The sequence below is a fragment of the Moraxella bovis genome (genome assembly GCF_002014975.1).
Classification (GTDB): domain Bacteria; phylum Pseudomonadota; class Gammaproteobacteria; order Pseudomonadales; family Moraxellaceae; genus Moraxella; species Moraxella bovis.
This window is the reverse complement of the sequence record NZ_MUXV01000007.1, coordinates 1-55,217: the sequence shown is the minus strand read 5'-3', so window position 1 is coordinate 55,217 and position 55,217 is coordinate 1. Positions and strand designations below refer to the sequence as shown.

General features: G+C 44.0%; 64 protein-coding genes and 2 pseudogenes. 36 read left to right on the top strand and 30 right to left on the bottom strand.

Annotated features, from left to right (window positions below; translation table 11 throughout):
- Positions 1-77: 77 nt before the first annotated feature.
- Positions 78-398: a hypothetical protein gene (locus B0182_RS02185; protein ID WP_078273377.1), complete on the bottom strand. Its 321-nt coding sequence runs from the start codon at positions 396-398 to the stop codon at positions 78-80.
- Positions 399-702: 304 nt separating this feature from the next.
- Here B0182_RS02185 and guaB point away from each other — a divergent pair, with 304 nt between their 5' ends.
- On the top strand, positions 703-2,172 hold the full coding sequence (guaB, locus tag B0182_RS02180; RefSeq protein ID WP_078273376.1) for an IMP dehydrogenase: 1,470 nt from the start codon (positions 703-705) through the stop codon (positions 2,170-2,172).
- 64 nt (positions 2,173-2,236) lie between these two features.
- On the opposite strand, the gene B0182_RS14165 is transcribed toward guaB, so the two are convergent.
- The 6 genes from B0182_RS14165 to metK form a co-directional block, all read right to left on the bottom strand.
- Positions 2,237-2,380: a hypothetical protein gene (locus B0182_RS14165; RefSeq protein ID WP_158079598.1), complete on the bottom strand. Its 144-nt coding sequence runs from the start codon at positions 2,378-2,380 to the stop codon at positions 2,237-2,239.
- On the bottom strand, positions 2,346-2,822 hold the full coding sequence (locus tag B0182_RS02175) for a hypothetical protein (RefSeq protein WP_078273375.1): 477 nt from the start codon (positions 2,820-2,822) through the stop codon (positions 2,346-2,348). The genes B0182_RS14165 and B0182_RS02175 overlap by 35 nt, the downstream gene beginning before the upstream one ends.
- A gap of 10 nt (positions 2,823-2,832) precedes the next feature.
- The gene (locus B0182_RS02170; protein WP_078273374.1) at positions 2,833-3,429 is read right to left on the bottom strand and encodes a hypothetical protein; all 597 of its coding nucleotides are present in this window, start codon (positions 3,427-3,429) and stop codon (positions 2,833-2,835) included.
- Complete coding sequence (locus B0182_RS02165; protein WP_078273373.1) at positions 3,426-3,974, bottom strand: hypothetical protein; 549 nt, start codon at positions 3,972-3,974, stop codon at positions 3,426-3,428. Before B0182_RS02165 ends, B0182_RS02170 begins: the two co-directional genes overlap by 4 nt.
- Before the next feature lie 156 nt (positions 3,975-4,130).
- The gene (locus tag B0182_RS02160) at positions 4,131-4,463 is read right to left on the bottom strand and encodes a DUF3144 domain-containing protein (protein WP_078273372.1); all 333 of its coding nucleotides are present in this window, start codon (positions 4,461-4,463) and stop codon (positions 4,131-4,133) included.
- 214 nt (positions 4,464-4,677) lie between these two features.
- On the bottom strand, positions 4,678-5,844 hold the full coding sequence (metK, locus tag B0182_RS02155; RefSeq protein ID WP_078273371.1) for a methionine adenosyltransferase: 1,167 nt from the start codon (positions 5,842-5,844) through the stop codon (positions 4,678-4,680).
- Positions 5,845-6,061: 217 nt separating this feature from the next.
- Here metK and B0182_RS02150 point away from each other — a divergent pair, with 217 nt between their 5' ends.
- Positions 6,062-6,424, top strand: a complete 363-nt coding sequence (locus tag B0182_RS02150; RefSeq protein WP_078273370.1) for a hypothetical protein — start codon at positions 6,062-6,064, stop codon at positions 6,422-6,424.
- Between the two features lie 398 nt (positions 6,425-6,822).
- Here the strand turns inward: B0182_RS02150 and B0182_RS02140 are convergent, their stop codons facing one another.
- The 6 genes from B0182_RS02140 to B0182_RS02115 all read right to left on the bottom strand — a co-directional run bounded on the left by B0182_RS02140 (position 6,823) and on the right by B0182_RS02115 (position 10,369).
- Positions 6,823-7,650 carry a Rossmann-fold NAD(P)-binding domain-containing protein gene (locus B0182_RS02140; RefSeq protein WP_078273368.1) on the bottom strand — a complete coding sequence of 276 codons (828 nt, stop codon included), beginning with the start codon at positions 7,648-7,650 and terminating at the stop codon, positions 6,823-6,825.
- Positions 7,647-8,075 (bottom strand): DCC1-like thiol-disulfide oxidoreductase family protein, encoded by a 429-nt coding sequence (locus B0182_RS02135; RefSeq protein ID WP_078273367.1) that lies wholly within the window; start codon positions 8,073-8,075, stop codon positions 7,647-7,649. Before B0182_RS02135 ends, B0182_RS02140 begins: the two co-directional genes overlap by 4 nt.
- Complete coding sequence (locus tag B0182_RS02130) at positions 8,072-8,971, bottom strand: TIGR01777 family oxidoreductase (RefSeq protein ID WP_078273366.1); 900 nt, start codon at positions 8,969-8,971, stop codon at positions 8,072-8,074. The genes B0182_RS02135 and B0182_RS02130 overlap by 4 nt, the downstream gene beginning before the upstream one ends.
- The gene (locus B0182_RS02125; RefSeq protein WP_078273365.1) at positions 8,968-9,420 is read right to left on the bottom strand and encodes a hypothetical protein; all 453 of its coding nucleotides are present in this window, start codon (positions 9,418-9,420) and stop codon (positions 8,968-8,970) included. The genes B0182_RS02130 and B0182_RS02125 overlap by 4 nt, the downstream gene beginning before the upstream one ends.
- Positions 9,421-9,428: 8 nt before the next feature.
- Complete coding sequence (locus B0182_RS02120) at positions 9,429-9,908, bottom strand: DUF2269 family protein (RefSeq protein ID WP_078273364.1); 480 nt, start codon at positions 9,906-9,908, stop codon at positions 9,429-9,431.
- A gap of 71 nt (positions 9,909-9,979) precedes the next feature.
- Positions 9,980-10,369 carry a DoxX-like family protein gene (locus tag B0182_RS02115; RefSeq protein WP_078273363.1) on the bottom strand — a complete coding sequence of 130 codons (390 nt, stop codon included), beginning with the start codon at positions 10,367-10,369 and terminating at the stop codon, positions 9,980-9,982.
- 255 nt (positions 10,370-10,624) lie between these two features.
- Between B0182_RS02115 and B0182_RS15075 the strand changes: the two genes are divergently transcribed.
- A complete protein-coding gene (locus B0182_RS15075) occupies positions 10,625-10,756 on the top strand; it encodes a hypothetical protein (protein ID WP_264676136.1) in 132 nt (43 codons plus the stop codon).
- Here the strand turns inward: B0182_RS15075 and B0182_RS02110 are convergent.
- From B0182_RS02110 to B0182_RS02100, 3 genes are read right to left on the bottom strand one after another with little or no spacing between them, the layout of a single operon-like run.
- Positions 10,753-11,202: a thiol-disulfide oxidoreductase DCC family protein gene (locus tag B0182_RS02110; protein WP_078273362.1), complete on the bottom strand. Its 450-nt coding sequence runs from the start codon at positions 11,200-11,202 to the stop codon at positions 10,753-10,755. The two genes, B0182_RS15075 and B0182_RS02110, sit on opposite strands and share 4 nt — an antisense overlap.
- A 52-nt stretch (positions 11,203-11,254) precedes the next feature.
- The gene (locus tag B0182_RS02105; protein WP_078273361.1) at positions 11,255-11,776 is read right to left on the bottom strand and encodes a hypothetical protein; all 522 of its coding nucleotides are present in this window, start codon (positions 11,774-11,776) and stop codon (positions 11,255-11,257) included.
- Between the two features lie 19 nt (positions 11,777-11,795).
- Entirely contained in the window at positions 11,796-12,314 is a 519-nt protein-coding gene (locus B0182_RS02100; protein ID WP_078273360.1) for a GbsR/MarR family transcriptional regulator, read from the bottom strand.
- 287 nt (positions 12,315-12,601) lie between these two features.
- Here B0182_RS02100 and exaC point away from each other — a divergent pair, with 287 nt between their 5' ends.
- Positions 12,602-14,116 (top strand): acetaldehyde dehydrogenase ExaC, encoded by a 1,515-nt coding sequence (gene exaC / locus B0182_RS02095; RefSeq protein ID WP_078273359.1) that lies wholly within the window; start codon positions 12,602-12,604, stop codon positions 14,114-14,116.
- 61 nt (positions 14,117-14,177) lie between these two features.
- Here the strand turns inward: exaC and B0182_RS02090 are convergent, their stop codons facing one another.
- The 6 genes from B0182_RS02090 to B0182_RS15300 form a co-directional block, all read right to left on the bottom strand.
- A complete protein-coding gene (locus B0182_RS02090) occupies positions 14,178-14,663 on the bottom strand; it encodes a PIN domain-containing protein (RefSeq protein WP_078273358.1) in 486 nt (161 codons plus the stop codon).
- A 7-nt stretch (positions 14,664-14,670) separates the two neighbouring features.
- On the bottom strand, positions 14,671-14,991 hold the full coding sequence (locus B0182_RS02085) for a hypothetical protein (RefSeq protein ID WP_078273357.1): 321 nt from the start codon (positions 14,989-14,991) through the stop codon (positions 14,671-14,673).
- Between the two features lie 83 nt (positions 14,992-15,074).
- A complete protein-coding gene (locus tag B0182_RS02080; RefSeq protein WP_078273356.1) occupies positions 15,075-15,686 on the bottom strand; it encodes a rhomboid family intramembrane serine protease in 612 nt (203 codons plus the stop codon).
- A gap of 161 nt (positions 15,687-15,847) precedes the next feature.
- Positions 15,848-18,073, bottom strand: a complete 2,226-nt coding sequence (locus B0182_RS02075) for an NADP-dependent isocitrate dehydrogenase (protein WP_078273355.1) — start codon at positions 18,071-18,073, stop codon at positions 15,848-15,850.
- Between the two features lie 186 nt (positions 18,074-18,259).
- Positions 18,260-18,385 carry a TfoX/Sxy family protein gene (locus tag B0182_RS14740; protein WP_162860357.1) on the bottom strand — a complete coding sequence of 42 codons (126 nt, stop codon included), beginning with the start codon at positions 18,383-18,385 and terminating at the stop codon, positions 18,260-18,262.
- A gap of 109 nt (positions 18,386-18,494) precedes the next feature.
- On the bottom strand, positions 18,495-18,779 hold the full coding sequence (locus B0182_RS15300) for a TfoX/Sxy family protein (protein ID WP_143821642.1): 285 nt from the start codon (positions 18,777-18,779) through the stop codon (positions 18,495-18,497).
- Positions 18,780-18,878: 99 nt separating this feature from the next.
- Between B0182_RS15300 and B0182_RS02060 the strand changes: the two genes are divergently transcribed.
- The 8 genes from B0182_RS02060 to lpxK all read left to right on the top strand — a co-directional run bounded on the left by B0182_RS02060 (position 18,879) and on the right by lpxK (position 27,426).
- The gene (locus B0182_RS02060) at positions 18,879-20,066 is read left to right on the top strand and encodes an acetate/propionate family kinase (protein WP_078273352.1); all 1,188 of its coding nucleotides are present in this window, start codon (positions 18,879-18,881) and stop codon (positions 20,064-20,066) included.
- A gap of 102 nt (positions 20,067-20,168) precedes the next feature.
- The gene (gene pta, locus B0182_RS02055; RefSeq protein ID WP_078273351.1) at positions 20,169-21,629 is read left to right on the top strand and encodes a phosphate acetyltransferase; all 1,461 of its coding nucleotides are present in this window, start codon (positions 20,169-20,171) and stop codon (positions 21,627-21,629) included.
- Positions 21,630-21,937: 308 nt separating this feature from the next.
- The gene (locus B0182_RS02050) at positions 21,938-22,216 is read left to right on the top strand and encodes a PspC domain-containing protein (RefSeq protein ID WP_078273350.1); all 279 of its coding nucleotides are present in this window, start codon (positions 21,938-21,940) and stop codon (positions 22,214-22,216) included.
- Positions 22,217-22,347: 131 nt separating this feature from the next.
- Complete coding sequence (locus tag B0182_RS02045; RefSeq protein ID WP_078273380.1) at positions 22,348-23,400, top strand: ParB/RepB/Spo0J family partition protein; 1,053 nt, start codon at positions 22,348-22,350, stop codon at positions 23,398-23,400.
- A gap of 22 nt (positions 23,401-23,422) precedes the next feature.
- Positions 23,423-24,085 (top strand): MotA/TolQ/ExbB proton channel family protein, encoded by a 663-nt coding sequence (locus B0182_RS02040; protein WP_078273349.1) that lies wholly within the window; start codon positions 23,423-23,425, stop codon positions 24,083-24,085.
- Positions 24,086-24,121: 36 nt separating this feature from the next.
- The gene (locus B0182_RS02035) at positions 24,122-24,553 is read left to right on the top strand and encodes an ExbD/TolR family protein (RefSeq protein WP_078273348.1); all 432 of its coding nucleotides are present in this window, start codon (positions 24,122-24,124) and stop codon (positions 24,551-24,553) included.
- Between the two features lie 69 nt (positions 24,554-24,622).
- Positions 24,623-26,401 carry a lipid A export permease/ATP-binding protein MsbA gene (msbA, locus tag B0182_RS02030; protein ID WP_211271623.1) on the top strand — a complete coding sequence of 593 codons (1,779 nt, stop codon included), beginning with the start codon at positions 24,623-24,625 and terminating at the stop codon, positions 26,399-26,401.
- A complete protein-coding gene (gene lpxK, locus B0182_RS02025; protein WP_078273346.1) occupies positions 26,398-27,426 on the top strand; it encodes a tetraacyldisaccharide 4'-kinase in 1,029 nt (342 codons plus the stop codon). Before msbA ends, lpxK begins: the two co-directional genes overlap by 4 nt.
- Positions 27,427-27,460: 34 nt before the next feature.
- On the opposite strand, the gene B0182_RS02020 is transcribed toward lpxK, so the two are convergent.
- Positions 27,461-27,973, bottom strand: coding sequence for a WG repeat-containing protein (locus B0182_RS02020; protein WP_158079597.1), 513 nt, complete (start codon positions 27,971-27,973; stop codon positions 27,461-27,463).
- Between the two features lie 253 nt (positions 27,974-28,226).
- On the opposite strand from B0182_RS02020, the gene kdsB reads away from it, so the two are divergent.
- From kdsB to B0182_RS02005, 3 genes are all read left to right on the top strand, one after another.
- Positions 28,227-28,994, top strand: coding sequence for a 3-deoxy-manno-octulosonate cytidylyltransferase (gene kdsB / locus B0182_RS02015; RefSeq protein WP_078273344.1), 768 nt, complete (start codon positions 28,227-28,229; stop codon positions 28,992-28,994).
- A 1-nt stretch (position 28,995) separates the two neighbouring features.
- Complete coding sequence (locus tag B0182_RS02010; RefSeq protein WP_078273343.1) at positions 28,996-30,006, top strand: DNA polymerase III subunit; 1,011 nt, start codon at positions 28,996-28,998, stop codon at positions 30,004-30,006.
- Positions 30,007-30,160: 154 nt separating this feature from the next.
- Positions 30,161-31,042 (top strand): DUF2272 domain-containing protein, encoded by an 882-nt coding sequence (locus B0182_RS02005; protein ID WP_158079596.1) that lies wholly within the window; start codon positions 30,161-30,163, stop codon positions 31,040-31,042.
- A 65-nt stretch (positions 31,043-31,107) separates the two neighbouring features.
- Here the strand turns inward: B0182_RS02005 and B0182_RS14160 are convergent, their stop codons facing one another.
- The 3 genes from B0182_RS14160 to B0182_RS01995 are packed head-to-tail and all read right to left on the bottom strand — an operon-like array spanning position 31,108 to position 31,867.
- Positions 31,108-31,284 carry a hypothetical protein gene (locus B0182_RS14160; RefSeq protein ID WP_158079595.1) on the bottom strand — a complete coding sequence of 59 codons (177 nt, stop codon included), beginning with the start codon at positions 31,282-31,284 and terminating at the stop codon, positions 31,108-31,110.
- Positions 31,285-31,292: 8 nt separating this feature from the next.
- Positions 31,293-31,571 carry an addiction module antidote protein gene (locus B0182_RS02000; RefSeq protein WP_065255417.1) on the bottom strand — a complete coding sequence of 93 codons (279 nt, stop codon included), beginning with the start codon at positions 31,569-31,571 and terminating at the stop codon, positions 31,293-31,295.
- Positions 31,572-31,573: 2 nt separating this feature from the next.
- Positions 31,574-31,867 carry a type II toxin-antitoxin system RelE/ParE family toxin gene (locus B0182_RS01995; protein ID WP_228157783.1) on the bottom strand — a complete coding sequence of 98 codons (294 nt, stop codon included), beginning with the start codon at positions 31,865-31,867 and terminating at the stop codon, positions 31,574-31,576.
- 149 nt (positions 31,868-32,016) lie between these two features.
- Between B0182_RS01995 and pheA the strand changes: the two genes are divergently transcribed.
- From pheA to B0182_RS01945, 10 genes and pseudogenes are all read left to right on the top strand, one after another.
- Positions 32,017-33,129: a prephenate dehydratase gene (gene pheA, locus B0182_RS01990; RefSeq protein WP_078273341.1), complete on the top strand. Its 1,113-nt coding sequence runs from the start codon at positions 32,017-32,019 to the stop codon at positions 33,127-33,129.
- Between the two features lie 108 nt (positions 33,130-33,237).
- Positions 33,238-33,543 carry a hypothetical protein gene (locus tag B0182_RS01985; RefSeq protein ID WP_078273340.1) on the top strand — a complete coding sequence of 102 codons (306 nt, stop codon included), beginning with the start codon at positions 33,238-33,240 and terminating at the stop codon, positions 33,541-33,543.
- 6 nt (positions 33,544-33,549) lie between these two features.
- Positions 33,550-34,467, top strand: coding sequence for a prephenate dehydrogenase/arogenate dehydrogenase family protein (locus B0182_RS01980; protein WP_078273339.1), 918 nt, complete (start codon positions 33,550-33,552; stop codon positions 34,465-34,467).
- Between the two features lie 32 nt (positions 34,468-34,499).
- Entirely contained in the window at positions 34,500-35,162 is a 663-nt protein-coding gene (locus B0182_RS01975) for a LysE family translocator (RefSeq protein WP_078273338.1), read from the top strand.
- Positions 35,163-35,313: 151 nt separating this feature from the next.
- A complete protein-coding gene (locus B0182_RS01970; protein ID WP_158079594.1) occupies positions 35,314-35,760 on the top strand; it encodes a WG repeat-containing protein in 447 nt (148 codons plus the stop codon).
- Positions 35,761-35,860: 100 nt separating this feature from the next.
- A pseudogene (gene aroA, locus B0182_RS01965) lies at positions 35,861-37,162 on the top strand (3-phosphoshikimate 1-carboxyvinyltransferase); the annotation flags it as partial.
- An 8-nt stretch (positions 37,163-37,170) separates the two neighbouring features.
- Entirely contained in the window at positions 37,171-37,443 is a 273-nt protein-coding gene (locus tag B0182_RS01960; protein WP_078273335.1) for a hypothetical protein, read from the top strand.
- A 438-nt stretch (positions 37,444-37,881) separates the two neighbouring features.
- A pseudogene (gene rarD, locus B0182_RS01955) lies at positions 37,882-38,731 on the top strand (EamA family transporter RarD).
- A 105-nt stretch (positions 38,732-38,836) separates the two neighbouring features.
- Positions 38,837-39,196, top strand: a complete 360-nt coding sequence (gene folB / locus B0182_RS01950; protein ID WP_078273334.1) for a dihydroneopterin aldolase — start codon at positions 38,837-38,839, stop codon at positions 39,194-39,196.
- Between the two features lie 15 nt (positions 39,197-39,211).
- Positions 39,212-39,649, top strand: a complete 438-nt coding sequence (locus tag B0182_RS01945; RefSeq protein ID WP_078273333.1) for a 2-amino-4-hydroxy-6-hydroxymethyldihydropteridine diphosphokinase — start codon at positions 39,212-39,214, stop codon at positions 39,647-39,649.
- 110 nt (positions 39,650-39,759) lie between these two features.
- Here B0182_RS01945 and B0182_RS01940 read toward each other — a convergent pair whose 3' ends face one another.
- Together B0182_RS01940 and B0182_RS01935 are read right to left on the bottom strand one after the other, a co-directional pair.
- Complete coding sequence (locus B0182_RS01940; protein ID WP_078273332.1) at positions 39,760-41,055, bottom strand: DUF2868 domain-containing protein; 1,296 nt, start codon at positions 41,053-41,055, stop codon at positions 39,760-39,762.
- Positions 41,056-41,074: 19 nt separating this feature from the next.
- On the bottom strand, positions 41,075-41,902 hold the full coding sequence (locus tag B0182_RS01935) for an RnfABCDGE type electron transport complex subunit B (protein ID WP_078273331.1): 828 nt from the start codon (positions 41,900-41,902) through the stop codon (positions 41,075-41,077).
- Between the two features lie 170 nt (positions 41,903-42,072).
- Here B0182_RS01935 and argC point away from each other — a divergent pair, with 170 nt between their 5' ends.
- Together argC and B0182_RS01925 are read left to right on the top strand one after the other, a co-directional pair.
- Positions 42,073-43,155 (top strand): N-acetyl-gamma-glutamyl-phosphate reductase, encoded by a 1,083-nt coding sequence (gene argC / locus B0182_RS01930; protein ID WP_078273330.1) that lies wholly within the window; start codon positions 42,073-42,075, stop codon positions 43,153-43,155.
- Between the two features lie 85 nt (positions 43,156-43,240).
- Positions 43,241-43,453 carry a heavy-metal-associated domain-containing protein gene (locus tag B0182_RS01925; RefSeq protein ID WP_208624080.1) on the top strand — a complete coding sequence of 71 codons (213 nt, stop codon included), beginning with the start codon at positions 43,241-43,243 and terminating at the stop codon, positions 43,451-43,453.
- Between the two features lie 79 nt (positions 43,454-43,532).
- Here B0182_RS01925 and B0182_RS01920 read toward each other — a convergent pair whose 3' ends face one another.
- Together B0182_RS01920 and B0182_RS01915 are read right to left on the bottom strand one after the other, a co-directional pair.
- On the bottom strand, positions 43,533-44,147 hold the full coding sequence (locus B0182_RS01920; protein WP_078273329.1) for a histidine phosphatase family protein: 615 nt from the start codon (positions 44,145-44,147) through the stop codon (positions 43,533-43,535).
- A 64-nt stretch (positions 44,148-44,211) separates the two neighbouring features.
- Positions 44,212-45,207 carry an adenosine kinase gene (locus B0182_RS01915; protein WP_078273328.1) on the bottom strand — a complete coding sequence of 332 codons (996 nt, stop codon included), beginning with the start codon at positions 45,205-45,207 and terminating at the stop codon, positions 44,212-44,214.
- Between the two features lie 133 nt (positions 45,208-45,340).
- On the opposite strand from B0182_RS01915, the gene rlmN reads away from it, so the two are divergent.
- The 9 genes from rlmN (at position 45,341) to bamB (ending at position 55,168) form a co-directional block, all read left to right on the top strand.
- A complete protein-coding gene (rlmN, locus tag B0182_RS01910; protein WP_078273327.1) occupies positions 45,341-46,528 on the top strand; it encodes a dual-specificity RNA methyltransferase RlmN in 1,188 nt (395 codons plus the stop codon).
- 219 nt (positions 46,529-46,747) lie between these two features.
- Positions 46,748-47,575, top strand: coding sequence for a type IV pilus biogenesis/stability protein PilW (gene pilW / locus B0182_RS01905; protein ID WP_078273326.1), 828 nt, complete (start codon positions 46,748-46,750; stop codon positions 47,573-47,575).
- Positions 47,572-48,381, top strand: a complete 810-nt coding sequence (locus tag B0182_RS01900) for a helix-turn-helix domain-containing protein (RefSeq protein WP_078273325.1) — start codon at positions 47,572-47,574, stop codon at positions 48,379-48,381. Before pilW ends, B0182_RS01900 begins: the two co-directional genes overlap by 4 nt.
- Before the next feature lie 10 nt (positions 48,382-48,391).
- Entirely contained in the window at positions 48,392-49,510 is a 1,119-nt protein-coding gene (gene ispG, locus B0182_RS01895) for a flavodoxin-dependent (E)-4-hydroxy-3-methylbut-2-enyl-diphosphate synthase (protein WP_078273324.1), read from the top strand.
- 135 nt (positions 49,511-49,645) lie between these two features.
- The gene (locus B0182_RS01890) at positions 49,646-50,317 is read left to right on the top strand and encodes a YceI family protein (protein ID WP_078273323.1); all 672 of its coding nucleotides are present in this window, start codon (positions 49,646-49,648) and stop codon (positions 50,315-50,317) included.
- 182 nt (positions 50,318-50,499) lie between these two features.
- A complete protein-coding gene (locus B0182_RS01885) occupies positions 50,500-51,336 on the top strand; it encodes a substrate-binding periplasmic protein (RefSeq protein ID WP_078273322.1) in 837 nt (278 codons plus the stop codon).
- Between the two features lie 203 nt (positions 51,337-51,539).
- Positions 51,540-52,817 (top strand): histidine--tRNA ligase, encoded by a 1,278-nt coding sequence (gene hisS, locus B0182_RS01880; protein WP_078273321.1) that lies wholly within the window; start codon positions 51,540-51,542, stop codon positions 52,815-52,817.
- Positions 52,818-52,903: 86 nt separating this feature from the next.
- On the top strand, positions 52,904-53,707 hold the full coding sequence (locus B0182_RS01875; RefSeq protein ID WP_078273320.1) for a YfgM family protein: 804 nt from the start codon (positions 52,904-52,906) through the stop codon (positions 53,705-53,707).
- Positions 53,708-53,989: 282 nt separating this feature from the next.
- Complete coding sequence (gene bamB, locus B0182_RS01870) at positions 53,990-55,168, top strand: outer membrane protein assembly factor BamB (protein ID WP_078273319.1); 1,179 nt, start codon at positions 53,990-53,992, stop codon at positions 55,166-55,168.
- Positions 55,169-55,217: the final 49 nt, after the last annotated feature.

Below are 55,217 nucleotides of genomic sequence, written 5' to 3'. Positions count from 1 at the left end.
TTCTCCGTATTTATATAAAATTCATATATGGCAGAGCTTGCGATGGGAGACATTCAACCTGTATTAAATTTCTGTTATCAACGACCGAATCTCATCAGTGCTTGTTTGCTTGGGTCACAGTCGCCATCACGCACATCTACGACAGTTACCCCTTCATCAATAAAACTGTGAGCCGAACAGCGATTGCCAAAGGTCTTGGTAAACTGTTGTCCGTTTTGTTCAAGCGTGGCACACACAGGCATGTATTCCATGGTGCAGTGCTTGGTGGGCATGGCAAGTTTTGGCAGGGTGGATGAGTCTGGCTCTGCGATGTCGGTGGCGATGGGTTCGGCAGGGGTCGCTGTTGGCGTCGCACAGGCGGTCAGTAGTAATGGACAAAGTAGGATAAGGTATTTCATGAGCACTCCGAGCTGAGCTATTGATTGGTATGTTCATTGGGGTATTTTATATCACAAACCGTCCTGCTCTCAACTTTATTTTATAACCCATTGATAAATATGGATTAATCTAATAATTTACAAAAAACATTTGCCAAATCGGATAATCTGGCGTATAATGCACCGCTAATTTTACACGCACAAACCGATACACAATGCTAAAACGAACAAGCAACCGTATATCCAAAGGCTAGGCAGATGACTGCTTAGCCTTTTTCGGTTTTTTGATGTGTATTTTTTTCATTTTTTGCCATAAGGGGCTGTTATGTTAAGACTAAGTTATGAAGCATTGACCTTTGATGATGTACTGCTACTACCTGCTTATTCAGAAGTGTTACCCAAAGATGTGAGCCTATCCACTCGCCTGACTCGTGAGATTAACCTAAATTTGCCAATCCTATCGGCGGCGATGGATACCGTTACCGAATCAAAAATGGCAATCGCCATGGCGCAGCTTGGCGGTATGGGTATTATCCACAAAAATATGGACATCGCTCGTCAAGCCAGCCGTGTCCGCCATGTCAAAAAGTTTGAAGCAGGCACGGTTGCCGACCCCATTACCGTAAGCCCTGACACAAGCGTGGGCGAGCTACTTCGCATTACTCGTGAAAACCACATCTCAGGCGTGCCTGTGGTCGACGACAACCGTCAAGTGGTGGGGATTGTAACGCACCGTGATTTGCGTTTTGAGACCAACCTTGACCAACCTGTCAAAAATGTGATGACCCCAAAAGATAAGCTCGTTACCGTCAAAGAAGGCGAATCTACCGAGAGCATCAAACGCTTACTGCACACGCACCGCATTGAAAAAGTGATTGTGATTGATGATGAATTTCGCCTAAAAGGGCTAATTACTGTCAATGATTTTAGCAAAGCCGAAAATAACCCGAACGCCGCCAAAGATGCCCAAGGTCGCTTGCGTGTGGGGGCGGCAGTTGGTACAGGGGCGGACACCGAAGCCCGTGTGGAAGCGTTGGTGGAAGCGAACGTGGACGTGATTGTGGTGGATACCGCTCACGGTCATAGCCGTGGCGTGATTGACAAAGTCGCCTTTATCAAGAAAAAATACCCCCATATCCAAGTCATCGGCGGTAACATTGCCACAGGCGATGCCGCTCTTGCCCTACTAGACGCTGGGGCGGACGCTGTCAAAGTCGGCATTGGACCTGGCTCTATCTGTACCACTCGTATCATCGCAGGTATTGGCGTGCCACAGATTAGTGCCATTGACAACGTGGCGACTGCCTTGCAAGAGCGTATTCCGCTCATCGCTGACGGTGGCATTCGTTTTTCTGGCGACATGGCAAAGGCTCTGGCGGCAGGGGCAAGCTGTATCATGGTGGGCGGACTCTTAGCAGGGACAGAAGAAGCCCCTGGGGAGATGGAGCTGTATCAAGGTCGCTATTATAAGGCATATCGTGGCATGGGGTCGCTTGGGGCGATGAGCGGACAAAATGGCTCGTCTGACCGCTATTTCCAAGATGCCAAAGAAGGCGTGGAAAAACTTGTCCCAGAAGGTATTGAAGGGCGTGTGCCATACAAAGGCTCGGTAACAGGCATCATCAATCAGCTTGCGGGCGGTCTGCGTTCATCCATGGGCTATACAGGCTGTGCCACTATCGAAGAGCTACGCACCAAACCTGAGTTTATCAAAGTAACATCGGCAGGCATGAAAGAGTCGCACGTTCATGATGTGCAGATTACCAAAGAAGCTCCAAATTATCGTCAAAGTTAAAGACTTATCAAAGCTAATTTGCAAGATGATAAAATCCGCTCAATCAAGGTTGGGCGGATTTTTGTTATAGCGTATATATCTTGTATGCAACCCATACCGCCCCAATCGCCATAACCGTCCAATACACTTTGGCGGTTGATGTCATGCGTTCGTCATTACCGATATAAAACGGCTCATAACGTGGCGGGAATTTGTTTGATGAGTGCAAAAATCTCTTTCTCGTTGATGAGTGTTCGTCCATAACAGCAAGTATTTAATACCAAAAATTCATCATCGCCTGTCTTTAAGCTTATATCCATGCGATACACCATAAATCCAAAACGGTGATTTGCTTGAATGTGCAGTGATAAATCCGCAATGTCGTCAAACCCTATGAGTTTATCATTAAAAATACCCCGACCAATGATATAATCTTTATCAATGATAAGCATGGGTTTTTTGGTGATTAAATTTTTTAAAAAGATAATCAGAAAAAATAACCAAAACAAGCCCGATAATAAAATAGCCCCATTGATAAACCAACTACCAACATCAGATAACACATACCAAAAACAATAAGTCGCCCCGATACAAACGGCAAAAATAAAAAGCTGTATCACAAGGGAGCGTTGGGTAGGATATAGATATAGGGGCAAGCGAAAATTAACCATGTTTTTACCGTCATTTCATCAAATGACCAACAACCAATATCAGCACCACAAAACCAATCATAAACAATCCCCATGTTGTCATTCGGTCATGAATGTCCATATCAAAATCTTCAAATGTGGGCGGTATGTTGCCTTGATGAACTTGATTGATAAGATGAAAGATTTCTTTTTCATTTATCATTACTGTTTCATATTTCATACTTCTAATCGGCAGGTGTAATTTTTTGCCAGTATTTAATAAGATAGCAGTATGCCAATGTTTCACGTCTTGATGAGTATGATAATCCAATTCTAACGAGCGAATGTCTTTAAAAGCAATGGCGTTATTTTTATTAAATAATCTTTTTAATAATTCATGTCCGCCACTAATGCGATAACGGGCAATTACCAAAACGGGCTTGGAGTTGATGAACGAGATGACACACGCCAAGATAACCAACGCCTCAAAAATCATCAGTGCCATAGATAGGGCAATAATAAACCATTCGTCAGCAATCACACTAACAGTCCGCCCAAGCCAAAACATCGCACCGCCAAAAGCCAAAGAAAATAGCAGGAATTTATTGGAATGATAAAGCTCTATCGGTAGGGGGACTTTATTGCTCATGCGTGTTTAATTCCCATGATAATCGCCAATAATAGCATACTTGTCATAAAGACAATCATCAATAAACCGCCTACATTGACTCTGTCAAAAATCTCTATTTTTGTTGCAGGAATGATTAAAACATCTCGACCCTGATAGGCTTGATTGATTAGGTCAAATAGCTGTTTTTCATCAAGATGTAAATGATTGTGGCGATAGGCATTCAAAGATATTTGTTGTATATCATTATTTTTATGGATTTGTATGTACCAAAATTTAAAATCACGATAGCTTTGATAATCCAATATGCCAACATCTTGGTTGTGGGCTTGAATGTCCCTAAAATAAATTGCTTGCTGTGTGATGTGAAAAAATGAAAGGTGGTCTTTATCAATAACAAAGAAAGACTCATCTCTGACCACTTTAAAAAACTGATAAAAAGCAAAACCCAAAGCAATCAAAAATAAAACACCAAATAAAATTCTGATAAAAAATTCATCTTTGGCAACCCAAAATCCCAAACCAAATAATACCGCCAAAAAATATAAAACACAATCAATGCCCAATGTACTCGCTTTTTGGGATATAAGATTAGGGGCAGGGGAATTTTATCGCTCATGGTTATGTCTGGGGTAATTTAAAATGCTCTCATAAGGGCGAATAATTATATCCGCCCCTAACAATCTTTTTAAGATACCATTGGTTTTAAAATATCATTAACGCTACTTTTTAATCCCTGTGTATTTCTCAAAATTCTCGGCATAATCATCGATATTATCGCTAAGCATTTTTTGGTATTGCTCGGTATAAAAAGCGATGATGTCCGCTTTTTCTTTGACAAAATCCGACCCCTTGACAAAACCAATGCTCGCTGCTGACACCGCAAAACGAGCAGCGGCATAAGTCAAAGACGCTGCCACTTGCCCTGCGTGGGAGTTTGGCGATAATTGGCTGTTGGCAAGGGTAATCACGCTGTCCGCCCGCTCAAAAAAGGCATTGGCATCTTGGGGTAATTCGGCGGTGTTGTTGGTCATTTGTTCGTTAAGGTTTGACATAAATTTTCCATAAGCTTGATAAAAATTAACAAAAGCCAGTTTTTGACTGGCTTTTGTGGATAAAGAACTTTAAAATTACCACAAATTTATAATTATGTGGGCGTAGGGACGTGCTGAGCATGTCCGATAAATCGCCATATCATCAAGGGCGTGTTCAACACGCCCCCACAAAGCCTGCGGTAAATATCAAATTTGTTAGATATATTTTGGCAAATCACCAATTCGTATCCGCTTTAATCGCTTCTACTTTATCGGTTTTTTCCCAAGTAAAGGCATTGTCCGTACCATGTCGCCCAAAATGCCCATAACTTGCCGTGATTTCGTACATGGGTTGTAGCAAGTCCAGCATACGAGTGATACCATAGGGGCGTAGGTCAAAATGGGTGCGGATAAGGCGGATAATCTCATCATTAGACACATTGCCTGTGTTAAAGGTATTGACCGAGATAGAAGTCGGCTCTGCCACGCCAATGGCATAGGACACCTGCACTTCAATGCGGTCGGCAAGCCCTGCCGCCACGATGTTTTTGGCGACATAACGCCCTGCATAGGAGGCACTTCTATCCACTTTGGACGGGTCTTTGCCACTAAACGCACCGCCCCCATGACGAGCCATACCGCCATAAGTATCCACGATGATTTTACGCCCAGTCAGACCTGCGTCCCCCACAGGACCGCCGATGACGAATTTGCCTGTTGGGTTGATGTGGTATTTTGTGCCTGCGTGGAGCAGTTCGGCAGGAATGACTTGTTTGATAATCTCTTCCATGACCGCTTCATATAGGTCGGCTTGACTGATGTCGGGGTCATGCTGAGTGGATAGTACCAACGCATCTACCGCCAGTGGGCGATGATTGTCATCATAGCGTAGGCTTACCTGTGCCTTAGCGTCTGGGCGTAGCCATGAGAGCGTGCCGTTTTTACGCAGTTCGGCTTGGCGTTCCATAAGGCGGTGTGATAGGGCAATGGGAGCGGGCATAAGTACGTCTGTCTCAACGCATGCATAGCCAAACATCAAGCCTTGGTCGCCTGCCCCTTGCTCTTCGGGGTGGCTTCTGTCCACGCCTTGGGCAATCTCGGGCGACTGCTTGCCAATCATGTTGATGACCGCACAGCTTGACCCGTCAAAGCCCAAATCGCTATGGTTGTAGCCGATTTTATTGACCGTACGGCGGACGATGGCTTCCACATCAATGTTGGCGGTGGTGGTAATCTCGCCCGCAAGCACAACCGCCCCTGTTTTGGTTAGGGTTTCGCACGCCACACGAGCGTTTTTGTCTTGGGTCAAAATCTCATCAAGTATGGCATCTGAGATTTGATCTGCCATTTTATCAGGGTGTCCTTCGGAGACGGACTCTGATGTAAATAATTGATAATTCATAAAAAATCACTTAAATAGATTAAAAAAACTTACGACATTCTGGTGGCTTTTCATTATTTGCCAAAAAACAAAAAGGCAAATCTAGGCTTGACAGAATGAGCAAAACTCTACATCGTAAGGCGAGAATATCTGAATTTTACTTAGATATTTGGCGGAAAATTATACCCCATTTTGGCGGATAAATGTAAAAAAATAGATGAAAAAAATTTGGCAAACCATGAAAAATTTTGTAGGGTTTGTTATTTTCCATGATTTTTTCACAATCATACAAAGAGCGAGTGATTATAATAATGCCAATTATCAACACAAAAGGCATACTATGACACAAAAATATGACATGACCGAGCTTTGGTCAAAATGGACGGTATTGGTATGGTTAAATGCTATTCTTGGATTGTTTCTTGGTGGTTTTTTAGAAATTAGGTTATGGACGTATAATATAGGTATCTTTTTTGGGGCGTTTTTCTTAACGGTGGTAACAGGTGGGATATTGTCCTTTGTGGGGGCGATATTAACGGCAGTGATTATGGCGATAATGATATTTGGCGATTATTTAAAAAATAATGGGGATAAAAGATGAATAATATTTGGTTAAAATGACAGGTCTGGTATGCTCCAATGCAATCGTTGGATTTTTATTCTTGGGGTCTTTTGGGGGTTATTTTAGTCATTGGGTAGAGACATTAAGTTTAATATTGGGCGTATTAGTATTTGTGCCTATTTATGTGATGATAGATAAATATGTCTTAGCACATTATCCGACATTTATTCTGATATTACATGATATGGTAATGGGTAGGATTTTATTACAATTTACCATTCTTATAGAATTTATGGTGGCGTTATCGGCGATAAAAATTTTAACGATAATAGCAGGGTTTTATTATATACCATATTTTAAGGGTTTTATGCTGATGTTTATGTCGGGATTATTGGTGTCTGTTTTTGTTTTAGGATTGTCGTGGATTATTTTTAAAATTAAAACCTAAAATCCTGATAATTGTGGGTATTTTTCCCTAATAATTTTATAAAATCATTTTCATCAACCACTTGGCTATTTTCTAATAATGTCAAATTATCCATAGAAAATAACGGATTTTTGTATATCAAATAAATCATTTGTAAAAATAATTTAGCAAAAAATAAAGGAATATTGATGATAAAAATAGGCTGTTTTTGATAAAAATTATTGGCTAGTATCTGTAAATAATATTTTAATAAAATGGGCGAGCCTACCATATTTATTATTCCATTTTTTTGAAAAGATAAAAGATGTAAAAACCCTAACGCCACATCATCAATATGAACAGGCTGTATGATAAAATGACCGCCATTTGGCAAAACCCAAATCGGTAGTTTGGCAAGTCTCAAAAACAGCTTGATGCTTGCTCCGCCTTGTCCAAACACCAAAGACGGACGAATGATCGTTACGCTAAAATCATCATCTGCCAATAACGCCTTATCGCCACGCCCCTTACTACCCACAAAGGCAATGGGCGAATACTTGTCCGCCCCGAGTGCTGAAAGATTGAGCCAATGTTTTATGCCATTTTGTTTGGCGATAGTGGCAAGGCAGGCAGGCGTGTGATGATGAATGTTTTCCATAAAGGCGGTATCATCACTCATCACACCAACAGCATTAATCACCACATCAATATCATCAAATAAATCAGGCGGTATGATTGGATAATTAAAATCAAGCGTTTTTGATGATAGGGTTTTGATATGATATAAGGGATTTTGGCTTAATAAATCATAAATCTTTTTGCCAATAAATCCTGTATGACCGAATAATAAAATATTCATGGTTTTTTATGTTGATTTAATCGCTCTTTTGGTGGTAACTGACAAATGCTATTATCACATTCATTGATGTCTTGCACATTGCCAAACAGTTTTATGATAAGCCATTTGGGAATTTTATATCGATATTTTGCAAATAAAGGATAGATAATGGCACTTAATGGCTTGATGATTGGCAAGAGAAGTAGTTTGTTAAATTTTGTGTCGGCGGTTTTGTGTAAAAGTCGCACTGCTTTTATGCCTGTGTGCATGACATTATTATCATCTAATATACATAAATAAGTCATGGCGGTTAATTCATCAATAACATGCTTTTGTAATTCTGACAATCCGTCTTTTATGGGAATGATGTGGATATAATCGCTCTTGATATGATAGGCTTCGGTGCGACAAATGGGGCAAGTGTCATCATAATACATTTTAATCATAATTTATTCTCCAAAAAATAAATATTTTTGTCTTGAAATTCAAATCCCATAGAGAGTAATTGATTGGAAAAAACTTTTTGTCCATCTATCAATAAAGTTGCCATTTCACCAAGCAATAATCTTAAAAACCAAGATGGCAAATGAAATAAAGTGGGTTTATTTAATAATTGCCCAATCGTTTTGGTAAAGTCGGCATTGGTTATCGGATTGGGGCTTGTCAGATTATAAAATTGGTGAATGGGCAAATCATCGCTTTTATTTTTGGCAATGATAAACAGCACAGCACGCACCCAATCAGACATACTGATAAAACTTAATATCTGTTTGCCATCGCCAAGCCGTCCGCCAAGCCCCATTTTAAAGGCAGGTAGTAGACGAGTCATTATACCACCTTTGGGGTCTAGTACCACGCCTGTGCGAATGATAGCGACTTTTGTGGCGGAAATATCAGTGGTGGATAGGGCAAGATTCTCCCAAGTTTGACAAAGCTCGCTGGCAAAATCTTGACAAATGGGCGATGAATTTTCATCAAAAGTCGCATTGTCCGACACGCCATAATAACCAATCGCCGACCCGCTTATCAATAATGATGTGGGATTGTTTGTGATAAAGTTTAATATCGCTAAAGTGGGGTTTATTCTACTATCAAAAAGCCGTCTTTTTTGTTTACTGCTCCACCGTTTATCAGCAATTCCTGCCCCTGCTAAATTGATGATGACATCAATGGATATTGATAAATTTTTTAGGGCATTATAATCAATCACTTTGACATTATTCAAAATTGTTATTCTATTAGGATTTTGGCTTACCCAAATAATATGATGACCTAAGTTTAATAATACTAGGGTTAATTGTCGTCCCAAAAAACCGCTACCGCCAGTAATTAAAATGTTCATAAATTTTCCTTATTTTCTATCACAGATTTCGGTAATACAAACCACCCAATAATGAACGCTGATAATGCTCCCAATAATCCCATGAAACCCATTAAGGTTAAAATATAATAAATATCTTGCAATAATAATTCTCCTGTAAAAAATATAAATAAGAATACATATATGGCAGATATCATAAATCCTATTAGTTTTATGCTGATAAAATGCCTAAAATTTTTATAAAGTTTAAATTTAGTAATCAAATATCCTGTGGCAGTTGCAGGAATAAACCCAACAAATATCCCGATAAAACCTATGAATAACACGGCATCAATATATGCTGGAATGACTTTAATGCCGTCTGGTTCGCCCACCAATGCAAATAAACCAATTATTACGCCACCCACCAGACCACTCAAGATAGCATAGGTGTATAGTATTTTGTTTGTGGGATAAGTTACCTGATTCATAATAACTCCTACATCGGCTTAAATACCATGAAAAACACAATCCCCAATACCGCCAAAAATGCAGGATAGCCTGCCAATTCCCATTTTTTGGCATAATTCCAATAGGATTGGGGTAGGGCGGTGTCGCCATTGTCGTGCGATTGTTTGGCGATGTCTCGCATTTTTAGTTGCCACACGACCACAGGAAGCCAGCACGCCCCCGAAAAGAAAAACAGCAAAAGACTTGCCCAAATCCAAGTGGCAGAAAATGGCATGCTTAGGGCGTTCATGAGCCACAGCCCCGAGAAAAACTGAAAAAACACCGCAGGGGTGGTAAACCAAAAATCCGCCCGACACACCCAATGGCTGACGACCGATTGGGCAGGGACACAGCCACTGCGATTGGTTACGAACAGATAAAATGCCGTGCCAAAGCCTGTGCCTAAAATTATCATGGCGGATAAGATATGCAAGGTTTTGATGAGTTGATATAGGGTAAAGTCGCTCATGGTTTTTCCTTAGTCTACCATAATTTCTGTAAAAACAGAAAAAATTTAATAAAAAAATAGTAAGGCGTGCCCTAACTTATTTTGGGTTTGTGATACTCATATAAAAATATCACAATTGCCAAACTGGGTAGGGTTTTTATCATACTGCCAAAGGGGTGTAACAATTGTTCTATCAGTAATGTTTTTGGCAAAAGCGTTAAAATCAATGTATTATAGCCAATGATGATAATGATTTGGGCAAGCCAAAGCAGATAATGCGTGCGGTATTTGGTCATGATAAGTAGGGCAAATAACACATCAATGCTACTGGCTCCGATAAATAACACATTACCAATCACGCCATAAAATCCCATACTTTGTAATAAATCAAGCGATGATGAATGATTAAAAACTATGGGAACGATACCGCTATATAGCCATAATAAGGCAAGGGCGTGATAGATATAATTGGGTATTTTCATAAAATGCCTTTATTTTTAATAGATGATGATTGTTAATGTGATAAAATTTTGCTATGATAAATCTTTCTAAAAGACAAACATAAGTCTAAAAATACCTACTTTGACAACCATTTACCCCCCCAAGATTTTGAGACTCTTGATAATGCCTTAACCGCCTTTCATTAAAAGGTCTATTATGATAAAGCAAGGCGTTGGTATAAAAAACGTTTGGGCTGTTATGAAAAACCGTCCGTTCTAAAACGCAAACGCCAAAAAATGAAACGTCTATTAAGCCAACGACAAACTTATAATGCCCGTGTTTGTGATAACCCATTACCCAATCTTTGGCTAAAAATAGAATTGGATAAAAGCCTAGCACGAGATGCCCTCAATGCCGTTGGGCGTTAAGGTTTTGGATAAATATAACAGTTGCCAGTATCGCATAAGCCATTGATTTTATTTAATTTTACATCATAAACCGCTCCATACCACCATTTTACCAAATAGGCAGGGATTAAATGACGGCGTTTGGCAAAATACGGATAGGCGATATTTAATAAGGCATAAATCACAGGCAGATCAAATAACCAAAACGCCCCCACGCCAAATAGTCGTATATTTGCCGTTTTATACAACACTCGCACCGCTTCCATGCCTTTGTACCAAGCTCCCCATTCGTCTTTGACGCACAGATGAGTCATGGCTTCTTGGTAGCTGATACCTGCTTGGGCAAGCTCGTCTTGACCGTCCGATACGCTGATGATGATAATATCGCCACCACTCAGATGCCATAAAGACATTGCTTCGCTACGGCATAGGGTGCAACTGCTGTCATAGAACATGGTGAGTTTCATGATATTTCCTTTTGAAATTTCTGTTAAAACAGAAATAATAATGCAAAAAAATTTAAAAGTTATTGGGTAATTTTGGCAAAAATAATTTACCACAAATCATCGCTGATATTCCGCCAATGATAGCCAATGGAAAAGATATAAGAAAAAAATCCCAAATTGTAATTTGCATATTCGGTTGTTGATTGCTAAAAACCACCATAAGTAAAGCAAAAATTGACGTTATTAAAAAACCAATGGCAAATATTTTGACATAATCTTTTTTATCAATAAAGATAAAATTTTTAAATGATAAATAAATACCTGTCAAAAAAGCAGGAATGCCACCCGCCCAAGCACCAAGAAAAGCAAATCCAAGTATATAAAATGGTAACTTTAAGAATAAACTTATTATGCCTTTATGACTTATGTGGTTTATTATTTGTTCATAGGTAGTTTCTATCATAAAACCAATGCAACAAAACATAATACCGCCAATCATACCGCCAAGCAATCCAAACCCAAAAATCACTTTTATTTTTGGATAAATAAAGCCATGTTGTTTGGCATAAGCTAAGATTTCTTTTTTGGTTGCCATGTCTATTGTTCGCTTATTTTTATTTCAAAAATTTTTGCACCGTTGCCCCAAGTTTTAGGATTTTATTGAGCGTATTTGTGGAGAGTTTTAGCATTTCATTTGCCCAAGTGGTGAGCGTATCCACAAAGCCGTGCGTGTCCTTAATGCGTTGTTTGACCCCTTCATTTTCGAGTTCAAATTCAGGCGTATTCATGAGTTCATCTAAAAACTGCACGGTAGGGGCAAGCTCTCTTTTGTAGCGTTCTTCTACGATAACCCGAGCCAGAGCCCATACATCAGTGTTAGTGGTAAAATAGTCTCGTCTGTCGCCTAATATGTGCGTGGTCTGCACAAGATTTAGGCTTTGCAGTTCCTTAATGCTGTTGGAGACGTTGGAGCGGGCGACCCCGAGCGTATCTACGATTTGTTCGGCGTTCATGGGCTTTGCTGTGATGAATAATAGGGCATGAATTTGGGCGACCGTGCGGTTTACGCCCCATTTACTGCCCATTTCGCCCCAATGCAGGACAAATTTTTCGGTGGTGGGGGAGAGTTTCATGGTGTTTTGCCTTGTTAGAATTTATGATTATTTTAGATATTTTTATAATTTCTGTCAATACTGAAATTTAGAAATTTAACAAAATCATTTTTACAATCAAACAACATTTCGCCCTTGCAATTTGGTCAATTTTAAGATAATTTACAACTGTACATATCGGCAATGCCAATAGCCTGGGCGGGTTTGTACTTAGGTAATTTGTACTTGAGTAAATTGGCAAGCCGATAGGTGCAAGTCGCAGGTTAATACACCTTGCTTTTCGTTTACCATGTTTATAAGGAAATTGTATGCGTTACGCCAATCCCAATACAGACGACTCAAAAGTCAACTTCAAATCCCAATATGAAAACTTCATCGGTGGCGAATGGGTTGCCCCTGTCAAAGGCGAGTATTTTGACGACATCTCGCCTGTGGACGGCAAAGCCTTTGCCAAAGTGCCAGACTCAACGAGCGAAGACATCGAGCTTGCCCTAGATGCCGCACACCTTGCCAAGGACGCTTGGGGTAAGACATCCCCCATGGAGCGAAGCAATATCTTATTAAAAATCGCCGACCGCCTAGAAGAGAACTTGGAGACGCTTGCCGTTGCCGAGACGTGGGAGAACGGCAAGCCTGTGCGTGAGACGTTGGCGGCGGACATTCCCCTTGCCATTGACCATTTTCGCTATTTTGCAGGGTGCATTAGAGCCCAAGAAGGCGGTATCAGCGAGATTGACCATGACACGGTGGCTTATCATTTTCATGAACCGTTGGGCGTGGTTGGGCAAATCATTCCTTGGAATTTCCCCATTCTTATGGCGGCATGGAAAATCGCCCCTGCACTGGCAGCAGGCAACTGTATCGTGCTAAAACCTGCCGAGCAAACGCCTGTGAGTATCCTTGTGCTTATTGAGCTCATCGAAGACATCTTGCCAAAAGGCGTGCTAAACATCGTCAATGGGGACGGCTTAAAGGTGGGTAAACCGCTTGCCACGAACCCACGCATTAGCAAAATCGCCTTTACAGGCTCGACCGAAGTCGGTCAATACATCATGCAATATGCGACCGAAAACATCATTCCTGTAACCTTGGAGCTAGGTGGTAAATCGCCCAACATATTCTTTGCCGATGTCATGGACAAAGATGATGAGTTTTTGGACAAAGCCCTAGAAGGCTTTGCCATGTTCGCCCTAAACCAAGGCGAAGTATGTACCTGTCCGTCTCGTGCGTTGGTGCATGAGAGTATCGCTGATGAGTTTATCAAGCGTGCCATTGAACGGGTTAAAAACATCAAAACAGGACATCCGCTTGATACCGAGACGATGATTGGGGCTCAGGCAAGTCAAGAACAGCAGGACAAAATCCTAAAATACATCGACATCGGTCAAAAAGAAGGGGCAGAGCTTTTGACAGGTGGCGGGGAGCGTAAAGAGAACGAATACGGTGGATTTTATATTGAGCCGACTGTCTTTAAAGGCACCAATGAAATGCAGGTGTTCCGTGATGAAATCTTTGGTCCTGTCTTGACGGTTACGACCTTTAAGGATTTTGATGAAGCCATGCAAATCGCCAATGACACCATGTACGGCTTGGGTGCGGGCGTGTGGTCTCGTTCTGGCACGACTGCCTACCGTGCAGGGCGTGCGATACAGGCAGGGCGTGTGTGGACAAACTGCTATCACATCTATCCTGCCCACGCTGCCTTTGGTGGCTACAAAAAATCAGGGATTGGGCGTGAAAACCACAAGATGATGTTAGAGCATTATCAGCAAACCAAGAATTTGCTTGTCAGCTATTCGCCTAAGGCAATGGGGTTTTTCTAAGTTTTTACTTAGTCTTTAAAGCCTTTAAACAAAAAACAGACAATGAAAAGTTGTCTGTTTTTTATTGAAAATGACGGTCTTGAATGTGATTGAAATTTATGGTTTTGATGCCGTGATTCACTCCAAAAGCATATAAAGGCAAATCTGCGGTAATCAAAACTGTGTGGGTATCCTTTGCTAGCTCAAAAATCGCACCATCGGTTAAGCCTAAATGAATAAAAGCAGGGCTTTTTATGATGTCTTTGGCGGATAAATATATTTTTTGTTTTTGGCTAATAAAATCCGCCAAATAAGCAAACAAAATCTGCCTGTGTTCGCCTTGCACCCAATCAATTAAATTAACTGTTTTAGCCAAAATATGGGGCGTGGTAATAATATCTTTAAATTGGCTGAGTAGGTCGTTTAATAAAATAAAATCATCGCTCGTATATTGACTTGTCTTTTTGTTTTTCTCAATATAGCCCACACCCAATTGACCAACCAATAAGACGGTCAATAAGTTGGTGTCTAATAACGCCACATGGGTGGAATTGGCATAAAAGTGCATGATGACTTTAAAGTGGTCTTATCATCATTGTGATAAGTTTGCCATCATGGGCGTTTATTTCAAAGATTTTGTATTCTTGAATCATTTCTAGTCGTTCGCCTTTTTCGGCATTGAGATTGGCAAAATAGTCCATGGCAAGATTGGTGCGATATCTGGCGTTACTCTCAATTTTGTGGCGTTTGGTATTATAACCCAAAGTAACTTTCCAGTTATCATGTTGGTCGTCAAAATGAATCTCTTCTAGACTTAAATCTTTGATGTCTTCATCAGCATACAGCTCTTTGGCGTAGAATTTGGCTTTTTTGACAGCTTCTTGCATATTTAACATGGTGCAACCCTTGATTGAAATCAGGTTATTGTAGTGAATTTGATGGATTTTGACAAAACTGTTTTGTGATGGGTGTTTTTAAATCACCTTAAAAAAGCAGGGCTTAACAAAGCGTTGATAAAATGTATCACAATGGCAGGTTTGATGATGATGGTGGCAATCACGCCAAATGCCGCTCCTGATAGGTGAGCAAGATGGTTAATCCGTCCTGTACCACGTCTGTCCGCCCAAATGCTATAACTGATGTAGCCAATGGCAAAAATAATCGCAGGAATGGGGATAAAGAATAGGTAAATGGTCTGCCATGGTGCTAGCAGAATAAAGGCAAATAACACCGCTGATACACCGCCTGACGCCCCAAGACTGGCAAAGCGTGGGTTGTTCTTGTGGCGGATGTAGTCAGGAATGCTAGAAGCGATGATGGCAAGGGTATAAAAGCCCACAAAGCCTAACACTCCTAGCTCATGAATATAAAACCGCTCCATGGTTCGCCCAAAAAAGTATAGCGTAATCATGTTAAACAGCAGGTGCATGCCGTCTCCATGTACAAAGCCACTGGTCAAAAAACGGTCGTATTGCTTATGGCGAGTGATGGAGATGGGGTCGAAGATGAGCCTACCAAGAAACGTTTTGTTTTGCCATGCCATAAGGCTGACAGCGACAGTAATAATAATGATGACAGTGGTGTGATTCATGATAAATAACGGTAAATGATGATAAGTGGTAATAAGTTAAATGATGGTCAGTATATCAAATTTGTACAGGGGTGCAACCATCATTACAATTTGCAACAAATAAAAATGCCATCCTAGGACGGCATTTTATCATCTTTAACATCACGCTTTTGATAGGCTTATTAGCCCAATTTGGCGATGATGTCGTTAAAGGTAGCACTTGGACGCATGGCTTTGTCAAGCAAATCACGGTTGGCAAAATAGTAGCCTTCGGTCTCAACGGCCTCGCCTTGTACGCCATTTAGCTCGCTCACGATGGTTTCTTCTTGCTCGTTCAATGCTTTGGCAATGGGAGCGAACTCATCGGCTAGGGCTTTGTCGTCTGTTTGTTCAGACAAGGCTTCTGCCCAATATTTGGCAAGGTAGAAGTGGCTTCCACGGTTGTCGATAGAGCCCAGTTTACGCTGTGGCGACTTATCGTTCATCAGCAGCTCTTCGGTGGCTTTGTCTAGGGCATCGGCTAGGATTTGGGCTTTTTGGTTGTTTGTTTTTTGAGCTAGGTGTTCAAGCGATACCGCCAATGCCAAGAACTCGCCCAAGCTGTCCCAACGCAGGTAGTTTTCTTTATTAAACTGCTGAACGTGTTTCGGTGCGCTGCCGCCCGCCCCAGTCTCAAACATACCGCCGCCATTCATGAGTGGCACGATAGAGAGCATTTTGGCAGATGTACCCAGCTCCATGATGGGGAATAGGTCGGTTAGGTAGTCACGCATGACGTTACCAGTTACGCTGATGGTGTCTTTGCCAGCCACTAGGCGTTCTAGGGTGAAGTTAGCAGCGGCGACAAGTGGTAGAATGTGAACTTCTAGACCGTCAGTGTCAAGCTCGGCAAGATAAGCATTGACTTTTTTGATGACCTCGGCACTGTGAGCACGTTTTTCGTTAAGCCAAAAGACCGCAGGCGTGTTAGACAGTCTGGCACGATTGACCGCCAAAGCAACCCAGTCCTTGACGGGGGCGTCTTTGGTTTGGCAAGCACGCCAAATGTCGCCTGCTTCAACGTCATGAGACAGTAGGACATTGCCGTCTTGGTCTTTGACTTCAACTTTACCGTCTGATTCAATCTCAAAAGTCTTATCATGTGAGCCGTATTCTTCGGCTTTTTGAGCCATCAGACCCACGTTTGGCACAGTACCCATCGTGGTTGGGTCAAAGGCACCATGTTCTTTACAGAACTCAACCACAGCTTCATATAGAGGGGCATAAGTGCTGTCAGGAATGATGATTTTGGTGTCTTGCAGTTCACCATTCTTGTTCCACATCTTGCCAGAGCTACGCACCATGGCAGGGATAGAAGCATCAATGATGATGTCACTTGGAACGTGCAGGTTGGTGATGCCTTTGTCAGAATCAACCATTGCCACATCAGGGTTGTTGGCGTAGGTCTCATCGATGAGTTTCTCAACATCGGCTTTGACCGCAGGGTCAAGGTTGTCAAGCTTGGCAAGCAAATCACCAAAACCGTTATTGACATTCACGCCAGCATTTTCTAGCTCTTTGCCGTATTTGTCAAAGACAGGTTTAAAGAATGACTTGACCGCATGACCAAAGATGATGGGGTCGGACACTTTCATCATCGTGGCTTTCATGTGCAGGCTGTATAGTACGCCTTTTTCTTTGGCGTCAGCGACTTGTTCGTCTAGGAACTTGACCAATGCTTTTTTGTTTAGCACGGTGGCGTCCAAAATTTCGCCAGCAAGTAGCGGTAGGGGTTTACGCAATTCTTTGCTGTTGCCGTCTTTGTCAGTAAAGACGATGTGAACGGTGGTGGCTTTGTCAAGAGTGATGGCTTTTTCGTTGTGGAAAAAGTCGTTATCGCTCATGGTGGAGACGTGCGTTTTGCTGTCGGCTGACCATTCACCCATTGAGTGCGGAAATTTTTTGGCGAAGTTTTTCACCGCTTTGGGGGCACGGCGGTCAGAGTTACCTTCACGAAGTACAGGGTTTACCGCTGAGCCTTTGACACGGTCATAACGGGCTTGGATGTCACGTTCTTTGTCGTCTTGGGGTTCGGCAGGATAGTCAGGCACCGCATAGCCGTCATCTTGTAGCTCTTTGATGGTTGCTAAAAGCTGTGGCATGGACGCTGAGATGTTAGGCAATTTGATGACGTTAGCGTCAGGCTTGGTGACGAGTTCGCCCAATTTGGCTAGGCTGTCTTCACGTTGTTGTTCAGGTTTTAGATATTCTGGGAATTGAGATAGGACACGGCTTGCCAAAGAGATGTCGCTGGTGGTGATGTCAATGCCTGAGCTTTTGGTAAAGGCTTGGATAATCGGCAGTAAAGAGTGCGTGGCAAGAGCAGGGGCTTCATCGGTATAGGTATAAACAATGGTCGGTTTTGACATAAAAACTCCGAGTTTGGTGATTGTAAATGCAAGTTCGCTTTGCAGGGGAATATGTTGTTTTGGGTATGACAGCCGTTCACAGATAACCCAAAATTAGTGCCTATTATGCCATATTTTTGCCAATTTTCCTAACTTTTTTTGTGAAATAAGTCAAGTATTATTTTTAAATAAAATACCAAACATAAGTCATTTTTGATGATTGTGGGCGTGCATTTGACTTTGTGGCTCATCCCCTCCCATCCCCAACCCTGCCCAACGGCACAGCTCATCAGTATCATCTAAGGCAAATTCAGGAAGCTGATAATAGCCCAATTCGACTTGTTTTTTAACGCCTGCTCGGCTTGTCCAATAGGTAAATTTTTCACACCCTTCATCAATAGACTTCTTTCCAAGCCCTGATTTTTATAGATTTTTAAAAACTTCAAACCCAGTGTTTATAAGGGTTTATTTTTAGTTTGCAAAGAAATTTAATAAAGACTTGGCGGTTGTCATCACCGGCTTTTAGATAAAGCGTGTCATCAGCGACAATGCCAAACATTTTGCCACGTTTAAAAAGGCAACCTACCTCAAACATTCGCTTGACGGTGATGGGGGCGGGGCTAATTGGTCTAAGATAAAAGCGGTAAATTCGCTGTATGCGGTCATGATGTGTGATAAATATGATAAAAACGTGTCTTACTCTAAACCAAAGCTGACCACTTTGCAATGCGTGAATGTATGGCGTTTTGGCAAATCATGCTTTTGTCAAAGCCCATTTTGTGTTATAATCATCGCTGTATCTTTTTCATTCCAATAAGGAAAGCTTATGTCTCTAACCAATCCCACCTTAGTGCTAAACTGTGGCTCATCATCCATCAAATACGCCCTTATCAGCGAAGATGGTAACACTCGCATTGAGGGCCTTGCCGAAGCGTTGGGCAATCCTGATGCCCGTATCAAGCACAAAAACCTAGACGGCTCAAAAGTAGAAATCAATATCCCAAATTCAGGGGCTCATACCGAAGCCTTGCAAATCATCCTAGGTGAGCTTATTGCCGAGCATAAGCCTGTGGCGGTGGGTCATCGTGTGGTACACGGTGGCGACAAATTCAAATCAGCAACTGTCATTACCCCAGAAGTGCTAGCAACCATCGAAGAGCTGGCAAGCCTTGCTCCACTTCACAATCCTGCGAATGCGTCTGGCATTAAGGCGATTAACGCCATTTATCCTGACCTGCCCCAAGTGGCGATTTTTGACACGGCATTCCACCAAACCATGCCTGCACACGCTTACCGCTACGCCATTCCAAAAGAGCTGTACACCGAACACCAAATCCGTCGTTATGGCTTTCATGGTACATCGCACAACTACGTCTCAAACCGTGCCAACACGCTAAGCGGTCAAGATGGCAAGACAGGTTGGCTTGTGGCTCACCTAGGCAACGGCTGTTCGGCAACAGCAGTATATGACGGTCAAAGTCTAGATACATCTATGGGTCTGACCCCGCTCGAAGGCCTGATGATGGGTACTCGCTCAGGCGACATTGACCCAAGCATTCACTTGCATTTGCACCGCACTTTGGGTCTGTCTATCCAAGAGATTGATACTTTGCTTAACAAAAAGAGCGGTCTGTTGGGCGTGTCGGGCGTGTCTAACGACATGCGTAACCTAGAACAAGCCGACAAAGAGGGTAATGCTGATGCCACGCTCGCCCTTGATATGTTTGCTTACCGTGTTGCCAAATACTTGCTTAGCTTGACCGCAGGTTTGCCAGTATTGACGGGCATTGCCTTTACAGGCGGTGTGGGCGAGAATGGTGCGGACATGCGTGCTAAGATTGTGAGCCACTTAAAGCATTTGGGCGTGCAAATTGACACCGCCAAAAATGCCGAGCTGTTCCGTGGGGCAGAGGGTAGCTTCCATGCTGAAGGTTCTGCTGTTGAGCTATGGGTTATCCCAACAGACGAAGAATTCCAAATCGCCAGCGAATCTCGTACGGTACTAGGATTGTAAGTAAAAAGAAAAGCTGGGCTAAGGTCTGGCTTTTCTTAAAATAACCATTGTTAAAAAGTGGTAAATTTAAAAATCTTACTAATAAATCGATAAAGGTAACTTATGAAAACATTATTACTCATCCCCACCACCAGCCAAATCAACATGCAAACGTTGGCTCAAAATGTTGCAAGCCTAGTCGGTGGCGAGATTGTCGCCATTCCAAGCCATGATGAGTTGGTCAGTGCCATTAGCGACAACAACCTTGATGACCTACTAGAAACCGTCATCGCCAAACAATCCGCCCCCGTGAGTGTGGTGGTGGGCGTACTTGCCGATGAAAGCCGTCCTTATGCCAACCGCGTGAACCGTGAGCTGGGGACAGGTTTTGATGCGGACGTGATTTTGGTGGGCGATAATGACGTGCGTCTGCCTGTGTTTGCGTCTGTGTTTGGCGGTATCAAAGGCGAGCGTATTTGGGGCGTGATTGGCACAGCCGAACTGTCTGGCAAAGTGCAAGTGGTGGCACGCACCGACAAAGATGGTCATCTGTCTGAGATTGACGGTGGGGCATTTGAAAGTTACAAAACGTCTGAGCGTACACAAAAGCTGTCGCCCTATGCGTTTCGTAACCAAGTGGTTCGCCTTGCCCAAAACGCCAAAAAACGTGTCGTTCTACCCGAAGGCGATGAGCCACGCACCATTGAAGCGGCGGCGATTTGCCAAAGTCGTGGCATTGCCCAATGCGTGCTGTTGGGCGACCCTGCCAAAATCCGTGCGGTGGCGGACGAGCGTGGCGTAACCTTGCCCGATGATATTGAAATCATCGAGCCGTCCACTATCATTGAAAAATATGTCGCCTCTATGGTAGAACGCCGTAAGGGTAAACTGGACGAAGCAGGAGCAAGAGAGGCTCTACAAGACACCGTGTATCTTGGTACGATGATGCTACAAGTGGGCGATGTGGACGGCTTAGTGTCAGGTGCGGTACACACGACAGCCGACACCATTCGCCCAGCGTTCCAGCTTATCAAAACCGCCCCAGAGTATAGCCTAGTATCTAGCGTGTTCTTTATGCTACTGCCCGAGCAAGTGGTCGTCTATGGCGACTGTGCGGTAAACCCCAACCCAACCGCCGAGCAACTTGCTGAGATTGCCATCCAGTCCGCCGAGTCTGCCAAAGCGTTTGGCATTGACCCCAAAGTTGCCTTGATTAGCTACTCTACCATGAATTCAGGTTCAGGCCCTGATGTGGATACGGTCAAAGGTGCGTTAGAGATTGTCCGTGAAAAAGCCCCCGAGCTAAAAGTGGACGGTCCCCTACAGTTTGACGCAGCGTCTGTGCCAAGCGTGGGCAAACAAAAAGCCCCAAATTCAGCCGTGGCAGGCGAAGCCAACGTGTTTATTTTCCCTGATTTGAACACAGGTAACACCACTTATAAAGCCGTACAACGTACCGCAGGCGTGATTAGTGTGGGTCCTATGCTACAAGGTCTAAACAAGCCTGTAAATGACCTCTCTCGTGGTTGTTTGGTGGATGACATTGTTTATACCATTGCCTTGACGGCGATTCAAGCGGTGTAAATTTGTCATATTTACAATAAATAGGGCGTGCCTGCCTTTGGTATTTGCAATGAAAAACAAGATTTAGCCATTTTTCATGCAAAAATTGATTTAAAATGTAAAATTTTTATCTTATTTTTACAAAAATGTTATCAATGGTAGGCACGCCCTAATAAGAGCGGGTTTTTCCGCTCTTTTATTTTATCAATGTAAAGTTTTGAAAAAGGGCATTGTATTTACCCAAAAAAGTATTATTAAAAAAGTGTTATGTTTAAATTGTTTTAATGCAAATTTTAATTTATACAAACTTTAAAAGGTAAAGATAGCCCATGACCCATCATATCAGCCCTGACCATGCTAGACTTACACGCACTAAACCCAAACTTATCCGCTTACACCGTTCAAAACGTCATCGCCTGATGGCAGGGGTGTTTGGCGGTATTGCTGAATACATGAGGTGGTCGCCTGCGGTGCTACGATGGCTGTTTGTGCTGTCTATTCCACTGACGGCAACGGTGACGTTGTTTGGTGGGATTTTGTTTTATCTTATCATGTGGCTCATCATGCCCGAAGCGAGCGATGAGTCTTATATTTATGAGTCATATTGATTTTGAATTTACCCCTTACCCAAAGACAACTTTGGGTATTTTTACGACAAAAAGCATACTTAGCCTTTAACATGAGATGTTATTTGTGGTAAAATACCCTGCTATTTTCTGTAACACTGGTGTAAATGGGCATGACAAAAAAGCGTGGGCTTGGCACGAAACGTGGCTTAGAAGCCTTAATGGGCAACATTAAACGAGAAAGAGATTTGACCGCAGAAGCCATCATGCCGACAGCGGAATCTGCCCCTGCCCCAAAGTCAGCCAGCCCCAAAAAAACTGGCACAAAAGCCAATGCCGACAAAAGCACCGCCCAAGTAGCCAGCAAATCTGCCAAGACTACCCAGTCTGAGCCCACCCAAGATAGTGAACAGGTCACGCTCATTCAAATCGACCCTGCCAGATTGCAATCAGGTAAATATCAGCCCAGACGAGACATTAAAGAAGAAGCCTTGCAGGAGCTTGCCGAATCGGTACGTCAGCATGGGGTCATGCAACCCATCGTTATCCGTCCTTTGTTAGATGGTGAGAGTAAGGCGGATGGCATTACCCATGAGATTATCGCAGGTGAGCGACGTTGGCGAGCCGCCAAACTGGCAGGGCTTATCACCATTCCTGCCATCGAGCGTGTGCTGTCTGATGAAGTGGCGATTGCCTTGGCACTCATTGAGAACATCCAGCGTGAAGACTTGACGGTGTTAGAGCAGGCGGCGGCGTTGGAGCGGTTTCATACCGAGTTTGGCATGAGTCATGCGATGATTGCCGATGTTGTAGGTAAGGCACGCACGACCGTATCCAACCTGCTACGCCTTAACGCCTTGCATGATGAAGTCAAAGCGTTTATGATGGATAACCTGCTTGACATGGGTCATGCTCGCACTTTGTTGTCTTTGTCCAAAGACCAACAGCCCATCATCGCCAAAAAAATCATTCATGCGGACATGACGGTGCGTGAAGCAGAAAAACTGGTCAAGTCTATCTTGCACCCCGAGCCAAAGGCAGTCTTAGTCAATAGTCGTGAAGTCATCGCCCTAAACCAGAAGCTCTCGGACGCATTGGGGGCGACGGTCAAGCTAAAACAAGGCAAAGATGGCAAGGGTAGTGTGGAGATATTTTTTCATAGCCATGATGAGCTAAGTGGGCTGATGGCACAGCTTGGCGTGGCAAAGTCTCGATGTTTTAATTAATAATTGTGTAACGGTGTAAATTATGTGGGAGCTTGTCAAAGCGGGCGGTTGGCTGATGTTGCCAATCATCGTGTGTTCTATTGTGGCACTGGTCATTATCATCGAGCGTGGCAAAGTGTTACGCATGGGTTTGCTTGCTCCGAGCGGACTTAGAGAACAGCTGATTAGCCAGTTACGCACCAAAGGTGATATCAATAAAAACACTTTGCTTACCATCAAAGGCGAGTCACCATTGGGCGATATTTTGGCAACGGGACTCTTGTATCGCCAGTATGGACTGGACAGTATGACCATGCACATGCAAAACCGTGCGAGTGTACAGATTCATACCTTAGAGAAGAACATTAACATGCTCGGTACGATTGGGGCGATTGCACCGCTTTTAGGTTTGTTAGGGACAGTACTGGGTATCATCATCTCATTTTTGGCAGTAACAGACGGCTCCATGCAAGACCCTGCCATGCTCGCAGGGGGTGTCTCTCAGGCTTTGATTACGACCGCAGGCGGTATGTTTGTCGCCATTCCTGCTCTGATGGCGTATCGTTATTTTCAAAGACGTATTGTGGATATTAATGCCAAATTTGAAAGCGAAGCGGGGCTACTCATCCAAGAGATGTATGATTATGGGCTGATGAAAGATGGTTCGCAAAAAGAGCCAATCCTAGCCAGCGAGCCTGTCGCCTAGCCCCAACACCAATAGCAGTCATAGCCGAGTATCGCCATGAGATTTCGTAAACCAACCGTTGAGCCTTTAGAAATCAATCTGACCCCCATGATTGATTGCTTGCTGTTTTTGATTGTATTTTTGCTGATGGCGACGACCTTTAATCATTTTAGTCGCATTAACATCGTCCTGCCCGAAGCCGAAGGCGTGGCAGTGACCAACGAAGGCAAACAGATAGAAGTGGCGGTACAAAAAGACGGTACTTATTTGGTTAATGGGCTTGCCTTAGGGTCTAGTACCGAAGCTGAGCTCATTAACATGCTCCAAAAAGAAGCGGGCAGTAACCGCAAACAACTGTTTGTCATCGCAGCCGATGCCGAAGCATCACACCAAGCGGTGGTGCGTGTCATGGATGTGGCAGGTAAAATGGGCTTTTTAAACCTAAACATCAGCACCGTCGTGCCAGCGCCACAAAGCAGTAGTAAGTAATCGCACGATTTATGCGGTGCGATGTGGCATTTTGTGTTAAAATGCCACAAAACTTTTCTTTTAAAAATCATGTCAAAACCTACCCCCCAAACCAACTTTGACCCCAATAATAAATTGGCGGTCTTTTTGCGTCTGATGTCCTACCTAAAACCTTACTGGTGGGCGGCGATTTTTATGGCGATTGGCATGGTGTTAAGTGCAGGCTCTGAGGTTGCCAGTGCCAAGCTCTTTGAGTTTATTATTGATGCCATTAACAATAATGATGAAAAAGGCAAATTTTGGTTTCCGTTTTTGGTAATTGCTCTGTTTTTCTTTCGGGGGGTTGGGGCGTTTTTGGGGGGATATTATTCGGCGTATATTTCTCGTAATCTTGTCTATCATTTGCGTGTGGCGGTGTTTGAAAAGCTGTTACGTTTGCCGTCTGATTTTTATCTAAAAAACCCTGCCGGCACCATTTCATCCAAACTTATCTTTGATGTGGAGCAAGTTACCGCAGGCAGTAACGAGGCGATTACCACGCTACTAAAAGAAGGTTTGACGGTCATTGCGTTGTTTGGTTATCTGTTTTATAGCAACTGGCGACTTACGCTTGTTTTGATGATAGTCGTGCCACCGATTTTTTGGATTATCAAAAAGGTCTCCAAAAAATTTGCCATGCTCTCGACAGGCATCCAAGAGAGCATGAGTGCGGTAAGCCATATCACCAATGAAGCGGTGGCGGGCTATCAAGTCGTCAAAAACTACGGCGGACAGACATATGAAGCCGATAGATTTAACAAAGCAAGTCTGGACAACCTACAAAAAGGCATGAAAATCACCGTGCTTGCCGCCATTAATTCGCCACTCATTCAGCTACTCATGGCGACAGGGATGTGTTTTGTGGTGTGGTTGTCGCTACGTCCTGAAGTGCTTGGGGGCATGACGGCAGGGCAGTTTGCATCTTTTCTTATCGCCGCAGGATTGCTTGCCCGTCCCGTCAAAGCCTTGACCGATGTCAATCAAAAGTTGCAACGAGGCTTGGCAGGGGGTGCGTCTGTGTTTAAACTGTTGGACACGCTCGAGGAGCGTGATACAGGCACGCTAACCCCTGTCATTCATGGTAATATCCGTTTTAATGATGTGAGCTTGACTTATGAGAGTGGCCTGCAAGCGATAAAGGGCTTTAACCTTGACATCAAGGCAGGCGAGACGGTGGCGGTGGTCGGGCGGTCAGGCTCAGGCAAGACCACGCTGGTGAACTTGCTTACTCGTTCACTCACGCCGACATCGGGACAGATATTGATAGATGGCACGCCCATTGATGACATTAAATTATCGTCTTTGCGTGAGCAGATTGCCATGGTCAATCAGCAAGTTACACTATTTTTGGATACGGTCGCTCATAACATCGCCTATGGGGCATTATCCGCCAAATCCCGTGATGACATCATACAAGCAAGCAAATCGGCCTATGCTCATGATTTTATTATGGATTTGCCAGATGGCTATGACAGTTTTATCGGGTCGGACGGCTTGCAACTGTCAGGCGGACAACGCCAACGACTCTCCATCGCACGGGCGTTATTAAAAGATGCACCGATTTTGATATTGGACGAAGCCACATCCGCCCTAGACAACGAAAGTGAATATTATATCCAAAAGGCATTAGAGTCCGTCATGCACGGTCGTACCACGCTTGTCATCGCTCATCGCTTATCCACCATCGCCAATGCCGACCGTATCATCGTCATGGATAAAGGGCAAATCGTGGAAATGGGCACGCATGACGAGCTGTTTGCCAAAGGCGGTATGTATCGCACCATGTACGAGCGTACCTTTGATGAGCAAAGCGAACAGGGCAAGGCATGAAAAACTTAGAACTTCTCATCACAAAGGCATGGCAGGACAACTCCCCCATGCTTGCCACGCTCGCCCCGTTGTCCGCTCTGTATGGCGTGGTGGGTCGTGTGCGTAAGTCCTTGTATGATAATGATAAACTTGCCAAATACCACGCCCCCATTCCTGTGATGGTGGTGGGCAATATCACGGTGGGCGGTAGTGGCAAAACACCGCTTATCATTGCCCTTGTCAAATATGTACAAGACAAAGGCGTAAACGTGGGCGTGATAAGTCGGGGCTATGGACGGGCGGACAGTCGCCCTGCGTTGGTTCGTGAAGGTAGTACCCCCAAAGAAGTCGGCGATGAGCCGTGCCTTATCGTCCAAAATACAAACGTGCCAATGGCGGTGGGGGCAAATCGTGGGCAAGTCATTGATTTATTGATGCAAAATTATCCAACTCTACAACTCATCATCAGTGATGACGGACTACAACACTACGCCCTACACCGAGATGTAGAATGGATAGTCGTGGACGGGGTGCGTGGCTTTGGTAATGAGAAACTCTTTCCGCAAGGCTTTTTGCGTGAGCCGATAGACCGCCTAAATGGGGCGACTGTGATTTATCATGATAGCCGAGCCGAGAAATATGATAATAATGCCCTTTTAATGCACTTAGCCCCAAACAATCCCATGCCACTTTTGGGAAATGACAAATCGGTAAATGATAAAACTTTACCACCCCAAAAGGTCTATGCGGTAAGCGGTATTGGCTATCCTGCTCGCTTTTTTAAAACGTTAAATGAGCTTGGTTTTGACGTGGTGGAGCGTGTTTTTGGCGATCATCATGATTTTACTCTTGATGATTTGGCGGATTTGACCGATTTGCCAATCATCACAACCAGTAAAGATGCGGTTAAATTGCGTGAACTTGCCAAATGCTCGCCCCATGCGATTTTTGACAATGTATGGGTTTTGCCTGTACAGGCGGTGTTGTCTGATGGGGTGTATGGGGAGATGGATAAGGTGCTTAGGGAGCTTAGGATTGGGGATTAAAAAGGCAGGATTTACCTGCCTTTTGTGATTGAAATTATTGAATGTGTTTGCCTGTTTTGTCGATGTAAAATGTTTCGTCATCTAATTTAACCTTAGCCTGATTATTTTTAAAACTGTGAGTGTCATCATATTGAGTGGAAATAACTATTGTGCCTGTTCTATCAATAAATCCATACTTACCGTTCTGTTCAATTACCGCTAAACCTTCACGAAAACTATAAGCACTGTCGTATTGAGCAGGCATTGCTAATTTGCCCATTTTATCAATAAATCCATATTTACCATTTTGTTCAATTGGTGCTAAACCTTCACTAAAAGTATAAACATCGTCATATTGAATGGGAATGACCACCTTGCCTGTTTTATCAATAAAACCCCATTTATTAGCCTGTTTGATTGGTGCTAAACCCTCGCTAAAACCGTAAATATCATCATATTGAGCAGGAATAATTATTGTGCCAGTTTTATCAATAAACCCATATTTACCGTTTTGCTTAACCCATGCCAAGCCCTCATTTAGGCAACTCACATCATCATAACCACTCACCTGTGGTCTTTCGCACGCCCATGCCGATAAGCCAAAAATAGCAACATAGATTAGGGTGGTGCTTAGGGAGAGTTTGGAAAGTTTGTTTTTAAATGATGTCATGACAGTTTTCATTGTAAGGAATTATCACTGATTATAGCGAAATTATCTGGTATGGTTAAGATTTTTTGTAGGGTAATTTGGGTGCCGTTGTGCTTTTCGTTTGGTTGATTTTGCTTTATAATGGGTCTTTTATCGCAACACAAAAAACTTTATGAAAACCCACATCATTATCCCTGCCCGTTACAAATCCACTCGCCTACCTGCCAAACCGTTGCTAGAAATTCACGGCAAGCCCATGATTCTCTGGACAGCTCAAAAAGCCCTGCAAGCGACTTTTGCCGACAGCGTATGTGTGGCAACGGACGATGAGCGGATTTTTGCGGTGTGTGAGTGTGCGGGCGTGCCTGTGGTGATGACGGGTGAGCATTCATCAGGCACGGACAGACTGGGCGAGGTGGCACAGATTTTGGGTTTGGCGGACAATGACATTGTTATCAATATGCAAGGCGATGAACCGCTTGTACCGCCTGTACTGCTAGAACAAGCCAAAAATCTTTTGGTGGAAAATTCTGACTGTGTCATGGCGACTTTGTGTGAAGTGATTGATAATTATGATGATTTTTATAAAAATTCGGTGGTAAAAGTCGTCCACGCTCGCCAGAATGCCTTGTATTTTAGCCGTAGCCCCATGCCTTACGACAGAGATGCTCATTTGACAGGCGAGCTTGGCGAGAGACCAAAAAACGCCTATCGTCATTTGGGGCTTTATGCGTATCGGGTCAAATTGTTAAAGGAATTTGGCACATGGGAGCAGGGCGTATTGGAACGTTTGGAGAGTTTAGAACAGCTTCGCATTTTGGAAAACGGGCAAAAAATCGCCATAGATGTCGCCAAAGTCGCCTTACCGCTTGGGGTGGATACCGAGGAAGACTTGGATAGGCTAAATGCCATGCCGATTGATGAGTTTTTGAAATTCTGATATGAACGAACAAGAACAGTTGTCCTATTTTGCCCCGTTACTGCTTTGGCAAACCCACGCTTGGGAGCAGGTGGTCGGTCAGTTTTATGACGGTAAATTACCGCATGGGCTGTTGGCGTGTGGCATGGCAGGCATTGGCAAGCGTGAATTTGTGTGGCGGTTTGTGGCGTGGCTACTTTGTGATGACAAGGGCGAGCAGGGTGCGTGTGGGTCTTGCCAAAGCTGTGCGTGGCTTAGGGCGGGGACGCACCCTGATGTTATGGTACTACCGTCCGAGAGCCTGCCTACGTCTGATGAGAGTGAGCGGTCGTCCATTAAGATTGATGACGTGCGAGCCTTGCAAGAGTATAGCCACGTCAAGGGGCATGGCGTTCGGCTCATCGTGCTAGATGATGCCGACACGCTCACGATTGGGGCGAGCAATGCCCTGCTAAAAACCTTAGAAGAGCCACGGGCAGGCGTGCATTTGATACTGATAAGCGACAACCCTGCCAAGCTCATGCCCACGATAAAAAGCCGTGTGCAAGCCCTACCGCTTGGGGCTGTTGCTCATGATGTGGCGTTGGCTTATGTGGGTGGGGTGCTGGGCGATGAGAGTCTTGCCAGACTTGCCCTGACACTGACCGACGGGGCGGTATTAAAGGCGGTAGAGTTGCCAAAGGCAGTGTGGTTTGGTAAGCGTGTATTGTGGCTAAAAACATGGCTTACGCTAAGGCATGGCGAGCGGTCGGCAGTGAGTGCGAGCGACTACTGGCAGGGCGTGATGAGTTTTGCTGATTTTGCTGTTTTGACACGGCTTATGCTTATGGACGTGGTGCGAGTGGGGCTTGGGCTTGATAGCATTCATACCGACATGGATGTGGCAGGGCTGATAAATGGGGCGGACAATCTAAGCCTTGACAAGGTAGAAAATTTCCTAGCAAGCCTTGATGACATGGCGGTGGCGGTGGGACAAAACGTACAAGAAAAAATGGCGTATGATGAGCTATTTTGTCGCTTGGTGGATTTGTAACGCTTGGTTTGCGATTGTAGGGGAAAATTATATTTTCCTTCTACATATCAATCACTTGCATAAATTTGAGAATGGGGTAGGAATATATTTGTCTTGCTTTTTAAAACCCCCATTTAATGATAAAATAAATTTCCTTTTAAATAAATACAACGCCATGCCAAAACTTCTACCCCTACTCTGCACCGCCTTAGTCCTATCCGCTTGCCTGAGTACGCACGCCCCACAGGGTAATCCACAAGGCAATTTGTGGCAATCGCCCACGCCCACATTTGCCCCAAATGCCCCAAAATCCGAACGTATCGCCCAAATCGCCCTGCGTGAACACAAGGCATGGGGCGAGCCGTTTATTACCACAAACGGACAAATCGCCAAATACAGCCATTACGAATCCGAAAACGCACGCCTGACAGACGGCTCACGAGCGTGGGAGCGTGTGGTGGCGTATTGGCGTGATAGTGGAGCGTTGGCACGGCTTGATAGAGCGTTGCCTTATGAGCGTTGCGACAAGGCGGACAGGGGCGAGAATGCCAGCACCAACATTTGCCGAGCCTTTGTAAGTGATGTGGCATGGTCGGCAGGCTTTGTGTCGTATGTGATGAGACAGGCGGACGTGGATTTTTATGTGTCGCCACGCCATTTTGATTATATCGCTACATCTTGGCAAGGCGTGGGCGATTATCGCACGAAAGACCCCAAAACGCACCCCCTAAAACAGGGCGATATGCTGTGCTATGTGCGAAGTTATGGGCGTGAGCTGATTGGTAGTTATCAGGATTTGGATAAGTATTTGGCAGAGAGTGGACGTGGCTTGCCTGCTCATTGTGATATTATCGTAAAAACTGATAAGGAAAATCGTGAGATTTGGCTCATCGGCGGTAATGTACTGCATACCGTCATGTTACGCAAAATTCCTATGGACGATGACGGCAAGGCGATATTGCCCGCCCCAAGCGAGATAGAATGTAGTCCCAATCATGAAACGGCGTGTAACTTTAATCGACAAAATTGGGTGGTGGCGTTGGTGTTGCAGGAGTGAATCAAATAACCATTTTAAAATTTGGACGTGTAGGGGCGAATCACATTCGCCTAACTGTATCATTTTTAAATTTCTTTGGGTGTATTATCCGCATTATCTTTAATCGTTTTACTTAATGCTAATAAAGTAGTTAATTCATCATTGGCTTTTCTGTCATTTTGTAATAATGCCATAAGGTTTTTGCCATCAGCCTTATCTGTTTGCCATATCAATTTTTGGGGTGCAGATTTATTATTTGCCATCGTTTAAATTAAGCATAAGCAAAGTTGGATTGGATTTTTAAAGCGTGTATAATTTTATGCACGGTCGCCCATGTTGGCTGTGTTTGCCCTTTCACGGTTTTATATAGGCTTTCACGATTTAGTCCTGTTAATTTAGCAACTTCTGCAACGCCTTTTTTCTCTATCAAATGCGATAAGGCGGTAACAAATAATTGTGGGTCATCGTCATTAAAGCAATCACTTAAATAATCCAAAATCTCATCATCACTTTCAAAATAATCAAATGCGTTAAATTTACTGGTTTTCATTGCTATTCTCCCAAGTTTTGCAATTTCTTTGGCTTTGATAATATCAGCTTGTTGGGTAGATTTATCTCCGCCTGATAATACCAAAATAAAAGTTTCACCCTTTTGTATGGCGTACACTCTAATGCCAACATTGACATGAATGCGAAGTTCAAAAACACCTTGCCAACATTATCAATATCGCCAAAATGCCCCATTTCAAGTCGCAACAAACGGCTAATGACTGCCTTTTTGGCGATTGGGTTTTTTAGTGATTTTAACCATTCATCAAACTGTTCTGTCTTTTCAATCGTAAACATAAAATTACTCTTTTTGAGTATTGTAGCCTGTAAGCTACAAAATTACAAGCTAATATTTCAATTTTTTCAAAACCCCAAAAAACATTTGCCCAAACCCCTAATTTTCATGTATCATTAACCTATTTTTAGCACACAAAAAAAGGGCAGACATGAGCAAGCAAACCCACAAAGCCAACCTAGACACCAACCAAATCACCGATTTGCGTGGTAAGATTGACAGTATTGATGAGCAAATTCAACGACTTATCAACGAGCGAGCCAGCATCGCCCAGCAGGTCGCCATTGCCAAAAAGAACCACGAGAATCACCCCATTTTTTATCGCCCCGAACGTGAAGCCCAAGTGCTAAAAGCAGTCATGGCAAGAAACACAGGCCCGCTATCGGGTGAGAAAATGGCACGCCTGTTTCGGGAGATTATGTCGGTGTGCCTAGAACTTGAAGCTCCACAAAAGGTCGCCTTTTTGGGGCCTGTTGGTACGTTTACCCATGCCGCCGCCCTAAAACATTTTGGTAAGGCAGCGACCACCGTGCCACTTGCCACGATTACCGATGTCTTTCGTGAAGTGGAGGCAGGCTCTGCCATGTATGGCGTGGTGCCTGTGGAGAACTCGTCCGAAGGCGTGGTCAATCATACGTTGGACGCATTTTTGGGGTCAAACCTAAAAATCATCGGTGAGGTGGAACTGCCCATTCATCACAACTTTTTGGTGGCAGAACACACCAAAGTGGACAGCCTAAGTCGCATTTATAGCCACCAGCAGTCGCTTGCCCAGTGCCGTCACTGGCTTGACGCCAATTTCCCCAATGTCGAGCGAGTGGCGGTGTCATCTAATGGTGAAGCTGCTAAACGCCTACAAAACGAATGGCACTCAGCAGCGATTGCGGGTGATGTGGCGGTGGCTGAATACGGCTTGCATAAACTTTTTGAGAACATTGAGGACAATCCCAACAATACCACTCGCTTTCTTATCATCGGACACGAAACCGTTGCCCCAAGCGGTCAAGACAAAACGTCCATCGTGGTGTCCAGCCCAGACCGTGCGGGGGCGTTGATTGAGCTACTAGAACCTCTAAAAAAACATGGCGTATCCATGACGAGCATTGAGACCCGCCCTGAGCGTCCGAACAAATGGGCATATGTGTTTTTTATCGACATGACGGGGCATATCGCTGACGACAACGTCAAAAACGCGATTGAAGACATCGCCAAAATCGCCAAAGATGTGCGGGCATTGGGGTCATATCCAAAGGCGGTGATTTGACTTGTTTTTGAGTAATTTTTATGGGATAAGTTGGGTTTTTGATAATAAAAACCCAACGAAATCTTATATAATTTATTTGTAAAGATATTGAATAAAAGGTAACAAATTATGATAGCAACACTTTGTGTTAATCAAGATAAAATTGAATTACCGATTGAATTTATTCAGCAATACAACATTAAAGACAATTCATTTATTGATTTTGTATTTGGTGAACAAGAAAATACCGCTTTACTGCGTGTTAAAGATAATGAAAAACCTGCTATTAAATCAGGTTTTGGAATGGTGAAAACTAATATTCCAGCCGTGCCTGTGGATTTTGATGTTTCGGTATTTGCCAAACCAGAAGATTATGGTATTGTCATTCCTGAAGGTTCTGTTATAACCATCAATATTCCAACAAAATTAAATTAAAAAACTATGTTTAACAATATTCTTATCATCGGCTTAGGCTTAATCGGCGGTAGTATTTTACAGGGCATTCTTGACAATCGCCTTGCTGATAATCTGTATGCAGTGGATTTTGATAAATCGGTAATTGATAATGCCATCAAGGATAAGTTAATTAAAAATGGCGATAATGAGTTATTAAACCTAGCAAAGACAGGCGTTTTAAAAGATTGTGAATGTATCATCATTGCCGTGCCTGCTTTTGCGGTAAAAACGATTTTGGAGCAAATCAAAACCGCCATTGATGATAAACTATTGCCAAACGATATTATCATCAGTGATACCGCCAGTACCAAAGGCAATATTTTACAAGACGCTTTTGATATTTTTGGCAAATTACCGCCCAATTTGGTGCTGGCTCACCCCATTGCAGGGGCGGAAAAGTCGGGCTTTATGGCAAGAAATGGGGCGTTATTTAAATCGCATAAGCTGATTATTTGTCCGCATGACTTTAATGACAAACAAGCGGTGGATAAAATCGCTATGCTTTGGCAATCGCTTGGGGCGAGTGTGGATTTTATGAGCTGTGATAAACACGATGAAGTTTTGGCATTAACGAGCCACCTGCCGCATTTATTGTCCTATGCCTTGACTTATCAGCTTGCCAAAGATGAAGAGAGTCTCAATATTTTTCGCTATGCAGGCGGTGGTTTTCGGGATTTTAGCCGTATTTCGGCAAGTAGTCCAATTATGTGGCACGACATTTTTTTGGCAAATAAACAAGCGGTATTGCAGGGGCTAGAAAATTATCAAGCGATTTTAAATCAATTAAAATCCGATATTGAAAATGATAATTCTGATGACTTATTAAAAACTTTTGAAATTGCCAAAAACGCCAGAGAATATTTTGGACAGCTTTTGATTGAGAAAGAGAAGCTCAAACAGTAATAAATCAAATCAACCTTTTTAGGAATACGCCAATGGATATGTTTATCAGCAATCTTGGAGCAAGTTTTGGCATTCATCATTTGATGTTATTTATCAGCTCGGCAGTTATTTTTATTTTGACACCGGGCATTGATACGGTATTTGTATTAAATCGCACCCTACAAAACGGACGAATGATGGGCATTTTATCGGCTCTTGGTGTGGCAACAGGCTTTTTGGTACATACTTTATTTGCCACGCTTGGGCTTGCCAGCATTTTGGCAAAGTCGGCAACGGCATTTATGGTCATCAAATATTTAGGGGCGATGTATTTGATTTATTTGGGTGTTGTGGCGATTAAAAATGCCCTAAATGCCAAAAACTACCAAATCAATGCAGACACCAGTCCAAAATCTACCAAAAACGCCTATTTAATGGGGTTATTAACCAATGTCTTAAATCCAAAAGTGGCGTTATTCTTTTTGGCATTTTTTCCGCAGTTTATCCAAAAAGAACAATTAGCGAGTGCCACGCCTTATTTGTTTTTGGGTGGATTGTATGCCATCATCTCGGTAACTTGGCTTGTATTGCTTGCCATTATTGGGGCAATGTTCATTCAATTTTTGCAAAGCGTCAAAGCAAGGCGGTCAATGGACGGCATCTCTGGCACGGCTTTTATTGGGCTTGGGGTCAAATTGGGCTTGTCACAGCAATAAACTTTTGAAATTGCCAAAAATGCCAGAGAGTATTTTGGACAAATTTTGATTAAGAAAGAGAAGTTAAAGAATTTGTAAAATGGTATGTAAGGTGCGTAATTCACTGTGTTTTTTAATTGTTTGTTTATTTCTAACGATAAGCGAGAAAAGTATGAGTAGTGAAGTTGTATATCCTAATTTTTCCTTTATGTATAGTGGTTTTAGTGAATTTCGTGAAGGTCTCGCCCTTGTTAAAAATCAAGGGAAATGGGGATTTATTGATGAAAATAATCAAATTGTTATCCCACTTGAATTTGAGGATGCTTTCCATTTCAATGGAGGATTAGCTCCTGTTCAAAAAAATGAAAAATGGGGATTTATTAACAAAAAAGGCGAAGTCGTTATTTCATTTCAGTATGATTTTGCTTTTAATTTTAGTGATGGGTTAGCTCCCGTTACTTTAAATAAAAAGAAAGGATATATAAATCATCAAAATGAAATAGTTATCCCTATAATATATGATAAGGCTTATCGTTTTAAAAATGGTAAAGCAGAAGTGGAATTATCTGGTGTAGAAATGTTGATTGATACGCAAGGCAATCAAGTTTTAAATGATTGATGATTTAAATAAAATGGTGCGTAATACGCACCTTACTCCCAACAAATTAACAAGCCTTTTTTAGGAAAACCCTATGAAATACCACATCACCCCAAGCACCACCTTTACAGGCACGCACAAAGTCGCCCCTGACAAATCCATATCCCACCGCTCCATTATGTTTGGTTCTTTGGCAAATGGTGTAACAAAAGTTAGCAACTTTTTGCAAGGCGAAGATGCGTTATCTACCTTGCAAGCCTTTGCCGATATGGGCGTGCAAATTGAGCGAGACTTTGATAAAGTAACGATTTATGGCGTGGGAATGGGTGGGTTAAAAGCCCCAAAAAAGCCCCTAGATATGGGCAACTCTGGCACGAGTATGCGACTTTTGTCAGGGATTTTATCCGCCCAAGACTTTGATAGCACAATGATTGGCGATGAAAGCCTATCAAAACGCCCAATGGAGCGAGTCGCTAAACCCTTACGCCAAATGGGGGCGGTCATTGCTACAACAGGCGAAAAAGGCACGCCACCAATCACGATTACAGGCGGTCAAACGCTGTCCGCTATCCATTATAATATGCCAATGGCGTCCGCCCAAGTCAAGTCGTGCCTACTTTTGGCGGGGCTGTGGGTAAAAGGCGAAACGGTGGTGATTGAGCCTGAAATTACCCGAGACCACACCGAGCGAATGCTGAATGCCTTTGGTTATGATGTCAAAGTTACGCCTTTGCAGAACGGCAACGAAATCCGCCTAACAGGCGGTGGACAGCTGACAGCGTGCGACATTGAAGTGCCTGCGGACATTTCGGCGGCTGCATTTTTTATGGTGGCAGGTCTGATTGCCAAAACTGGCGATGTGGTGCTACCAAAGGTGGGTATCAACCCCACTCGCACAGGCGTGATTGATATTTTACGCCTAATGGGGGCGGATATTACTTTGCAAAACCAAACGCTTGTCGGTGGCGAACCTGTGGCCGACATTTGCGTTAAATCAAGCCGATTGCACGGCATTGAGATTCCCTTACATCTTGTTCCGCTTGCCATTGATGAATTTCCTGTGATTTTTATCGCAAGCAGCTGTGCCACAGGCAAGACCGTTTTGCGTGGAGCAGAAGAGCTAAGAGTAAAAGAATCCGACCGCATACAGGTAATGGCGGACGGTTTGACAACGCTTGGCATTGATTGCACGGTGCTTGATGAGGGCATTGAGATCATAGGGCGTGGTCAGAGTGAGTTTGTGTTTGGTGGTGGTGAGATTGAATGTTATCACGACCATCGCATTGCAATGAGCTTTGCGGTGGCAAGCCTTAGGGCGTCTGATGAAATCGTGATCAATGGCACACAGACGGTAGCGACGAGCTTTCCCAATTTTGCGACATTGGCAAAAGAAGCAGGGCTTGGGTTGGAAGTTTTGGAATAGGAAAACTTATGTTAAGTATTGATTTGGGTTCTACCAGTCAAGAATTTATTGATTGGCAAGCGGTCAAAAATGCCTTATTAAAAGGCGAAAAAATCTCTGTTAAACAATCAGGTCAAGAAATTGGGCAGTTTTTGCCCAGTTTTGCCCAGTCAAAACCAATGCCAAAAAAACGCAAATTGGGTTTTATGCTTGGCGAAGGGGTAATCCCTGATGACATTCATTGGGGCGATGATGAAGTGATGGCAATGTTTGAAGAAAGTTTTGATGAGAAATTTGACTGATCAAATATTTGCTTGATACGCACATTGTCATTTGGCTCGCCAGAGAACCCAACAAATTATCAAAAACCGTTGCTAAAATATTGGAAAATCCAGGAAATACCATATATTTTAGTACGGTTAATTTGTAGGAAATTGCCTTAAAAACCAATTTGAAAAAAGACGGTTTTAAATTTGATACTGTAAAATTATATCAAAGGTTGCTTGAAAATGGGTTTTTGGAATTGGGTATTGACCACAAATACACCAAAATTTTGGAGAATTTACCAATCATTCATAAAGACCTTTCGATAGAATGCTAATTGCTCAATCAATGATTGATGATTTGTGCTTGATTACCAATGATGACAAAATCGTTCAATATCAAGGCGTAAGATTTTTAACAAATGATTGATAAAAAATGAGCAATAAACCTACCATAACCACCACCCAAAAGGGCTAATGACGGCTCTTTTGGCGTTTTTAATGTGGGGTAATTTTCCCTTTTATTTTAAGCTGTTGGACGGTTATCATGCTGTTGAAGTCATCGTTCATCAGGTGGTGTGGACGTTTGTGGTGTTAAGCCTTGTTGTCATCATCGGCAAACGGACGGCTTGGCTTGCCCAAATTCGCCAAAATCCCAAATGGCTGTGCCTAACCTTTGTGTCAGCTCTCTTGATTGGCACAAACTGGCTAACCTATGTGTGGGCGGTGGCAAATGATAGGGTGCTTAAAGCAAGCCTTGGTTATTTTATCAATCCTTTAATGGGCGTGGGGCTGTCGCTTGTCATCTTTAAAGAACGCTTGCGACTTTTGCAAAAAATCGCTGTCGCCCTTGCCGTGCTTGCTGTCGGCATTCAGGTGGTGCTGTTTGGCGGTGTGCCGTGGCCGAGTTTGATTTTGGCGTTGTCCTTTGCCTTTGATGGAGTATTGCAACGCCAAACGCTCTTTAATGCCATTGACGGTTTATTTATTGAGACGGCTTTACTGTTGCCTTTGTGCTTGATGTGGTTGGTCGGTGCTGATGTGGCAAGTTCAAATTTGGCATTTTGGGCATCTTATGACATTTGGCTACTGGCTTTGGCAGGTCCAATTACTTTATCGCCACTTTTATTGTATAACCAATCAACCAAACTGGTCAGTTTTAATACTTTATCTTTTTTTGGGTTATTTAACGCCAAGCATTGTCTTTATGATTGCGGTGTTTTATTATCATGAGCTGATTGATTTAAAACGTCTAATGATATTTGGGCTAATTTGGCTTGGGCTTATTATATTGAGTGTGGATATGATAAAATACAGAAAACATTGATTTGATATAATTTGGGATTGTAGGGAAAAATCACATTTGCCCTATGTTAATAGTTGATATTTGGAAAATATAATTTCCCTGCCAATTTTATAAATGAGACAGATAATGAACGACATTGTTTTTATTCAAGGTTTAAAGATTAACACCCTTATCGGTGTCTATGATTGGGAGCGAGCCATTAAACAATCACTGGTGATAGATTGTGAAATGGTGTGCGACATGACCCAAGCAAGCCAAAGCGATAATGTGGCGTATGCCATCAATTACAAAACGGTGTGCGAAGACATAGAACGGCTATGCCACAAGATACAGGCGAAGTTATTGGAAAAACTTGCCGAAGAGATTTGTGCCTATCTGCTCGCCCATTACCCTTGCCAAACCATTACGCTCACCATTCATAAACCGAATGCCATAAAACAAGCAGGTAGCGTGGGCGTAAAAATCATTCGCCATAAATCTGCATAAGTGTTTTAATTAAAAATGATACACCAATATATCATCGCCTTAGGCAGTAATCATGATAGCCAGATGAGTTTTAAAATCGCCCTTGATGAATTAAAGTCATGGGGCGATGTGGACTTGTCGTCTGTAATCATTGGTAAAGATTTTACAGGCAAAACAGAGCTGATTTATCATAATGCCGTTATGATGATAAAGTTATACAAGCCGATGAATTATGATAAATTTAATGGTGTATTAAAAAACATAGAAACACAATGCGGACGAGAGCAGAATAATTTAAAAAAGGACAGTTTAAAAAAAGTGGCTATTTTAAAAGTGCCTATGGATTTGGATATTTTGGCGTATTATGAAAATGATGAATGGTGTATTATTAAAAAACGCTTGCCCTTTAAAAATCATGAAAAAACGGGACTGATTGAAATTGCCCCGTTTTTATTAATGAAGCCTTATTCTTAACTTTGTGTAAATAATTGATTTATCAAGGTCGAATTGCAATTCGCCCTTACAACTCAAAATAATTAGCTAATAATCAATCAGTTACCGTTTTAAATTAAAATTAAAGTTTATCAATTTATCTGTTCAACATTTCGCTCATTTAATTTGTCTCGCCATTCATTGACATAATCGCCACTGTGTAAGAATTTGATAATCACGCCATAATCACTATTTTGGCGAATCAAATCCACTTTGCGAAGCACGCCCCTATCAGGCAGGATACGGCAGTCCACGCCGAGTAGAATTTGGGCGTGTAGGGTGCTGGCGATTTGGGTGAGATACAGCACGTCTTCTTTGGTATCAACCGCCCCTAAGTTTTTGACATCATCGCTCAGTCCGTGCCATAGCTCGTCATCGTTTGCCCATTCTAAGGTTGCCACGACTTTTTTGTGAGTACTAAGGGCAGTTTTGGTGGGTGTTGGCGTGCGTGGGGCAAAATCGTCTTTATCAACAATGGTTTGGTTAAAGGTGCGAAGTAGGTTTTCGTAATAATATAAACTGGGGTCAATGGCGAAACGCTCACGGGCATTAAAATGGCACAGCAGGTAAGCACACAGGCGGGGTATCATGCCATAGACCACCACGGACAACATCATGAGTGTGGCAAGGCGAGCAGGGGGTACATCGCCCCGAGATAGGCTGATTTGGCTGGGTATCTCAAACCCAAACAGGCTCGGCACAAAGCCCAAACCCTTTAAAATTATGGCAAAATGGCTTTGGGATAACAGCGTGGACTCCCACATAAAAGCATAGCTTTTGAACAAAAACAGCATGAGCAGGGCAAGGACACTGCCTGCCAATCCATAGAGCCACGCCTTGTGAATGACTTTGCCGATTTGCCATGCGGTGTTTTTTTGAAATTCTTCTTGGTGGATGTCAAAGGCTTCACTTTCTATGGCGGATTTGGGGCGAAGTCGGTCTAGTATGCCATAAATACCAGAATAGCGGTTGGGGTTGTTTAACTCCACAAACCACAAAATAAGCGTAACCGTATGCCAGCCGAGCAGTCCAAGCAGTACATAGAAAAAATTAACCACGTGCGTGCTAAGCAGTCCAAGCACCCCCACAAACCCAGCCACGAACGAGATGCCTGCATAGAGCCTGCCGACACCCTTTACCAAAAAATCGCCTTTGTGTAGGGCGGTTCGTAAGTCGCCTTGACTGTCCATGAGCGTGGCACGATAGATGAGCTTATCGGTGGGCGTGCCGTCTGATGAGCGAGCAAGGTCGGTGGCGACTTTGGGGTCGGTGGCAAAGATAAAACCTGACTTCTCTAAGCGTCTGACTAGGTCAAGCTGTTTGTGCGTGGCAGGGTCTATCTCATGGGCATTACCCAGATTTTCTAGGCCGATATTTTCTAATGACATGGCGTGGCTCGTGGGGTTATTACTCCAATTCTCGCAATTTCTGCGTTAAATTGTCAAGTTCATCTTGTATGGCAGGGCTGTTTTTTACGCTTAGCTGTTTGGTGAGTTTTTTGATTTGGGTGCGGATTTTGGCAAGTTCAATGGCGTTTTTGGCGGTGTCTTTGTCCATGGGCGTGCCACTAGGCTCGCTCATGACGTTCGCCATGACCGACTCAACCGAGCTAACCACAGGCTTGGTGCCGTCCGTGATACTTTGGGCGACACGGTCAAGATGGCGATGATAGCGAGTGCGTAGATGTGCCTGCTCGTCCGCTCGCCCCTCTGCCGTAATGGTGCGTGGGTGTACTTCTAGGCGAATGCAGTCCACAGGGCAGGGCGGTAGGCACAGCTCGCACCCTGTGCATAGGTCGGTTAAGATGGTGTGCATGTGCTTGGCGGTGCCGATGATGGCGTCCACAGGGCAGGCAGGGATACATTTGGTGCAACCGATACAGTCGTTCTCATCGATGATGGCTCGTACCTCCACGGGGCGGTCGGTGGCAGGGTCGGTTGCCCATTTGCTGGCAGTGGCGCTCAGGGTGGGGCGTGGGTCGCCATGCTCGGCAAGCACCGTGCCGATGGCGTCCGTTACCGCTTGACCGCCCGGCACGCATAAGTTATGCGACTCGCCACGCACCGCCACGCCATAGGCATAGGGCAGACAGCCGTCTGGGTGTCCGCACAGACCGCACTGGGTCTGGGGCAAAAGTTCGTCTATCTGCTGGACGATGATTTTTTGGGTGGGGGTTAGGCGGTCAAGGGCTAAGGTGTTAAATAAAATCGGTAGGCAGGCTAAGCGGTCATTCATGGCGACAGGCTGTGAATAAAAGGGATATTATAACAAGTTTTGGCAGGTTGTGCGAATTTGTGATTGGTGTGTGGCAGGCGTGATGTTAAATGGTGGATTTTATTTGCCAAAAGGAGTAAAATTCTTTATAATCCAAGGGTTTATTCAATGATTTTTATTTAGGAAAACCCGTGTCAAAAATTAACGTTGCCATCATCGGCGGTACAGGCTATACAGGCGTTGAGCTGATTCGCTTGTTATCACGCCACCCCCATGTCACTATTAGCCACTTGACTTCTCGCAGTGAAAAGGGACGGGCGGTGAGTGAGATTTTCCCGAGCCTGCTTGGTGTGTGCGATGTTGTGTACAGCGACATGACGGACAGCGTCATGGACGAGATTGGCAAGGCGTGCGATGTTGTGTTTTTTGCTACGCCACATGGGGTCGCCATGAGCCACACACCACGCCTTATCGCACAAGGGGTGAAGGTCATTGATTTGGGGGCGGATTTTCGTTTGCAGGATTTGGGCGAGTTTGGCAAATGGTACGGATTAGAACACACTTGCCCTGATGTGTTGGCGGAGACGGTGTATGGCTTGCCTGAGATTCACCGTGAAAAAATCAAATCCGCCAAGGTCATTGCTAACCCCGGCTGCTATCCCACCACCGCCATTTTGGGGTTAAAACCTGTGATAGACACCCAAAACAGTGCGGATAAACCGTTGATTTTGCCAAACATTATCATTGATGCCAAATCAGGCGTATCGGGGGCAGGACGTAATGCCAAGATGAACCTGCTATTTAGTGAATTATCCGACAATTTCTCTGCCTATGGCGTGGCAGGTCATCGCCATACCCCTGAGATAAGCCAAGGCGTGCATGCGTTCTTAGGGTCTAAATTTACCCAAAAAGTGCGGTTTGTCCCTCACCTTGTACCGATGATTCGGGGTATGTTTAGTACCATTCATCTGACCCTAACCGATGACGGTAAGGCGTTAAATTGGCAAGAGATTTTTGAAAAAACGTATCAAAACGAGCCGTTTGTGGACGTGCTTGCCAAAGGAGTGCTCCCTGATACCCGTTCGGTGCGAGCGTCCAACCGCCTAAAAATTGCCGTTCATCAAGATGATGATGCCTTGACTGTGCTGGTCGTCCAAGATAATTTAGTGAAAGGAGCGAGCGGTCAAGCCGTGCAAAACATGAATATCCTGTGCGGATTTGATGAGATGTGCGGATTGGGTGTGGAGTTTGGCGGTTGTGCGGTTGTGCCTTGAAAAATATGTGTTTATCCCAACATAAAACACACCACTTGATTTTAGCGGTTTAATTTACCAATTTAATTTAGCAAAGGAGTATATCATGGCAATTGAAACCCTAACCCTAAAAGTCTTTGGCATGACCTGTGATGGCTGTGTGCAAAGCGTGCATAACGCCATTAACAACATCGCAGGCGTGCAAAATGTGGAAGTCAATCTACCCTTAGAGCAAGCTGTCATTGAATATGACGACACCCAAGTGGATAAGATTGAGCTGATTCGTGCGGTAGAGGACGCAGGATTTAGTACGACCTAAGATAAATATAGACATAAACAAAAGGCTAATCCTATGGGTTAGTCTTTTTGCGTTAAAAGCTAAGGTTAGTCGACCCATACTAGATTTTGACATTATCCGCCATATCTAGCCGATACAGCACGGTGTTATGCATGGGCATGGCGGTTTGAAAAGCACGAAATCGCCTGATGTCGCCATTATTACGCACAGGCAGATTCATGAGCCGATAGGCAAGCAGTCCAAGCCAAATCCCATGCCCAAAAAACAGCGTATTATCATCAAACCCATCAAACCCATCAATCCTACCGATAAATGTATCCACTCGCTTCATAAACCCGCCAAAGCTGTCCGCCCCCACGCCATGTCTGTCATCTGGTTCCACCGTTTGCCACCAGTTGGCATTCATCAGACGGCGTGCATCCACCGAGATGTCTTTGATGACATCAAAGGCAAGGGCGTTTAACTCATCAAGCAGGTCAAGTGTGCTTGTGGGCATGTCATAATACTGACAAAAGGGCAGGGCGGTCTGCTGTGTGCGAAGCATGGCAGAATGATAAATACGGCTTGGGTGTATGCCCAGCCGTTGCCAATGGGCAAGGCGGTCTTTGGCTTGGGTGTGTCCTTTTTCAGTTAGAGGAATATCGGCATTAGGCAGGGGCGTGCCACCAGCATTGGCAAGGCTTTCGCCATGGCGGATAAAATATAGACTTTTCATGGTGTTTGTCCTATTATAAAAGGCGAGCTTTGCCCGCCTTTTATATTTATATCAAATTTTAAATTTACCCCAAAACCGTCTCTTTGATCAAGCCATACTCCGCTTTGGGTAGTCTTGCTCCAAACTGGCTTACCACACGGCTTGCCACCGCCCCTGCCAATGCCAGGCACGCCTGATAATCCGCCCCTTGTGCTAAGGCGTACAAGAACGCCCCTGCAAAGTTATCGCCTGCCCCGTTGGTATCCACCACGTCCGCAGGTGGGACATTATACAGGCGAACGCTGTCTTTGTCTGCCACGGTAGTGGGGTTTGCTCCGTTAGTGATGACAACTACTTTGGCGTGATTTAGCAGGGCATGAACCGCCTGAATGTCATCATCTGTCTTGGCAAAGAGTTTGGCTTCGTCCATGTTGCAAAAAATCATGTCCACACCGTCAGAAAGCCACGACATCACACCGTCTTTGGCAAAGCGAACCACCGCAGGGTCAGCAAAACTTACCACGATTTTGACCCCTTGTGCTTTGGCGGTTTGACACAGTTTGCTAATCGCACCTTGTACGGATGGGGTCATGGCAAGATAGCCTTCTAGGTATAGGTATTTTGCCCCAGTCAGTGCATCAAAATCCACGTTCGTCTCGTCAATCTGCCCACTCACCGCCAGATTGGTCTGCATGGTACGCTCGCCGTCATCAGTAACCAGCACCGCACACGTGCCTGTCGCCCCTGCCACTTCGGCTTTACCGCCGTCTATCGTAACGCCCATGTTTGCCATGTCGGATAGATAAAACACGCCACGCTTGTCATGTCCCACTCGGCAGTTATAAAAGGACGTGCCACCCAATGCCGAAAAACACGCCACCGTGTTGCCTGCCGAACCGCCCCCTGCTTGCTTGGTAGGCGTTAGTCCGTGTGTGTTTAAAATGTCAAATAAAGCGGTCTGCTCGTCCGTGTCGGCAAGGGTCATGTTGCCTTTGGTGAGTCCTGTTTGGGTCAAAATCTCATCGGTAAGTTTAAATTCGGTATCAAGAAGGGCGTTACCAATGGCGACAAGTTGGTACATGGGGTTTCCTTATGATTTAGAAAATGAAAAATGCCATTATAACAAAATTTGCCAAAATTGCCCGTTAAATTCATGACTTTATCAGATTTTTTTTGTATAATAAGCGGTTAATTTTTTAAAATAAAACAACACCATGACCGCCAAAATTCCTGTCATTCACACGCCCGACACGCCAAACACCGACCAAAAAACCAATCTTTTGGGCATGTCAAAAGATGAGCTTTCCCAATTTTTTGTGAATATGGGCGAAAAGGCGTTTCGTGCCACGCAGGTGATGAAATGGATTTATCAGTTTGGCGTTACCGACTTTTTTGAGATGACTAACTTATCCAAAGCCTTGCAAGCCAAGCTCGACAAAGTGGCGTGCGTGGTGCCACCGACTGTCAAATTCAAGCAGTTTAGCGAGGACGGCACTCGTAAATGGGTGTTTGAAGTGGCGGGCGGTTCGCTTGTTGAGACCGTGCTCATCCCTGCTGAGGACGGCAAGCAGTTTGGGCGTAAGACCTTGTGCGTGTCTAGCCAAGTCGGCTGTGCGTTGGATTGCTCATTTTGTAGTACGGGCAAACAAGGCTTTGAGCGGGATTTGACCGCCAGCGAGATTATCGGGCAGTTGTGGGTTGCCAATCAGTCCTATATGCAAGGCGTTGCCCCGACCGAGCGTGAAAACCGTGTTACCAATGTCGTCATGATGGGCATGGGCGAGCCACTGTTAAACTACGAGCCTGTCGTGGCGAGCATGAGCCTGATGCTTGATGACCATGCCTTTGGCTTATCCAAACGCCGTGTTACACTCTCCACGTCTGGTATCGTGCCAAAAATGTATGACCTTGCCAAGGATATTGATGTGGCTCTTGCCATCAGTTTGCACGCTCCTAATGACGAACTGCGTAACGAGCTTGTGCCTATCAATAAAAAGTACCCGTTGGCAGAGCTTATCCGTGCCGCCAAAGCCTACGTCTATGATGAAAATCCCCGCCACAAAAAGCACGTTACCATTGAATACGTCATGCTACATGGGGTAAACGACAGCGATAAGCACGCTCATGAATTGGTGGCGTTACTGGCGGATTTGCCAAGTAAAATCAACCTAATTCCCTTTAATCCTTTTCCGCACGCTCCTTATGGGCGGTCTAGCAACAACCGCATTCATGCGTTTAGTAATATCCTAAATCAAGCAGGCTTTGTGTGTACCGTCCGCCAAACTCGTGGCGATGACATTGATGCGGCGTGCGGTCAGCTTGTCGGACAAGTGGCGGACAGAACACGGCGAGCCAAAAAATGGCAAGAGAGCATCCAAAAACGCCAAGACCAAAAAGCGTGATGGTTTAAAAATACGATGAAACGACAAGATTTTGGTAGGAAAAAGGCAAAAATATTGGCAAAAATTATTGATAATTGTTAGAATGGCGATTATTTGTCCGCTGTATTTGTTCAATGCCAAATAAGTATGTAAGTTTTGGGGCTGTCAGTATGGATTTGATGCCCTACTCAGGTTAAGACAAAACGGTTAATTTTAAATCATAGTCATTATGGTAAAGTCATGAAATATTTAGTCATTCCTGTGCTATTGACCGCCTTATTGGCAGGATGTCAGAGTACCTCGCAAAGTTCGAGTACGGTTTATCAAGGTACTGACCCATCACAACGTAAACGTGATAAGTCTGAGCTTGCCCAAGCACGTACTGCTCTGGCGGGACAGTTTATCGCTCAAAGACAACTTGATGCTGCCAAAAGACAGCTTGATGAAGCGTTAGAGGCGGACAGCCGTTATGCTCCCGCCTATGACATGATGGGCAATCTGCTTAGGATAGAGGGTAGTCCTAGCAATGTCGCCAAAGCCGATGAGTATTTTAAAAAGGCGATTAGCCTAGACCCAAATTTTACCCAAGCACGCAACAACTATGGCGTGTATCTGTCAGAGCGTGGGCGTTACCAAGAGGCGATAGAGCAGTTTAACATCGCAGGGGGCACGCTCGGCTACCGTAACCGTGCAGGGGCTCTTGAAAATCTAGGGCTGACTTATTTAAAAATGAATAACCCAGCAGCGGCAGAAGCAGCCTTTAATAAGGCGATGGAAACTGAGCGTGGTACAGTCGTGGCAAAGATGGAGATGATTGACATTCTCATCAACAGACGTGAATCTCTAAAGGCCAAAGAGTATTTTGAGGATTTAAAGAGTTTATCCCAAATGCATGGTCAGCCCATGCCACCACGTCTGATATACCAAGGCATTCGTCTAAATATTTTACAAAACAATCGCCAAGAGATTCAGCGGTTGTCCAGTCAGCTTTTGTCGCAGTATCCGCTGTCCGATGAAGCAAAAAAACTAAAACAATGGCTAAATAACTCAACGGGAGCATTAAAGTGAGTCAAACCAACGACAAACCAACATCAAACACAGGTTTTGGCGGTAAATTAAGAAGTGCCAGAACATCTCGGGGTTACTCACTAGATGTAGTGGCAGGCGAGCTGAACATTCTAAAACGCCATGTGCAGGCGATAGAAGAAGAAAACTTTGATGCCCTGCCCCAATTTGCATTTGCTCGGGGTTTTGTGGTAAACTATGCTAAGTTTTTGGAACTTGATGCCGATGAGTTTGCCCGAGAGTTTGAAAGCATCTATCCTGAGAGCAAACGCACCAAGCGTGTTGAGGACATCAAAGCACCACTGGCACCCATGGGTACCATTGAGCGTGGGCGTGGGGGCATGCGGTTTAACCCATGGCTCATTGCAGGGGTGATTGCTTTGGTGATTTTTGGGTTTGTGCTATTAAAAATCATATCTAGTGCAGTGGGCAAATCAGATGAGACCAGTCCAACGACCCAAACACAAGTGCTAAGCCCGAGCGAACAAGCCCAAGGAGCGGCAGTCGGGGCATCGGGTTCGGCATTAAACCTAGGTACAAATGATGGCGAGCCTACTACCCAAGCTGTGGCAGGACAAGGCGTGATTGATATTTGGTCAAAGGGTGATGTGAATATCAAAATCACCGACAAAAATGATAACGTACTCATGCAGGGCTTGCAGTCTCGTGGCGGTTATCAGTTAAAGGGCGAAACACCCTTTACCGTTGAGATTGACAATCCTGCTCAGGTGGATTTAAACTTCAATCAACGCCCCATTCGCTTGGGCGAGCATACCCAAAACAGCAAAGCCACCCTAACCCTACAATAAGCGGGTCATCATGAGCCATCACAGCCCCATCAAACGCCGTCCCACTCGCCAAATCATGGTTGGCAATGTCGCCATCGGTGGCAACGCTCCCATCAGCGTACAGAGCATGACCAACACCAACACTTGCGATGTTGATGCCACAGTTGTCCAGATACAACGCTGTGTGGACGCAGGGGCGGACTTGATGCGAGTATCCACGCCCACGATGGAGTCCGTGGAGGCATTTGCCCAAATCAAAAAACAGGTAAACATTCCGCTCATCGCTGACATTCATTTTGATTACAAAATCGCCCTAGCGGTGGCGGACGCAGGGGCGGACTGCTTGCGTATCAACCCTGGTAATATCGGCAATGACCAAAAGGTGCGTGAAGTGGTGGCTTGTGCTCGCCACCATAACGTGCCTATTCGCATCGGTGTCAATGCAGGTTCGCTTGAAAAAGATTTACAAAAAAAATATGGCGAACCGACAGGGCAAGCCATGTTAGAGTCAGCATTACGTCATATTGATATTTTAGAAAAACTAAACTTTCAAGACTACAAAATCTCAGTCAAGGCGTCTAACGTTTTTTTAACCCTAGATGCTTATCGGCTTATCTCGGCAGAGGTGGATTGCCCGTTGCATTTGGGCGTTACCGAGGCTGGTGTGTATCGTACAGGCACGGTCAAATCCGCCATTGCACTAGGTGGGCTTTTGCTTGACGGCATTGGCGACACCATGCGGATATCCTTGGCAAGTCCGCCTGAGGAGGAGATTAAAATCGGTTTTGATATTTTAAAATCGCTAAACATTCGCTCCAATGGCGTAAACTTTATCGCTTGTCCGTCTTGTAGTCGTCAAGAATTTGACGTGATTAAGGTCATGAACGAGCTAGAATCTCGCCTAGAAGACATCAGAGAACCGCTTGATTTGTCCGTCATCGGCTGTAAGGTCAATGGACCGGGGGAGGCCAAAGAGGCGACCATTGGCGTGGTGGGGGCAAGCCCCAATTCGCTCGTGTATAAAATGGGACAAAAAAGCCATTTGATTGATACCAAAAATCTGGTGGATGAAATAGAACAAATGGTACGTGAAAAAGCCAAAGAGTTGGCGGACAAGCGAGCCAATGAGATTATTAGAGTGGCTCAATAAAATTGTCATTTGGTATTTTAACGCATGCTTGCATTTTGCATTTGTTAATGATGGGTATTCTCCGATACATAAATGCTCTTGCCGACTTTAATAGATTATTTTTTTTAATTTTATGTTTTTATATGAGGTAATGTGATGAAACATACTTTTGTTTTGGGTCTTCTTATCCTATCATTTGGTATGTATGGTTGTGCCAAAGAAGAAAATTTTGCTGAACAGCCTGCTGTGGAGAGTAACCCCCCGCATGGTGTCCAAATGGCAGAAAAGTCAAATGAACTATCCTCTTGGATTTTAGATGAGGCAGACATTAGGTTTTATAGCACAAAGACCGATAAGAATGACAATGATATTGTTGAGGAGGGTGTTTTTAATACCTATTTTGGCTATTTGGATAAGCAAGGTAACCTAAAAATGGAGATAGAGCTTGACAGTGTTGAAACTGACATCTCTATCAGAAACCAAAGAATTAAAGAATGGCTTTTTGAGACAGAGAGATTTCCAAAAGTGGAGATTCAATCTCAAATAGATTATGACTGGATAAATACTCTTGGTGTTCATAAAGAAGTAAGTAAAGTGCAACCACTGACCATTTCTTTTCATGGTAAGACAATACAAACCGAGGCGTCTCTTAAAATCATAAAGTTGGATAATAATACAATAAATGTGATGACACAGGAGCCTATTCACTTAAATCTGCTAGAACTTGAAATGATGCAAGGCTTAAATAGCTTAACAGAGGTAATGAATTTAAAGAGCATTGGTTATTTGGTGCCAGTCAAATTTCAAGGCATATTTAAGAAACCTTAAATGATATTTATCAAATCATACATAAAATGACTTTGCATTTAATTGGCTATATTGATATAAAATCTTACGCCTTAATAGCACCCAAGATAATAACGCAAATCAATCATAAAGATGATTTGTAAATGCTTATCTCGTATTTGTGTTTGTGTATTTAATGGCTTTTACTTCTTGGAATTTATTTTATGAAAAAAAATATTTTATCATTCATGACAGTTTTATCATGTTCTTTATTAATGTTTGCTTGCTCAAATTCTGACAATTCATTAAAGAATGATGAAAATAAACAATCAGGTATTAATAGTAATGTTAGTACCACTCAAAAATCATCTTTTGATGTTAAAGTTGGTCTTATGTCGTCTTCAACTGGCAATGCGCCAGTTATTTTTATTGACGAAAAGGGAGATATTCAGGGTTTTGAGTACGATATTTTAAAAGAAATAGATAAACGTTCTGATTATAATTTTCAATATGAATATCAGCCAAGAGATGACCTTTTCAATCGCATGAATAATAAAGAGATAGATATTATCGCAGGTATTGAGATTAGTGAGCAACGAATTCAAAAATATAATATGACCAACTCTTATTTGGATGTTTATCCGATAACTTTGCTAAGTAAAAATCCAAAAATAAAGAAATTGGAGGATATTGGGAAAAATTCAACAGCTGTTAAAGAAGATTCAATGCAAACCACATTTGCAATTGTCAAAGATTATGAAAATAATTATGACGATGCTAACATAGACTATACAGTCAGTGATTGGATTTCTGTACAGACTCTTTTAAGAGATGATGCTCAGATTGCAATTGGCAATTCTGTTGTCATACCTTATTTTTATTCAAAATATTCAACAAAAAAAGACCCTTTGTATTTTTCCATTGATTATGACTATCCGCAAGAATCTTATGGATTTTTGATAAACAAAGAAAATGTGGACATGATGAATGACATAAATAAGCACATTTTAGATATGAAAAGTGATGGCACTTATCAAAAGATATTTAAAAAGTGGTTTTAGTTTTTAACTAATAACAAAAATGATGTTAATCTAAATTGAGCTACTCTCTGCAAAATGAAAAAGTGCTACGCTTTCTATTCATGGCGAGCTTGTAAAACCATAGAAGAAACCGAATTTTTGATAAGCTTAGGGTGTATGGTTTGTGTAGTAAAATTTAATTTTGCTAGCTGTATCTTTTTGATAAAACTGACTTAGGAAAAAACATGAGTGAACTTACCGCCATTCGTGGCTTTAATGACATTTTGCCAACCGACACCGCCAAATGGCGAGCGGTGGAGAGTGTTTTGACCCAAGTGCTAGACGGTTATGGGTTTAGCCAAATCCGCCTGCCTATGGTGGAGGAGACCGACCTGTTCGCCCGTGGCGTGGGCGAGGCGACCGATATTGTCGAAAAAGAGATGTTTGGCGTGGTGCATGGCAACCAAAATACAGGCAAAGACGAGAATGAAAAGTCATTTACGCTCCGCCCAGAGGGGACAGCAGGGTGCGTGCGTGCGGTGGTGCAGCATAATCTGACACGTGGCGACACGCCAAAACTGTGGTACATGGGGGCGATGTTCCGCTACGAGCGTCCGCAAAAGGGACGTTATCGCCAGTTTACTCAGCTTGGGGTGGAAAGCATTGGCTCGCCCCTGCCTGACGCTGATGCCGAGCTGATTGCGATGACGGCGATGATGTGGAAACGCCTTGGGATTTTTGACCATGTAACGCTGCAACTCAACACGCTGGGTGAGGCTCATGAGCGTATCGCTTATAAGACGGCATTGGTGGAGTATCTGACCGCTCATTTTGACGGGCTAGATGACGACAGCCAACGCCGTGTCAGCACCAATCCCTTGCGAGTGCTTGACAGTAAGGACGAGCAGACTCAGGCGATTTTGCTTGGGGCTCCGAAGTTGTCCGACTTTTTGGGCGATGAGAGTCGTTTGCATTTTGAGCAGGTGCAAAACTACCTGCACACGCTTGGCATTGATTTTGAGATTAACGAAAAGCTCGTGCGTGGGCTTGACTACTATAACAAAACCGTCTTTGAATGGGTAACGGACAAATTAGGCTCACAGGCGACTGTGTGCGGTGGTGGGCGTTATGACGGGCTTCTTGGCATTGTCAAGGGCAAGCCTGAGCAGAGCGAGCCTGCGGTGGGCTTTGCCATGGGGCTTGAACGCTTGATGTTACTCATGGAAACTGTCAATCCGATTGCCGATACTGCCGACTGTGATGTGTTTGTCGTGGCAAGCGAGAGTGTGTATATGAATGCCGTGCTATACGCCAATGAGCTACGCACATACCGCCCAAATATGCGTGTCAAAATGGCGTCCGCCACCAGCCTAAAATCACAAATGAAAAAGGCGGACAAGTCGGGGGCAAAATTTACCGTGATTATTGGTGATGATGAAGTTGCCAATCAAACCGTGTCTGTCAAAAATATGGCGACAGGGGAGCAGACAAGTCGTGCGATGACGGATTTTGATTTTGAGTAAGATTGTTGGTGTTATAAAAGTTTAACGGTTTTTAAATCATTGATAAAACCAAATTTAACATTAGAAGTATTTTTAAGAGTTAGCAGATGAGCGATGAATTAGTAGTGAATGACAAACAAGCCATGTCTGCCCTAAAACAGCACGGCAATAAAATCGTGTGGGCGGTGATTTTGGTATTGGCAGGGTATTTTGGCTGGGATTTTTATCAAAAAAACTACGCCAAAGTGGATACGGTGGCAGCTGATAGCTATACGCTAATTACCGAGAAAAATGATGCGTTTGTCCATCAAGCCGATAAAGAAGCATTAGGCAGGGATCAACAGGCTTTGTTTGCTGATATTGATAAATTGGTGGCGAACCACGGCAAGACCGCTTATGCATGGCAGGCTCTCATGATAAAAGCACGCCATCAGTCGGATAATGGTCAGCACACTGAGGCGGCGACAACCCTAAAACAGGCAAGTCAGATAAACTTGGATGATGAGGGGCTGAATGCAATCACTCAGCTAAGACTGGGGCAGTCGCTATTGGCGGCGGGTAATGCTGATGAGGCTTTGACGGTGGTCAATGGTGAGTTTCCTAAGGCGTTCGAGAGTTCAAAGCAAGAACTACTGGGCGACATTTATGTCTTAAAAAATGACAATGAGAATGCCAAGCAAGCCTATCAGCTGGCGTGGGATGGACTGACTGAGCGTGGCGAGAGTCGCTCACTGCTTAGCCTAAAAATGCAAGCACTGGGCATGACCCCAACGCCCATCACGCCCAAACATCAAGTAGTGGCAACGCCAGTCCAAGATGATGCGGACGTGACAAGTGCCAATGCCCAAACAGTGGGTGCAAATGATATACTGTCAAATGAGAATGAGACAGTACAGGGTGGCGGCGAGTGATGACACAAAGTGGCAATACAAACACACCATTTATCAACTCATCCTAAACAGAACTTTGCTAAAATTAATACGTTTTAACTGATACACCCAAGAGACTTTAAAATTACTGCAAACACAATGATGTTTGGATGTAGGGGCGTGCTGTGCACGCCTTGTGCGGTAATGTTATCAAAGGGTGTGCTCAGCACACCCCTACAAACCCGTGGTAAATATCAAGTTGTTTGGGTGTATATCAACCACAATCAAATCTAAACCAAATACAGAAATCAAATAAGGATTCGTATGAAACACATCACCAAACCTTTGGCTGTGGCAAGTGTGGCGGTATTGGCACTGATTGCCACAGGTTGCGACCGTTTTGGTCGCAGTAAAACCCCTGAGAGCAAACCTGCCAAACTGGTCAAGATTGATAATGAAGTAGCGGTTTTAAATAAAGTTGCCAGTTTTTCATTGCCCCAAGCAGGCGGGCGTTTTAAAGGTGCCAATGTCAATAAAAAAGACGTGGCAGACTTGCAAGTGGCTTTTGTGGATGGTGCACTCATCGCTGCCAGTCGCACGGGCATGGTCAGTGCCTTTGCTGGCAATGCTCAGGCATGGTCGGTAAATGTTGGCGATGTCATCAGTAGTGGCGTGGCAACCGATGGTAGGCTTGTGGTAGTTGGCACTCGCTCGGGCAAGGTAGTGGCATTAGATGGAGCGACAGGAAGTGTGGTGTGGGAGCGAGGCTTGCCCAGCTCATCACTTGCTCCTGCTCTCATCGGCAGTGGTCGCGTGATGGTCTCTGCCAACGACGGCATGATTTATGCCTTAAATGCCAGTGATGGCAGTCAAGTGTGGCAGTTTAGCACCCAAAACCCTGCCGTCAGCGTGCGTGGTGCGGCAACACCCATCAGTCTAGATGCTAACACGGCATTATTTGGCACGGCAGACGGACGTATTCATGCCATCAACCCACAGGCAGGCACACCGCTGTGGACACGTCGGGTAGGGCGTGCAGTCGGTGGCAGTCAAGTTTACCGCATGAGCGATGTCGATGGCACGCCATTGGTGGCAGGTCAATATCTGTATGTGCCAAGTTATAGCGGACAGCTGACTGGGTTTGACATGAGTGCAGGACGTACCCTATTTGTTAGCGAGCTTGCCAGTACCAAATCTCCTGCTCTACTGGGTAGTCAGCTCATTGGTACAAGCATCCATGGCGATGTGGTTGCCTTTAATGCGATGACAGGCGATGTTTTGTGGGAGAATAATGAACTCAAATACCGCCGTCTGACCAATCCTGTCGTCATTGGCAGTCATGTGGCGGTGGGCGATTTGGACGGTGTGGTGCATGTTTTTGATAACACAGGCAGAATCATTAGTCGTACAAATACCAAAGGACAGCTAACCAGTTTGCAAGTGATAGAAAACCGCTTATATACCCAAAGCAGTGAAGGCGTGGTTGTGGTGTGGCAGTTTTAATGGTGTAAAAAATAACAAATATAAAAATGCCGGCTCTAGCCCAAAAAGT

Coding starts and splice junctions, on each gene's coding strand:
- B0182_RS01920 (WP_078273329.1), bottom strand. CDS start 44,147: ATGAAAAGTCTATATTTTATCCGCCATGGCGAAAGCCTTGCCAATGCT.
- B0182_RS02110 (WP_078273362.1), bottom strand. CDS start 11,202: ATGAAACTCACCATGTTCTATGACAGCAGTTGCACCCTATGCCGTAGC.
- B0182_RS02075 (WP_078273355.1), bottom strand. CDS start 18,073: ATGTCAAAACCGACCATTGTTTATACCTATACCGATGAAGCCCCTGCT.
- B0182_RS01995 (WP_228157783.1), bottom strand. CDS start 31,867: ATGTTTACGATTGAAAAGACAGAACAGTTTGATGAATGGTTAAAATCA.
- B0182_RS02150 (WP_078273370.1), top strand. CDS start 6,062: ATGAAAAATTTTGTAGGGTTTGTTATTTTCCATGATTTTTTCACAATC.
- B0182_RS01960 (WP_078273335.1), top strand. CDS start 37,171: ATGTTAAGTATTGATTTGGGTTCTACCAGTCAAGAATTTATTGATTGG.
- kdsB (WP_078273344.1), top strand. CDS start 28,227: ATGAAAACCCACATCATTATCCCTGCCCGTTACAAATCCACTCGCCTA.
- pta (WP_078273351.1), top strand. CDS start 20,169: ATGAAAACATTATTACTCATCCCCACCACCAGCCAAATCAACATGCAA.
- folB (WP_078273334.1), top strand. CDS start 38,837: ATGAACGACATTGTTTTTATTCAAGGTTTAAAGATTAACACCCTTATC.
- B0182_RS01915 (WP_078273328.1), bottom strand. CDS start 45,207: ATGTACCAACTTGTCGCCATTGGTAACGCCCTTCTTGATACCGAATTT.
- ispG (WP_078273324.1), top strand. CDS start 48,392: ATGAGCCATCACAGCCCCATCAAACGCCGTCCCACTCGCCAAATCATG.
- B0182_RS02010 (WP_078273343.1), top strand. CDS start 28,996: ATGAACGAACAAGAACAGTTGTCCTATTTTGCCCCGTTACTGCTTTGG.
- exaC (WP_078273359.1), top strand. CDS start 12,602: ATGCGTTACGCCAATCCCAATACAGACGACTCAAAAGTCAACTTCAAA.
- guaB (WP_078273376.1), top strand. CDS start 703: ATGTTAAGACTAAGTTATGAAGCATTGACCTTTGATGATGTACTGCTA.
- msbA (WP_211271623.1), top strand. CDS start 24,623: ATGTCAAAACCTACCCCCCAAACCAACTTTGACCCCAATAATAAATTG.
- B0182_RS01940 (WP_078273332.1), bottom strand. CDS start 41,055: ATGTCATTAGAAAATATCGGCCTAGAAAATCTGGGTAATGCCCATGAG.
- B0182_RS01945 (WP_078273333.1), top strand. CDS start 39,212: ATGATACACCAATATATCATCGCCTTAGGCAGTAATCATGATAGCCAG.
- B0182_RS02005 (WP_158079596.1), top strand. CDS start 30,161: ATGCCAAAACTTCTACCCCTACTCTGCACCGCCTTAGTCCTATCCGCT.
- B0182_RS02080 (WP_078273356.1), bottom strand. CDS start 15,686: ATGAATCACACCACTGTCATCATTATTATTACTGTCGCTGTCAGCCTT.
- B0182_RS02140 (WP_078273368.1), bottom strand. CDS start 7,650: ATGAATATTTTATTATTCGGTCATACAGGATTTATTGGCAAAAAGATT.
- B0182_RS02035 (WP_078273348.1), top strand. CDS start 24,122: ATGAGATTTCGTAAACCAACCGTTGAGCCTTTAGAAATCAATCTGACC.
- bamB (WP_078273319.1), top strand. CDS start 53,990: ATGAAACACATCACCAAACCTTTGGCTGTGGCAAGTGTGGCGGTATTG.
- B0182_RS02045 (WP_078273380.1), top strand. CDS start 22,348: ATGACAAAAAAGCGTGGGCTTGGCACGAAACGTGGCTTAGAAGCCTTA.
- B0182_RS02040 (WP_078273349.1), top strand. CDS start 23,423: ATGTGGGAGCTTGTCAAAGCGGGCGGTTGGCTGATGTTGCCAATCATC.
- B0182_RS02125 (WP_078273365.1), bottom strand. CDS start 9,420: ATGAATCAGGTAACTTATCCCACAAACAAAATACTATACACCTATGCT.
- B0182_RS01875 (WP_078273320.1), top strand. CDS start 52,904: ATGAGCGATGAATTAGTAGTGAATGACAAACAAGCCATGTCTGCCCTA.
- B0182_RS02105 (WP_078273361.1), bottom strand. CDS start 11,776: ATGGCAACCAAAAAAGAAATCTTAGCTTATGCCAAACAACATGGCTTT.
- hisS (WP_078273321.1), top strand. CDS start 51,540: ATGAGTGAACTTACCGCCATTCGTGGCTTTAATGACATTTTGCCAACC.
- B0182_RS02050 (WP_078273350.1), top strand. CDS start 21,938: ATGACCCATCATATCAGCCCTGACCATGCTAGACTTACACGCACTAAA.
- B0182_RS15075 (WP_264676136.1), top strand. CDS start 10,625: ATGAAACGTCTATTAAGCCAACGACAAACTTATAATGCCCGTGTTTGT.
- metK (WP_078273371.1), bottom strand. CDS start 5,844: ATGAATTATCAATTATTTACATCAGAGTCCGTCTCCGAAGGACACCCT.
- lpxK (WP_078273346.1), top strand. CDS start 26,398: ATGAAAAACTTAGAACTTCTCATCACAAAGGCATGGCAGGACAACTCC.
- B0182_RS02100 (WP_078273360.1), bottom strand. CDS start 12,314: ATGAAACTCTCCCCCACCACCGAAAAATTTGTCCTGCATTGGGGCGAA.
- B0182_RS02170 (WP_078273374.1), bottom strand. CDS start 3,429: ATGAGCAATAAAGTCCCCCTACCGATAGAGCTTTATCATTCCAATAAA.
- B0182_RS02135 (WP_078273367.1), bottom strand. CDS start 8,075: ATGATTAAAATGTATTATGATGACACTTGCCCCATTTGTCGCACCGAA.
- pheA (WP_078273341.1), top strand. CDS start 32,017: ATGAGCAAGCAAACCCACAAAGCCAACCTAGACACCAACCAAATCACC.
- B0182_RS01935 (WP_078273331.1), bottom strand. CDS start 41,902: ATGAATGACCGCTTAGCCTGCCTACCGATTTTATTTAACACCTTAGCC.
- B0182_RS02000 (WP_065255417.1), bottom strand. CDS start 31,571: ATGAAAACCAGTAAATTTAACGCATTTGATTATTTTGAAAGTGATGAT.
- B0182_RS01970 (WP_158079594.1), top strand. CDS start 35,314: ATGAGTAGTGAAGTTGTATATCCTAATTTTTCCTTTATGTATAGTGGT.
- B0182_RS02090 (WP_078273358.1), bottom strand. CDS start 14,663: ATGCACTTTTATGCCAATTCCACCCATGTGGCGTTATTAGACACCAAC.
- B0182_RS02115 (WP_078273363.1), bottom strand. CDS start 10,369: ATGAAAATACCCAATTATATCTATCACGCCCTTGCCTTATTATGGCTA.
- B0182_RS02130 (WP_078273366.1), bottom strand. CDS start 8,971: ATGAACATTTTAATTACTGGCGGTAGCGGTTTTTTGGGACGACAATTA.
- B0182_RS01985 (WP_078273340.1), top strand. CDS start 33,238: ATGATAGCAACACTTTGTGTTAATCAAGATAAAATTGAATTACCGATT.
- rlmN (WP_078273327.1), top strand. CDS start 45,341: ATGACCGCCAAAATTCCTGTCATTCACACGCCCGACACGCCAAACACC.
- B0182_RS02185 (WP_078273377.1), bottom strand. CDS start 398: ATGAAATACCTTATCCTACTTTGTCCATTACTACTGACCGCCTGTGCG.
- B0182_RS02175 (WP_078273375.1), bottom strand. CDS start 2,822: ATGGTTAATTTTCGCTTGCCCCTATATCTATATCCTACCCAACGCTCC.
- B0182_RS01890 (WP_078273323.1), top strand. CDS start 49,646: ATGAAACATACTTTTGTTTTGGGTCTTCTTATCCTATCATTTGGTATG.
- B0182_RS02120 (WP_078273364.1), bottom strand. CDS start 9,908: ATGAGCGACTTTACCCTATATCAACTCATCAAAACCTTGCATATCTTA.
- B0182_RS02060 (WP_078273352.1), top strand. CDS start 18,879: ATGTCTCTAACCAATCCCACCTTAGTGCTAAACTGTGGCTCATCATCC.
- B0182_RS02085 (WP_078273357.1), bottom strand. CDS start 14,991: ATGTTAAATATGCAAGAAGCTGTCAAAAAAGCCAAATTCTACGCCAAA.
- B0182_RS02160 (WP_078273372.1), bottom strand. CDS start 4,463: ATGTCAAACCTTAACGAACAAATGACCAACAACACCGCCGAATTACCC.
- B0182_RS01925 (WP_208624080.1), top strand. CDS start 43,241: ATGGCAATTGAAACCCTAACCCTAAAAGTCTTTGGCATGACCTGTGAT.
- B0182_RS01975 (WP_078273338.1), top strand. CDS start 34,500: ATGGATATGTTTATCAGCAATCTTGGAGCAAGTTTTGGCATTCATCAT.
- B0182_RS01980 (WP_078273339.1), top strand. CDS start 33,550: ATGTTTAACAATATTCTTATCATCGGCTTAGGCTTAATCGGCGGTAGT.
- pilW (WP_078273326.1), top strand. CDS start 46,748: ATGAAATATTTAGTCATTCCTGTGCTATTGACCGCCTTATTGGCAGGA.
- B0182_RS01885 (WP_078273322.1), top strand. CDS start 50,500: ATGAAAAAAAATATTTTATCATTCATGACAGTTTTATCATGTTCTTTA.
- B0182_RS14160 (WP_158079595.1), bottom strand. CDS start 31,284: ATGGCAAATAATAAATCTGCACCCCAAAAATTGATATGGCAAACAGAT.